At 40.5% G+C, this 48,176-nt stretch carries 24 protein-coding genes; 4 read left to right on the top strand and 20 right to left on the bottom strand.

Annotated features, from left to right (window positions below):
• Window positions 1-189: 189 nt before the first annotated feature.
• Window positions 190-1,008, top strand: a complete 819-nt coding sequence (locus B2X72_RS01480) for a hypothetical protein (protein WP_112373557.1) — start codon at window positions 190-192, stop codon at window positions 1,006-1,008.
• 308 nt (window positions 1,009-1,316) lie between these two features.
• On the opposite strand, the gene B2X72_RS01485 is transcribed toward B2X72_RS01480, so the two are convergent.
• The 14 genes from B2X72_RS01485 to B2X72_RS01550 all read right to left on the bottom strand — a co-directional run bounded on the left by B2X72_RS01485 (window position 1,317) and on the right by B2X72_RS01550 (window position 27,691).
• On the bottom strand, window positions 1,317-2,882 hold the full coding sequence (locus tag B2X72_RS01485) for a DUF4832 domain-containing protein (RefSeq protein WP_239468733.1): 1,566 nt from the start codon (window positions 2,880-2,882) through the stop codon (window positions 1,317-1,319).
• Window positions 2,883-2,926: 44 nt separating this feature from the next.
• Entirely contained in the window at window positions 2,927-4,141 is a 1,215-nt protein-coding gene (locus B2X72_RS01490) for a SusE domain-containing protein (RefSeq protein ID WP_204990806.1), read from the bottom strand.
• 123 nt (window positions 4,142-4,264) lie between these two features.
• Window positions 4,265-5,911: a RagB/SusD family nutrient uptake outer membrane protein gene (locus B2X72_RS01495; RefSeq protein WP_237242021.1), complete on the bottom strand. Its 1,647-nt coding sequence runs from the start codon at window positions 5,909-5,911 to the stop codon at window positions 4,265-4,267.
• Window positions 5,912-5,922: 11 nt separating this feature from the next.
• Window positions 5,923-8,919, bottom strand: a complete 2,997-nt coding sequence (locus B2X72_RS01500; protein ID WP_145327739.1) for a SusC/RagA family TonB-linked outer membrane protein — start codon at window positions 8,917-8,919, stop codon at window positions 5,923-5,925.
• Window positions 8,920-9,354: 435 nt separating this feature from the next.
• A complete protein-coding gene (locus B2X72_RS01505; protein WP_286735840.1) occupies window positions 9,355-10,521 on the bottom strand; it encodes a glycosyl hydrolase family 28 protein in 1,167 nt (388 codons plus the stop codon).
• A gap of 140 nt (window positions 10,522-10,661) precedes the next feature.
• A complete protein-coding gene (locus B2X72_RS01510) occupies window positions 10,662-14,726 on the bottom strand; it encodes a hybrid sensor histidine kinase/response regulator transcription factor (protein ID WP_286848125.1) in 4,065 nt (1,354 codons plus the stop codon).
• Window positions 14,727-14,926: 200 nt separating this feature from the next.
• Window positions 14,927-15,676, bottom strand: coding sequence for a hypothetical protein (locus tag B2X72_RS01515; protein WP_286735842.1), 750 nt, complete (start codon window positions 15,674-15,676; stop codon window positions 14,927-14,929).
• Window positions 15,677-15,714: 38 nt separating this feature from the next.
• Window positions 15,715-18,480, bottom strand: a complete 2,766-nt coding sequence (locus B2X72_RS01520) for a sugar-binding domain-containing protein (protein ID WP_286848126.1) — start codon at window positions 18,478-18,480, stop codon at window positions 15,715-15,717.
• An 87-nt stretch (window positions 18,481-18,567) separates the two neighbouring features.
• Window positions 18,568-20,355 carry a glycoside hydrolase family 2 protein gene (locus B2X72_RS01525; RefSeq protein WP_286848127.1) on the bottom strand — a complete coding sequence of 596 codons (1,788 nt, stop codon included), beginning with the start codon at window positions 20,353-20,355 and terminating at the stop codon, window positions 18,568-18,570.
• Window positions 20,356-20,383: 28 nt separating this feature from the next.
• A complete protein-coding gene (locus B2X72_RS01530) occupies window positions 20,384-21,772 on the bottom strand; it encodes a DUF4832 domain-containing protein (RefSeq protein WP_286848128.1) in 1,389 nt (462 codons plus the stop codon).
• A gap of 644 nt (window positions 21,773-22,416) precedes the next feature.
• Entirely contained in the window at window positions 22,417-24,975 is a 2,559-nt protein-coding gene (locus B2X72_RS01535) for a tetratricopeptide repeat protein (RefSeq protein WP_286848129.1), read from the bottom strand.
• Window positions 24,976-25,203: 228 nt separating this feature from the next.
• Window positions 25,204-25,653: a nuclear transport factor 2 family protein gene (locus B2X72_RS01540; protein ID WP_286848130.1), complete on the bottom strand. Its 450-nt coding sequence runs from the start codon at window positions 25,651-25,653 to the stop codon at window positions 25,204-25,206.
• A 348-nt stretch (window positions 25,654-26,001) separates the two neighbouring features.
• Entirely contained in the window at window positions 26,002-26,637 is a 636-nt protein-coding gene (locus tag B2X72_RS01545; protein ID WP_286848131.1) for a hypothetical protein, read from the bottom strand.
• A 607-nt stretch (window positions 26,638-27,244) separates the two neighbouring features.
• Window positions 27,245-27,691, bottom strand: a complete 447-nt coding sequence (locus B2X72_RS01550) for a nuclear transport factor 2 family protein (RefSeq protein WP_286848132.1) — start codon at window positions 27,689-27,691, stop codon at window positions 27,245-27,247.
• Window positions 27,692-28,276: 585 nt separating this feature from the next.
• Here B2X72_RS01550 and B2X72_RS01555 point away from each other — a divergent pair.
• On the top strand, window positions 28,277-31,747 hold the full coding sequence (locus B2X72_RS01555) for a TraB/GumN family protein (protein WP_286848133.1): 3,471 nt from the start codon (window positions 28,277-28,279) through the stop codon (window positions 31,745-31,747).
• A gap of 38 nt (window positions 31,748-31,785) precedes the next feature.
• On the opposite strand, the gene B2X72_RS01560 is transcribed toward B2X72_RS01555, so the two are convergent.
• Window positions 31,786-32,853, bottom strand: coding sequence for a S41 family peptidase (locus tag B2X72_RS01560; RefSeq protein WP_088160526.1), 1,068 nt, complete (start codon window positions 32,851-32,853; stop codon window positions 31,786-31,788).
• 336 nt (window positions 32,854-33,189) lie between these two features.
• Here B2X72_RS01560 and B2X72_RS01565 point away from each other — a divergent pair, with 336 nt between their 5' ends.
• Window positions 33,190-35,577, top strand: coding sequence for an ABC transporter permease (locus tag B2X72_RS01565; RefSeq protein ID WP_286848134.1), 2,388 nt, complete (start codon window positions 33,190-33,192; stop codon window positions 35,575-35,577).
• A 38-nt stretch (window positions 35,578-35,615) separates the two neighbouring features.
• Here the strand turns inward: B2X72_RS01565 and B2X72_RS01570 are convergent, their stop codons facing one another.
• From B2X72_RS01570 to B2X72_RS01585, 4 genes are all read right to left on the bottom strand, one after another.
• Window positions 35,616-36,431 (bottom strand): hypothetical protein, encoded by an 816-nt coding sequence (locus tag B2X72_RS01570; protein WP_286848135.1) that lies wholly within the window; start codon window positions 36,429-36,431, stop codon window positions 35,616-35,618.
• 94 nt (window positions 36,432-36,525) lie between these two features.
• Window positions 36,526-37,848: a BNR repeat-containing protein gene (locus B2X72_RS01575; RefSeq protein ID WP_286848136.1), complete on the bottom strand. Its 1,323-nt coding sequence runs from the start codon at window positions 37,846-37,848 to the stop codon at window positions 36,526-36,528.
• Between the two features lie 69 nt (window positions 37,849-37,917).
• Window positions 37,918-39,159, bottom strand: a complete 1,242-nt coding sequence (locus B2X72_RS01580) for a DUF2264 domain-containing protein (protein ID WP_286848137.1) — start codon at window positions 39,157-39,159, stop codon at window positions 37,918-37,920.
• 13 nt (window positions 39,160-39,172) lie between these two features.
• Window positions 39,173-40,288 carry a glycoside hydrolase family 88 protein gene (locus B2X72_RS01585; protein WP_286848138.1) on the bottom strand — a complete coding sequence of 372 codons (1,116 nt, stop codon included), beginning with the start codon at window positions 40,286-40,288 and terminating at the stop codon, window positions 39,173-39,175.
• A gap of 431 nt (window positions 40,289-40,719) precedes the next feature.
• Between B2X72_RS01585 and B2X72_RS01590 the strand changes: the two genes are divergently transcribed.
• Complete coding sequence (locus B2X72_RS01590; protein ID WP_286848139.1) at window positions 40,720-44,691, top strand: hybrid sensor histidine kinase/response regulator transcription factor; 3,972 nt, start codon at window positions 40,720-40,722, stop codon at window positions 44,689-44,691.
• Between the two features lie 73 nt (window positions 44,692-44,764).
• Here the strand turns inward: B2X72_RS01590 and B2X72_RS01595 are convergent, their stop codons facing one another.
• Window positions 44,765-47,947 carry a glycoside hydrolase family 2 TIM barrel-domain containing protein gene (locus tag B2X72_RS01595; protein WP_232475694.1) on the bottom strand — a complete coding sequence of 1,061 codons (3,183 nt, stop codon included), beginning with the start codon at window positions 47,945-47,947 and terminating at the stop codon, window positions 44,765-44,767.
• Window positions 47,948-48,176: the final 229 nt, after the last annotated feature.

A 48,176-nucleotide genomic window follows, 5' to 3' on the forward strand; every position in this document is an offset into this window, starting at 1 on the left:
TTCACTAATTCGCGGTCGATAAGAGATAAAATCTGACTAAAAACCTTTAACTTTATCCTGGCGGTGGGTTATAATTTTGCAATTTAAATATAGCAACTTTGCTATATCCAAACGCCGCCACTTTTTAAACGTTTAGGACGCAAGTGTATTGCCATTGATTAACTTTAGTGAATATTAACAAATTCAAAAATGAATTACTATTTTACATTATTATTTTTAGTTGCTTTGCAGTACGTTAACGCACAGGAATCCTTTGTCTTTAAATACCTTCCTCAACCACAATTAAAGTACGAGACAACGGGTATATATCAAACCAAAGCAGCAGGCAAATTGGAGGGACTATTCCCCTTTACAATGAATCTGGAAGGAAATAATAAGGTCCAATCGACCACCTCTACAGGCGCAGAAGTCAAGCAGATAATTCCCTATAAGACAGAAATACTTTTTGTAGAGACTAGCATGAAATTTAACGAGCAAATAACTCCATTAAAGGCTCCGCTAAGTGGCTCTACGATATATGGCTATTACGATGAAAATGGCAAAACAAAGATTGATTCAATAGTAAACAACACGCTAGATTCCCTGGAAAAACAACATTTAAAAACCGAAATGGAACAGAATCAGTTTGAAGATAAAACGCCAAATAAACCAATGAAAGTTGGTGATTCAGTTGAAAAAACAGAAACAGTGGCATTTCCAGTCTTAGGAGCAGATCAACAGGAATTTTTGGTAAAAACCAAATACACCCTACAAAAAATTGAAAATGGGACTGGCTATTTAGATGCTACGCAAACATTTCAATTAAAAAGTCCAAATGAGCAGATCGAAGTCCTACCCAACAGCAATGGTTCAGGAAAAGTCGAATTTAATATCAAACACACTTACGTAAGCAAAAAAGTAACAAGCGCTAATCTGTACCTCAAAGTCAAACAGGATGGATATGTCATGTCCTGTATAATTTCGTCAAATAACTCTGATATCACAACCGCCTCTTCACTGATACGATAGGCGGTCTAAATCATATTGCAAACTAGATCAAAGTTTAATCGCTATTGTTTTTTTATCAAATCTATTGAAGGTATAAAAAGAATACATTACGGAAACCATAACTTGTTGCCTCAAAATTCAGTTACATATAGGCCCATAACTCGCGACTTAGCATATAAAAATTGGATAATAAAACTAAAAAAGGGCGCAAAAGGATCATAAAAATTACTGTACAAGTACACGCTAAAATAAAAGGCCTGATCAATATCAGGCCCTTTTGACTAAAAAACTTTCGCTAATTTTGGCTTTTAAAACTTATGCGAATGATCTCACTGTACCTGCACCTCCAATAGTTTTAACCATCCGGAATCAGTTATATCGCCATTTACGGCAAGCCTTATTCCCGGCTGATTTTCATTTGTTGTATCTACAATAGCGACGGCCCAGGTATAGTTTCCAGCAGCTACATCGACATTAGCTTTCAACTCGTATGCGACTGGATTATTCTTAAGCCAGGCGGAAGGTTCTCCTTTATCATCAACAAAAACTTTTTTCACCCTGTTTTCTTCGTCCAGGAGTGCAAAAGCTACTTTATATTTATAATTCCATTGAGGAATATTATTCGGGAAATACCCCCAGCCCATATTCCGCCAGCGGTGGTTAATTGTCGTTTCAGTACCCGAATTGACTTTCTCCGGTAAATAAATACGATCGGGATATAAACGATAGCCACCTTCAGAAATAAAACGCTGGCATAAGGTAAAAGATTTGGTGAACCAGCTTTCAATTTCACCGATACGGAAATCCATCATGTTTACAGCAGCTTCCAAGGAGCTGTCAAATTCGCCCTGCCGAACATCTTCGGGATGGTCTTGCCTGTATTTACCGCTTGGATCAGTCCAGTAACGGTGTGTACCAGTCGTAATCCAACCACCTTCCATAATAATCGGGCGTTTAAAATTCCAGACCTTGGCAAAATTCTTCTCCCAGCTTTGATAATAATCGGTCATTCCAAAGGCATCCTGACGCAGGCTGTACCCTTTATTGATCATCTTATTCAATAGCTTCTCCGAATTAGGATTGGGAGCTCCATTGCCCGCAGGGTCGCCAACTAAGCGGTGATAATTGATCAGCAAGGGCACTTTTGTAAAGTTCTTGGAATACACATCTGAAATCCAATCAACAACTTCTTCTTTGATTACCTCAATATTTTGGCCGGAAGGATTATTAGGATCTTCGTAAATGACGCTATGTCCCTCCCCCCACAAACCGAGTCCATAGGCATCGACAAAGGAGGTTTTATTTAAATCATTAAAATCCTTCGCCAACTCTTCGATCAGCTTGCTATAATATTTCCGAAAAACAGGATCTTGCAGCACGGGTGTTTTTCTATCCGGAAAAGAAGCATTGGCAACATAATACTTGGCGCCTGCATCGAAAACAAACTGCGGCGTATTTGCTCCTTGATCGCGACCGTCGACGACGATACGAAAGGCGATTGGCAATCCTTTATCTTGTGCCCCTTTGATCATTTTATAGATTGCCGTGCTGGGATCCCTCCAGGCATATACGCCATCTACAGGATTAAAAGTTCGCCAGCTGGTACGGATATAACAGGCAGATGCATAGTCAATTGCTTTGACCGTTTTACCTAAGTCAGGTACATAGAATTGGGTGTCCCAATAGGAAGGAGTCCCCGAAGCTGAAGCATACATGACCCAGCCGTTTAAAGGGTTACGAAACATGGAACTGCGGTTGTAGCTGGGTTTCACCAAGGTCCCTGCTATATCTTTTTCGTTATCAGCACTATCTTTCTTGCATGAAACCGCTAGAAAGCAAAGCATGATAGCAAATGCGCTGAGGCAGGCTTTTTTATAGTTTATATTGTTTTTCACTTCCAGAAATGTTAAAGTTAATTTAAATGCTTTGATACAATTGCTTACCGTTTTAGCCCCAGAATTGTCATGTTCCTTAGATCAAAAATCAGCACATTGGTCGTGGCAGGAATGGTAAAATAAGAATTGCGGTTGGCGCCAACGGTACCTCCGCCCAATTCTGCTACTTTTCCTAAAGTAAGCGTCAGGGTCTGAGCCACACCTTCACTCGTAGGCGGAGCACTAAAAGCATAAGCCAGGTTTTTGTTATTACTGTTGTCTCCGGTCACGATAAACTTGGTGGTCCCGACTTTACCCCCGGTATAGACCAAAACCTGCGGATCCGCCAAACTTACCTGACAATCCATTTTTACCGGAGTTCCCCAGCCATTGATACTTCCGTGCATCCACAAATCCGTCACCGTGGTCGTATAAGGCTGGTCCCCTGTCCATGTCACTATTTTAGGAGCAAGTGCTTTCGCTGGAGAATAAATGGTTGCTGTCGCTTTTTGCATATTGACCACAACGCGATACTCGCCCGCAGTTGCTATTTTCCAGGAGAATACGTTTTCTCTCATTTTGATGCCAACGGCATTTCCATCGTTTAGTTCAGCGCTTCCATCGGAGGTAACAACATAATTGGTTTCACCGTTAAATTCGACCGGAATTTCCAGTTCGCCAGGCTGCAAATTCAATACATAAGCATACTGATCCAGATTTTCCAATGTTTTTGGCATCTCCACTTTGCTCCCGCCAACGGCACTTCCGCTCAAGAACACTTTATCGGCATCAAAAACAACCGTCTTGATCGGATTTACTGTAATTCTTACGGTACGTACTTCGGGTGCCTCAAAAGTAGCACCGCCCTCCCATTGTGCAACGACTCTAAACTCCAGCGTAAAGCTCTTATTTGCTGGTATGCCCCACTTTTCATTTGCCCAATTTTGTAATTGTTCGGAAGTAAAGCTTCTGCTCAATACGTTATCGTCTTCATAGTTAAATATGGCTGTACCGGTACCAAAATTGTTCCCCACCACATCTAACATCGTACTGTAGCTGACCAAATGATCATCTGATTGTACCCTAGCGGGCTTCCAGTTAAATGTGACGATATCTTTGGTCAGATTGACCTCGTCCAGCGTAATGTTTTCCGACGAAGGCTGAAGGTCCATCGTTTCATTGACTTTAGGTATATCCTGAATTTCCTGTTTGCAGGATAACTGGCAAAGTACCATGCTTAAGAAAAATAAGGTTTTGTATAAATAATTGATGATTTTCATTGATTTATATTTTTGCTAACGTTTGGATAGAATCATGCGCTTGACTAGCGCAACTGCTTTTTTGTCATCAGATGGGAAAGCTGCCGAAAATACGATTAGGATTCGGACAGCCTCCCATAACCATTAATTATAACCCGGATTCTGTGGGAACGGCGCCCCTGTATTGGCATCCCTGATCACCTGTGGAATAGGCCATAAGATATTGTTGTCCGTAATTTTATCCTTGATCGCATTATTATATTTTTTGACCCGCTCCACCAAAGTATTGGTACGCACCAGGGTAAATCTTCTGCTTTCTTCACCAACTAATTCACGGATACGCTCATCGAGCAGGAAATCCATATTCATCTGAGCGCCGGTAATTTCGGACGCTCCAGCTCTTTTCCGCACTTCATTGACGGCTTGGGCAGCTTTATCCGGCATATTTTGCCCCAAATAGGCTTCAGCAAGCAACAGATAGGTTTCAGCCAAACGGAATTTCATACGATCTTTATAACTACCGGTCAAACTTAAATTTTCAGTACGTCCGTAAAAGAATTTTGTAATCGCTGGAAATAAGCTTTTTGTCGTAAACCAGGTCTGTTCGGTAATATTGGCTTTTTTACCATATAGCGAGGTCTCATTCGCGTTGTTGTAATACCAGTTGCGTTTAATGTTATAACCTGAATTACGGATATCATTTGCTTCGAAAATACCAGCGACATTGCCTGTAGCATTGGTACCTGTGGTGCCTACCCACCACTTCATTGGCACTAATTGTGCAATACCACGGCCGCCCAATGTGTCAGCCAAAACAAATCCTGTAATCGTCGAGTAATTTGGTATCCAAGCCCTACGCGTCCAGTCATCCGAATTGGTACCACCACCGATCGTGTTAAACTGGAACTGCAATACCCAGATACTTTCTTTATTGCCACTTTTTCTATTTTGGTTATTTTCCAGAAATAAATCGCTAAATACATCGCCTGGTTTGCTGCCATTTACGCCATATCTGTTTTTCATAAGGTTATAATACCCACTATTGATGACCGCCAATGCGGCCTTTTCTGCTTCGGCATGATTGCCCTGCAATAGGTAGATTTCGCTCAGCAAATGACTTGCGGCCCATTTGGTCAGCTTTCCTTCTTTTACGTCGTCCGGATTTGTAGGCAGGTTATCCACCGCAAACTTCAGGTCGTCTACCATGTGGCCGATGACTTCGGCCTTTGGTGTACGGGTAAAATTAAGCTGAAAATCATACAGGATAGTTTCTACATAGGGTACATCGCCATAGAGATAAACCAAGGTACGGTAAGCATATGCCCGAAAGAAGCGGGCTTCAGCCTGAAAACGTGCTTTATCTTGGGGCGTATCCCAATTGGTATTTTTTTCGGAATAAACCAGCATCAGGTTTGCCGATGAAATGAGGTTGTAAGCCCAATTCCAGTAAGTACCCACAAACCGTTCTGAGGCAGTAAGTGTAAGGTTTGCAAAAGCCGTCAGTGAGCCATCGCTATTAATGGCATCGGCGATATCTGTAGATACCTGTAAAGCTTCATATGGGCAGGCACCATTATGGATGAAGGCGCCACCTTCGCCATAGGTATTGTATTCTGAACGTGTGAGTGTATACAAACCAGCACTCCCCACCTCGAAACCGTAGGTGCTGGTATAGGTATTGGAGGGGGCCAGTTCGGTTTTTAGCTCTTCTTCCAGAAACTTTTTACAGCCTCCTAAGGTGAACAATACGATAAGCCCTAAACTTGTTGTGATAATATTTTTCATTTTCATGTCCTAATCGATTAGAAGTTTACATTTAAGCCAAACATATACGAACGTGCCGTCGGATAGGAGGCCATCCAGGTGTTGTCGTAATTGAGGACCTCTCTGATATTAGAAATCGTATTCAGATTGTTGACGCTGGCGTTTATATCAATACCATTTACACCTACCTTTTTAGCAATTTTGTGTGGCAATTTATAACCAAAGGTGATGTTCTTCACCTGTACGTAGCTCACCTTTTTATAGTACCCGTGCCCCAATGGATTGAGATAGCCGGGTGAAACGATCGTCGCATTGGGATTCTCCGGTGTCCAATAATTAGCATCGTGGACGTAGTTGGTAATCCCGAAAGTCCAGGCCCCTAGATTGGCCATGTGATCATCGCGCCATACATCAAAAACCCCGGTTACCAACGCAGATGCATAAAAATTTTTGTAAGAAAACCGATTGGCTAAAGATGCTGTATAGCGTGGATTTTTAGATCCGATGACCACCCTGTCACTCGCTTCTATCTTGCCGTTACCGTCGCGGTCGTACAGCTTGGCAGCTCCGGGTGCTGCCCCATCCACAGTAATGGTTTCTCCATTTTGCCATACACCGATCATTTTATAATCGTAGAATACTCGTAATGGCTTACCAATAAACCAGTTGTTGGCAATATCATCGATACCGTCCCCCCTCAACTCGACAATTTTGTCTCGGTTTAAGGAAAACACAGCGGTCGTATTCCATTGAAAATTTTCCCCTTTCACGTTCGTCGAGTTTAAGGTGACTTCAATACCTTTATTTTGGGTGGCGCCGATATTGTCCCAAATGCGATTATACCCGTTCATGATAGGTACGGTGCGGGTCATCAGTAAATCTTTCGTTTTAGAAAGATAGGCATCGATAGTTCCTCCCAATCTGTTATTAAATAACTGAAAGTCCAGCCCCAGGTTGGTCGAATAGGTGGTTTCCCATTTCAGATTAGGGTTGCCCACACCATCACCGGCCAAATAGGCTGTCGTAACGGCAGTACCATCATCGCCCCAGATATATTTTACATTGGAGTATAAGCGGTCTAAAGTGCGGTATGGTGTAATCGCCTGGTTACCGTTGGCACCATAAGAAAGGCGGATTTTCAGCATGTCCAGCCATTTGGCGTTATCTTTCAGAAAACGTTCTTCTCCGATTTGCCATGCCGCCGCCGCGACAGGGAAAAATGCATATTTATTGTTAATACCAAATACAGAGGCTCCATCTGTACGTCCTGTCAGGGTCAATAGATACTTGCCTTTGTAGGCATAATTTATCCGGCCCATGTATGACAGCATCGCAGATTCCGATAAGGAAGCGCTGTTGGAAACAAGACGGCTGGCCGAACCGATCATAAAGTATTCGGTATCATCGGTTACAAAACCTGCACCGCTCTGGGCTGTTGACCAGCTTTTCGTTTTTTGCATACTGAATAAACCCGTCACATCAAAACGATGATCGCCGATCTGCCGCTCGTATTTGAGCAGGTTCTCCCAGGTATAATCGTTATAGTTGGAATTGTTAATGGAAGCACTACCTCCGGCCTGCGTACCCTGATCCCTACCTTCAAAGGTATTGCGCCCGTAATAGGTTCCGGTAAATCCGTTCCGATAATTATAACCAAAATTTGATCGTAAGGAAAGACCCTCCACCGGCAGCAAAATATTGGCATAGCCAGAAAGAAAGAAGTTGTTATTATACCTATCCTGAATCGCATTGACGTTGCGCATCGGATTGACGATCAATGAATACTCCATGGGTTCGGGCACATACTTCCCCGATTCGTCTTTATAGCTCCCATAAGGACTTTGTTTTATGGCATGTTCCAAATTTGGCGTAATACCACCGTCGCTTTTCCGGGTATATTGCAGGCCAACACCAGTGGTTAACCATTTATTAAAAGTCTGATCCACATTTGTGGTAATATTTAAACGGGACAACTTAGAATTGTATACCACGCCTTCTTGATCCAAAGCTGCAAGGGCAGCCATATATTTTGTATTCTCTGTTCCACCGGAAATGCTCAGCTGATGATCCATGGTCATGGCTTTTCGAAAGACGTAATCCTGCCAATTGTTAGTAATGCCTTTCGCATAATTACCGCGCTCTGTTACGCTAATAATATCCCCGGCGATAGGATCTAAAAGCGCTCCAGTATAGCCTTGCCTAATTCGGGCAATATCTTGTTGAAAGCGGATATATTCATTTGGCCCCATAACATTGATGCGTTGCATAGGCTCGGCCATGCCGATCAAACCTTTATAGTTTACCTGAGCTCTACCCAGCGCCCCCCTTTTGGTTTGTATCAGAATAACCCCATTGGCCGCACGCGAACCGTAGATAGCCGAAGCCGAGGCATCTTTTAAGATCGAAAGGTTTTCGACGTTGTTGGGATCGATATCTGCCAGGGATCCGCTGTAGGGAATACCATCTAAAATAATCAATGGACTATTGTTGGCCGATATCGAATTTTCACCCCGTATCAACAGGGTCTGTGATGCTCCCGGCGCAGCTTCTCCGGTCGTAATGGAAAAACCGGCCACCTGCCCCACCAAGCGATCCATCAGGTTTGAGGTAGATACCATGCTGAGCTGCTCTTTTCCAACCACGGCCAAACCTCCTGTTAAATCTTTCTTCTTGGCTGTACCATACCCTACGACCACAACCTGATCCAGGACATTATTTCCTGACATCTTCACATTGATGATTCCTGATGGATTGACCTTTAATTCCTGGTTATTAAAACCAATGTAGGTAAAAAGTAGCGTAGCCGTGCGTGGCGCCAGAATGGTATAACGGCCATTTGCATCTGTCTGAACACCGGTTTTCGCTCCTTTAATCATGACCGAAACACCCTTAAGTCCTTCTCCTGCATCATTGGTGACCTGACCTTTGACATTTATTTGATCTGTTGCTTGCGAATAAGCATAATTAGCCGCCACCACCGATAGGGTAGCACTCATTATCCAGCTCCTGAGCCAGAAATGTATTTTTTGTATCATTGATTTATAATGGTTAGTTTAAAATTTACTTGCGTCCTTTACTTTCCCTTTCTCGTAAAGAATATGAGTTTAAAATAGGTCTGCTTCAATAGGCTTGGATTTTTAATTTAAATTTTGTGATACATACTATCTCATTGCTGCAAATGCATGCGCAATGCAGACGGCAAGACTTCGTTTTCGTCCTTATTGACGAAACCTAAAATTCCGTTGCGCGTTGCTATTGATTTTTGTAGAGTTCGGATTACCCTGCGTGAGCCTAATCACGTGGTCGGGAAGAATTTTCATACACATATTTTGCTTTTTTAAAATTGGTTAAGACAAAACTATAATCATCACCAATTCGTAGGGTTCGTTTTTGTACGAAAATGGTTTGATTTTGTACAAAAGGCAAAAACATGTGTTTTTCGCTGTAAAATGGGGGTTAGAAGCGCTTTATTATTCTTTTTTTATACACATTAGATGATCTAGGATAACCGTATCGCTTGGTTGCACATCGATAGCTTCACCCCGACCTTTATAAATGATATCGCGGAAACTGGCCTGCGAGATACCTTTGGCTTTTATCGGTTGATGACTGATTAAATTTCGTACAAATAAGCCCTGGACATGCTCGCCATACTCGACCACCAAACCTTGTTGTGCTAGCGGACTGATGACCATATTCTCGATAAAAACATGACTTATACGAAGTTTACCCACAGGCATAATCCGTATGGATCGGTGTGAAATTGAATAGAAGTCCTGCCAGTTCTGGAGATAAATAGTTGAAATGTTGTCAATTTCGCCCCTATAAATCGAACCACTTACCACATTTACATTTTCTTCACCTGCTCCCACTCCGGTATCTGTCAACCCTATATTAATAAAGTCGTCACCGCTTTTACCTTTGCAATTCGCAATAATAATATTTTTACAGCCAAAACGTATGCCCATGCCGTCTTGGTTCAAAATCTGTTTATCTGCTCCATCAACAGTTACTGCCTGCCTCACATTAAAAGTAATATCGCTTACCTTACCGTTTGTACAGCGTTCCAATACCAGTCCATGCCCATGATAATCCTTTAATGTAATGCCGCTAACCTCAAATACATCGGTGTGCGCCAATATAATGGCGTGGTTCCGCCATCCACCTTTTTGGTTCTCTCCGGGCTTACCTGCATCCGTACCATAAGATTGTCCAAATCCGCTGGGATTTAAGGACAAGATTTTATTGTGGTCACCGGTAGCTCTGGGATGATCAGCTCCTTCTAAAAGAACATTTCCTTTTCCAATAATCCGGATATTCTTTGCGGGTGCTATATCTTTAATTGCCAGCCCTGCATTTGCCGAACGGATAAAATTATCCCGGCATTTATCCGATAGTTTAATGGTACAGTTATTCAATTCAAGTTCAAAATCGCCCGGAAGCAAAATGGCCTGATCGATGAGCCAGACACTTTTTTTCGTTACCGCATCGTATTTAGGGATCACTACTTTCCCAGTCGACTTTTTTGCTTCATTTATGGCTTTTTGTATACGTTCTGACTGGGAACCACTCTTGTATTTATTGGGGCTGATGTAAGTTTCATCTACTTTTTGGGCGGCGGCCGTTGCCAGATACATTACGTTGCACAAGCAAATGCAACATGTAAGCAGAAGCGTTTTTCTAAAAATTGTCATTTTCATGATCGTTAGGATTTCAAAAATATAGAATGGCCTTTCACCCATCTGAAAGGGGCGTCGGTCAACTATTGGCTGTATTTTTATTTCTTTCCACTGGAAACCTTTTTCTTAAACTCCGAAGGGCTCAGTTCAAACTGTTTTTTAAAACAGACGCTAAAGTATTTGGCATTGTTAAACCCGGTTTGGTAAGCAACCTCCGCTATCGTCAAATCCGATTTTTCTAATAGATAAGCACTTCTTTTCAGTCGCATATTCAAAATAAATTCTTTGATGGACATTCCCACAATATCATGTATTTTTTGATAAAGAATGGTTCTGCCTACGTTCATATCAGCCACAAAATCTTCTACGGAATAACTGGCATTGTCAATATTTTCTTCAATGACCTGAATAGCCTTAATCAGCAGTTCCTCGTCCATGGAGGTAACGGTTACATTGGAGGGATCTACCTGAACGTGTTTGCTGTATTTTTCTTTTAGTTCCCGCTGATTTCTTAGAATGGTTTCCGTCTGTTGCAACAGATAGTCGACATGAAACGGTTTATCAATAAACACATTGGCGCCATATTCCAATGCTTTTATTTTATGCTGGTTGTCATCTCCCGTACCCGAAATCATAATAATAGGAATATGGCTCGTCTTAAAATTTTGCCTAAGGCTACGGCATACTTCCAAGCCATTGCGATTTGGCATGATCAGATCGGTAATAATAAGTTGCGGATAAATTTTTTCGGCTTTAATTAAGCCTTCTTCGCCGTCACTTGCTGTATATACATTATATTTTTCGGCCAGACGCTGCTCCAGATAAACACGCAGCTGTTGGTCATCTTCAATGAGCAGGATATTATCTGTCTTTTTTATAGGGATCGATCCTGTTTCTGGGGCTGCAGTATCCTGCGTAATAATATCGTCGATTTCAGAAACGGTGTAATCATACACATTAGGCTGCATGTCGCCTGCCCCGGCCTGTTTCCTTAACGGTAGTAAAATGGTAAATGAAATTTTATCGGTCTTATTGACCATCCATATTTTACCCTCCAGCACATCTACCAGTTCTTTCACAATGGCAAGTCCAAGTCCTGAACTTTCTTCAAAAGTTGGCCGATGAGAAGATAAGCGGTTGAAAGAAGTGTAAAGCATCGCGATCTGTTCTTCAGAAAAACAATCACCGGTATTTATAACTTCAATGGAGATGTATTCGACTTCCTTCGGATCTAACGAAGGAAACCGTTCTTTTTCTTCTGCTGTTGCACTATAGATACGTACGCCCACATACCCATTATCTGGTGTATATTTTAGGGCATTGGAGAACAGATTAGTCAATATTTTTTCGATAACATCGTAATCAAAGGCAACATATAAATTGTCCTTGTACGAGGAAATATTGGTTTCAACACCTTTTTTATTGGCATAGAGCTCAAATAAGCTAAATAGATCCCTTACAAAATTGATAAAATCACCAACCTGCGGATTGAGCGTAATTTTTTGGCTTTCTATTTCGCGAAAGCGCAGCAATTGGCTAATCATCCGCTGTATTCTGGATACATTTTTCTCTATTAAATCCATGTATACCAAAGCGGTATCATTGGCCACAATAGTGTCTTTGAGTTGTTTAAGCGGCTGTAAAACCAAGGTTAGCGGTGTTTTTAAATCGTGTGAGATATTGGTAAAGAAGTCGGTACGCGCCTGGTTCAGCTCTTGCATATTCTGTTCTTTTAAACGCTCGAGTGCTAATCGCTCTTTAAACACTCTTTTATTGCTGTAATATCTCATTATGAAAAAGAGCAGAGCAAAAACAAGTGCGGCATAGCAGCAATATGCCCACCAGGACAAGAAAAATGGTGGATCGACATGGATATATAATCGTGATATTTGATCGCCCCATAGCCCATCATTGTTGGAAGCCTTGATTTCAAAGATATAATCTCCGCCCGGAAGGTTGAGAAACTGTACAGATTTCTGGTTGGCATGACTGATTTGCCAGTCTTCACCTAGCCCCAGCATCCGGTAAGCGAACTGGTTCTTCTCTGCGGATAGATAACTATTTGCCGAAAACTTAATTTCTACATTGGACTGGTTACTGGAGAGCCTTATCTTGTCTTCTTTTTGATTGGAAAGACTGCCAATGTCTTTCGTTAAAACTGATGAGCCATCCGCTGGTTTCACGAGTTTATTGTTGACCAGAAATCCTGTAAAAAAAACTTTGGGTTTTTGCAGATTTTTATTGAGGTACGCCGGATCGAAAAGTAGAAATCCATTGGTACCACCAAACAGCATTTCACCCCTAGAAGTTTTGTAAGCGGCATGAATATAAAATGAACCAATGTTATTTTCCTGATAAAATCTGGCTTTCTCAAATTTACTGTATTTCCAATTGAAACAAAAAAGACCATCACTGGTACTTAACCAGATATTTTTCGTGGCAACATCTTCTAATATGCCAAATACCATTTTCGCCGGGAATCCGTTACTTACACTATAGTTGACATATGTCCCATCTCTTTTGAGTACATTTACGCCTTTACCCAATGTCCCCAACCATACTTCGCCATTTGAAGTCACTGTATAACTACACAGGTAATTTGCTGAATAGGAAGCATCTTTGAGCGCGTAGTGTTTCAATACCTTTAACGTATGGGGATTTACAACAAAAAATCCTTGATGGCTAATTAAACAGAGCTGATCTTGGTTATTCACATATAATGCTTCGACTTCGAGTTTCATTTTTTTGCCCTGCGCATCAAGGACGCTTACCATCTCTATAGGATCTAGCGGCTTCTTTCGATATAAAAATAATTTATCGGGATCTGTCATCCACCAAGTGCCTTCCTTATCGTTTACAAAATCATAAACGGTGAGTGGTTGCTGGCTCTCCGGAGAGCGGAAATTGAAACTGCTGAAATGCTGACTGTCCACATCATAACTGCCAATACCGCCGTTATAGGCTGAAATCAACAGTTTTTTACTCGTTCGGTCAAATTTCAGGCGTTTAATCATATGGGGACTCGACGAACTACCCTGCGATTTTTCTGGAGGGTTAAACTGATCCTTTTTTCTATTCCAGTAATTCAGGCTCCCCCCCTCGGTACCGATCCATATATTTCCCAGATGATCTTCCTGAAAACTACTGACTATGGGGTGATTGAGTCCCCCTGGGCTGGGCTTGAAGTAACGTACTCGGGAATCGTAAAGCGAGCAATAAGCTATTTTACCACCGTAAGTACCTATCCAGGCCCCTTGGTCCGGATCCGGATAAATTGTCCATATCGAGTTATTCGGTAATGAATAAGCATCGTTCAAGTTCATTTGCAAGGTGCTGCTGCTTTCATTGGATGGATCATAAAGATACAATCCAGCTTGCGTAGCCACCCAGATCACCCCGGTTTGGTCCAAATATAATTTTTTGGTTAACACGGCTGAATTTCCCATTATACTTACTGGGATCTTCTGTTTTAAGGTACCTGTTAAATCAGTTACATGGATTCCCCCTCGTTGTGTTAAAAAGTAATATTCCCCCCCGTATGCGACCGCATCGTTCACCTGATTTGTCGTACTACCAAAATCCGCAAACTGGACTAGGCGTTTTTTCGTCATTTCAACTTGATACACGACAGCGCCTTGGCTTAGAAACACCTGATCTTTAGCACTCAATATATTTTGGAAAGACTTGTTTTTGGGCAATAAAAAGCTTTCTGTCTGTTTATTTTGCGGATTATAGCGTAGTATGCTATTGTCTGACAGCATGTAAACCTGACCATCGCTATGTACACAAAGCGAACGGATCATTCCGGGAACCACGACATGAAAAGAAAACCGTTCGTAATCGAATTTTAATAAGCCTTGCCCAGAAGCTAGAAACAGATTTCCCTTTTTATCCCGAATTAAAGAACCATAACCCCATTTTTGCGTTGGTTTGATCGCAGAGACGATATCATTTAACTGATAAAAACTATTGCCATCGTACATGAAGAGCGCATCGGGCCCCGTGTACCAAATACGCCCTAAACTGTCTTTTGCGATACTTTGTATACCGCCATAGTAGGAAGTTTCGGGCATCAGATGAAACCTATACCTCGAAAGATCGATACCGAGAACACATTGCCCCCAAAAAACGACGAAACAAATTATCAGACTGTATTTATTCATTTACCGATGCTACTAAAACTGTTTAAATTTCAATCCAAGATTTACGTGGGCCAGTTACAATCAAAATATCCTGCTACTAATTGTTGATCAGTGGTTCTATAAACTTCGATTATCATACTATTAGGCAATGAGCTTCGTCGAAATTCTGGCCTTAGCGCTTTTTCAGCTGTTCAGATCCATGCGAAGCCAACAGTACCAATTTACTTAAAAACAGGCGTTGGGGACAAACTTATCTTCTTTTGCTGATTATTTTTGAGTTCGAAGATTACAAGTTCATTTTTTCCTGGTATTAAATCCTCCGAAGGAATTAATATCGACTGCTGTTTTTCTTCCTCCCAGTAAGATCCCAAATATTTTTGATTTAACCAGACCTCGCCCATTCCCCATCCTGTCATATTAAGATACTTGTTTCCGGACAGATTGTGTTCGAACTGACCTTTGTAAAAACCTGGGCTGTCATTAGCTGCTGATCTTTGTTCAAAAACCAAATCCTTCAGTGGATAATTACGCACCGTTAAGGGGATCATTTTCCAGTCTTGAAGGTCGTTTCCGTCTAAAGTAATGGTGCCAAATAGCCCTTTTGAATTATCTGTAATTTCTGGTCCGTAAGTGATCCGACCAATATTCTCGACATAAAATTGAAGCAAGTGTTTGCCTGGATTTGCTTTGATGGCTAGTTTTTTACTCTTATCTGTCAGGCTACCCTGTACCTTACCATCGACATAGACCACGGCATAATCGCGTACGTTTTCCAATTCCAGCTCTTCGCTTTCCGCATCAGTGTTTATCTCGGTCTGATAAAGTACATAGCCCGATTCGATGTCCAAATCATTAAAGGATAATACATTTTCCGCCTCGATAGCCTTATTATAAACCTGGTTTACAGACGCTTTCTCTTCCAACCTAATTTCCTGTGCCATGAGGGGCTGACCAAAAAAAACAGTCATCATAGATAATATCATTGTTCTTACCATTGTGTAAATCTTTCTTATTTCTCTAAAAATGATTGAATAAAAGTTTCGTCCACAGCCACTTGCGGCGAGAATTTCTCACTTTTTACATAATTATCGATACTGTACAACAATTGTTGGGTAGCGGGACGGTTATCCATATCATTTTTGGTATCCAATGCCAGTACCAGCAATTTCCCGCCGTGCAGTTTGGCTTCAAAACCAATACCCAATTTCTGGTTGTTGTCGTAGCTGTCGATGACCTGTATAAAGGGACGCAGTTGTTGTGGTGCATGTTGCATTTCAATTACTTTTGCATGGTTCAGGATATCCCACCACTGCCAATCGCTATGGTATGAAGTAAGAAAATCATTAAACATGGCCTGCTTATGATGAACCAGGTTGCCGATGGTCATCGGTGCCCATGCAAACATAATGGGGTTCCAAAAATGATTGTGAAACAGTGACTTTCGACCTTTCACCTGGTCTGGAGAAGGATAAAGAACCACGGTTTTACCCTGTACCAACTGCCTTTTTGCAGCATCATCGTAGACATCGGTGTACAATACATTAGCTGTAGACTGCATCAGATGTTGATGCTTTGGATATACCCAAATGTCCCAGCTATTCTTAATGCTATCGTTTACCGCAAGATGAACCGTAACTTTTTGGGTGCTGATATTTTTTAGGGAAATCTCAAATTCACCTACCGGCGATACATTTTCGTTGGCAATGGTTTGCCTTTTCAGCGTTCCCTTTTTCAATACGCTGCCAGCGGTATCGGTCAACCACCATTTAATTTTCGCATTTTCAAGTGCAGAATTGCTAAAGTTATATACCTCGGCTTTACCCCGAAATGTTTCTGTGTTGAAAAAACTGCTTTTATCGTAGCGCAGTAGAGCGACCGTTGGCGCACAAAACTCGCTGAATTTTTCTGCTGTTACCAATCCTTTCGAATCCCAGAAAGGATCGAAGATCCCCACGGGCGCATACCCTTGTCCCGGAAAGTCATTCATCGACAAAAGCTGAAAACCGGCCGATTTACCTGATCGCAACAGGGCTTCGATCACGGCTTTGTACTCCAGCACGGTCAACGCACCAGATGCTCTGAAGAAATCCTTTGCTTGGTCCAACATGCCATTTTTTTGTAATAGATCGCTAAATACTTCAAAATTGCGGGCCTCTACGGGACTGTTGGCATATTTCTTTATTTCATCAAAATTTGGATAAATACAACGTTGCCCTGACTCGTGTGAAATGACGGGCACATCGACATCAGATTCCAAATTCTTGTCCCAATCGGTACCGGGCAGACCTTCGTACACCTTCACCGGCCCTTTATTGGTTTGCTGGGAAACGTAATATTGATCTGATTTAACCCGTGTTCTTGCCGTAGAACCGCTGTAAAGATGGCGGGGATCAGCTTTTCTGCCTTCGGCAGTCAGCTCCTCGATAAAGTCGAAATTCCCGGTAATTTCATTTCCGTTGCAGTACAGAACAAAAGAAGGATGGTTGCCATATTCTTTTAAAATAGCTTTAATTTCCCTACGGAAGAAGTTATATCTGGACTCGTCGGGTTCGGCATCTTTGCCCCACATAGGCATTTCCACTTCAAAATATATTCCATGTTTGTCTGCCATGCGAAAGGCCGCCGCCGGCGGGCACCATGAATGGAATCGTAAATGGTTCATGCCATACGTCTTCATCAGCACCATGATTCGTTCCCAAGAGGCATCGTCGAGCGGAGCATGGCCTGTTTTTGGAAACACTGCATTTTCTACATTGCCTCTTAAATGGATGGGACGATTATTGAGCAGTACATGGTTTTTTCCTTGTTTTACTTCACGCATACCAAAGGTGGTAGCCTTTTCATGCCGATAGCTGTTTTTGCCGTCAGAGGTATTCAGTTGACAATTTATACGATAGAGGTTTGGGTTAAACTCATCCCACAATTTGATATGCTTACCTAATGGAATAGTGGTCTCTACGAAGGTCACCGAATCGGTACTTACCAATGCAACTTCATCCTTAAGGCTGTAATTTGTTCCCTCGATGACGAAAGACACTTTGCCCTTTACCTGTTTTTTGGTCGCATTATTTACCCGTAATTTTACTTTTATGGACTGATCGGCTATATTTGGATATACCTGAAGATCTTCCAGATAAACTGGGTCTATGGCCAGCAGCTTTATTTCTCCTAGAATACCGTTCCAGTTAATCTGTGTAAATTCAGTATGCGCATGGTTCCATTTGTGTGTGTTATACTGAAACCGGTTATCGATACAAATGGTCATGCGATGCTTTTTTCCGGGCTTTACAAATGAGCTCAGATCGTGGTTGTGGGGTACACTTACATAATCGATACTGCTGACTTCCTTGGTATCTATAAAAACTGAACTCAACCAGTGGGTACGCTCAAAGTATAGGAATATTTTTTTCCCTTTCCATTCGGCAGGGATTTCAATATCACGTTGGTACCATGCCGGTCCCATGTATTCGTATTTTCGGGTCAAACGGTCGATATATTTATAGGGATTTTTATATCCTATCTGATAATCATCGGTAATACCGGGAAGCTTAATAGTTTCTTGCAAAAGATGATTATAGCGGGGGGACAGCGAGCCTCTACGGAAATCCATCACGTCCGTCTGGAACCTCCAAGTTCCTGATAAATCGATAGCATCTTGAGCCTTTAACAAGACTGCCTGCAGGAAAAGCCCCATTAGGCACATCATTTTAAAGTATTTATAGATACTTGTCCTGTATTCATCCATTTTGTGTTTCGATAGTTTAGGTGCTTTCATTCTTTTCAGTATATTATTTTTTGTAGGCATCGAAAAAATAGTGTCACTGTGGTACTCCTCTTTAAGCTCGGTTTCGTAATTGAAGTCTTATTTATTATCATAATAATGTTTCATCAGAAACCAGGCTTTCTTTCGGTAGCCTTGGTCTGAGATCAATCCTTTGCGGTTCCAGCCATCTTGGTTGGTCGGATGAAAACGGAACGGCGAACGGAAATCAAATAGCAGCCAAGGTGAAGTTCCGCGCAGGTTTGGAATATGCTTAAACATTTCGAGGTTGTTTTTGTACAAAGTCGCTTGGTAATCTTCACTCCATGAACTGACGACATCCTTTTCGCCCGTTTTGCCATACAGCGCCTCGCCTCCAAATTCAGAAATAATTAAAGGCTGGCCTTTTGCCACATCCCATACTGCTTTATCAGGAGAAACTGGCCAGGAGTGGTACCAGCCTAAATATTTGTTAACAGCTACGACGTCCAATTCTTTCGTAAAAGGATCATCCATAACAAAGGTTTCCTTCTCCTTATTGAAACGAACAAGATCAAAAGCAGCGGTTATAAGCCTGGTCGTGTCAATGGCTCTGCATGTAGCAATCAAATGCCTGATAAAAGCATTTCTAGGCTCGGATGGTTGGGTTTCATTGGCTACTCCCCAAAAAGCTAGTGCGCAACGATTTTTGTCTCGAGCAACCATTTCCCGCATCATTTTACCGGCTTTCTCTTTGGTCGATTCATTTTCAAAATCGATGCCTTGCCAAATGGGAATTTCTTCCCACAACAAGAAACCCATTTTTTCGGCCATTCTCACGATATATTCATTTTGTGGATAATGCGCCAAACGAATCATATTACAGCCCAAAGCTTTCGCTTCTGAAAGCAGCATCACTGCATCTGCCTGTGAAAAAGCACGACCTTTGCGCTGAGGTATTTCCTCATGAAATGAAATGGACTTGAGAAAAATAGCTTCGCCATTCAGGAAGATATCTTCCCCTTTTACCCAAATATTGCGAAAACCTATTTCCTCTTCTATTTGATCGTCGCGCGTTGAAATCTTCACGTTATACAGTTTGGGTGCAGTAGGCGACCAACGTATGATTTTTCTCGATAGGAATGAAGTTTTTACTTCCCCCTGAGCATCTGTTTTAAGCGTTTGTTTTAGTTGTAGTTCCGGTATTTCGATAGTTACCGAGGAATTGGCCATCGTTTCCGAAAGTTTGACCTTCGCATTGATTTTATCGGCTTTGGTTTTGTCCAATTGCACAAAATAATCATCGATAAAAACTTTTGGCGTGCTTACCAAAAAGACATCTCGGGTAATACCGCCATAGTTCCACCAATCAAAGGCCATTGCCGGAATGGCATCAACCTGCCGGCTATTATTTACCTCAACTGCCAAAAAATTATCGTTTTCTTTAGCTGCATCTGTTATTTCAATCTGAAAGGGGGTAAAACCACCTTCATGTTGTGCAATCTCTTGTCCATTGAGATATATGCGACAACGGTAACTTACCGCAGCGAAATACAAGAACAACCTTTCGTTATTTTCTTTCACTACATCGAACTTACGGCCATACCAGATGGTACCTTCGTAATATTTAAGTTCAGGCATTTGACTGTTCCAATCTGAAGGTACATTTAAACGGAGACCATTCTCGAAAGCGTATTCATAAAAATCAGTCTTGCTTTCGGCTTTTTTATTCAGATAGATTTGGTTTTTTCTTCCCTGGTCGTATAAGTCTACAATAGCGTCCCACTTTCCATTTAAGGATTGAGCTCGCCTACCATACACATTGGCCATATTTTGCTGTGCAACAAGGTTGGAGGTTATCAGGCTAAAAAAAAGGGACAATATCAAAGATAGATTGATCAGCTTTATCATAATAGGTGTTAGTTGTTAATAAAATTTTCTATTTTACCTGCAATGCCGAAAGCTTTATCCAACCCTGAGCCGTCAAATCTCCATCAAGGGCAAGTTGAATAGCCGGCTTATTTTCCTTGGTCGTATCAACAATGGCGACTGCCCAGTTATATATCCCTGCAGGTAGATCTACTTTTGCATTTATTTTATAACTCGCAGCAGCACCTTTCAACCAAGCAGACGGTTCACTCTGACGATCTACAAAAATCTTTTTAACATTCCCTTTGGCATCTAACAGGGCAAAAGCAACTTTATATTTGTAATTCCATTGTGGAATATTATTAGGTAAATAGCCCCAGCCCATATTCTGCCAACGATGGGAGATTTGCGCTATCTTTCCCGACTTGATATCTTGAGGGAGGTTGATTTGGTCTGGATATACACGGTACCCCCCTTCTGTAATAAACCGTTGAACCAAATCAAAGGACTTAAACCAGGATTCAGTTTCTCCCCCCGCTCTAAAGTCCATCATATTGACATGGGCTTCGGCCGACAGGTCGAACTCACCTGTCCTCACATCCTCGTCATGACCTTCTCTATATTTTCCACTGGGGTCTGTCCAATAACGGTGCTTACCTGGGGCAATAATCCAGCCTCCTTCCATAATGATAGGACGCTTAAAATTCCATTTCTTGGCAAAATCCTTTTCCCAATTCTGGTAATAGCCAGTCATGCCAAAAGCATCTTGGCGAAGGCTATACCCCTTATCAATAGCTTTATCCAATAAGCGTTCACTATTCGGGTTGACTGCGCCCCAACTTTCGGGATGACCGACCAGACGATGGTAGTTGATAACCAAAGGAACTTTTGTAAATGTGTTAGCATATAAGCTGGTCACCCAGTCCAGGGTTTCTTCCTTTATTTTTTCAGTACTTTCGGGTGTTGCCATTTTGGGGTCTTCATAGACAACATAATGTGCTTCGCCCCATTTCCCCAAGCCATAGGCATCAATAAAAGAGGTCTTTTCAGGATCATTAAATTCCTTGGCCAAAGCTGTGATAAATTTGGTATAGTATTTTCTAAATACCGCATCCTGAGGATAAGGTGTTTGCCTATCGGGATGATTTTCATTTTCCAAATAATATTTGGCTCCGAGGTCGAACACAAATTTGGGTGTATTTTGACCTTGGTCGCGACCATCTACCACAATACGGAGCGCTATGGGCAACCCTCTCGTTTGTGCGCCTTTAAGGAGCTTTCCTATTTTAGAGTTTGGATCATCCCAGGCATAAACACCGTCACTGGGATTCAGCGAAGACCAGCTCGTGCGTACATAACATGCCGAAGCATAATCAATGACCTTTACCTTTTTACCCAATGCTGGCACAAAATATTCGATATCCCAATACGTATCATCGGCATTACGGGGAGCATACATTACCCAACCATTTAAAGGATTGCGCAAGACTGAATGACCATCGTATTTTGGCTTTAATAAAATATACCCGGTGTTGCCCGAACCGCTTTTCCCTTTATTTTTTTGAGAAAAACCAAGCAATCCAGAAGTGCACAATAAAAGCGTTAAAAAAAAATTTATTATCCAATTTGAGAATAGCTGTTTGTTTATCATTTCGTTTTTGAACATATTTTCAAGTCTATTGGTTATTTTATTCCTGTTGTGCCAGCGACTTCTATAGTTTATCATTTAGTGTGCTGATTCAACAAAACTGATTTATTGGGATACGGTACAAAATTAGCCACGACAGGCTACCGCTATGGTATTGATTTGTTCAGAAATGGTTCGTTTTTGTACAAAAATTAGGATTTAATCCGCTATGAAGGACGATGTGAATAAAATCATTTACTTATGGAGACTAAGTGATAAAGAAACAGCTCTTCTTCTTGGATTTTATACCGTTTATAACTATTAGGGAGGTTTCTTATCAGATTTATAGCAGTCTATTTAATGTAAAAAGCCCGATTGTTCTCGGGCTTTTTAGGTTCATGTTCCATACGATCCTCTTCATTCGAAAGAAATGAAAAATTCTATCACATCTGGCGTATGCCAAATTTTCAGAAGTATTACTTCAACTTCTGTAAGCGTTCTTTCGCTGCAGGCACGATATCATCGTTTTTGTCATAATTGTCAATCACACTTTTCAAGGTACTCTTCGCCTGGAAAGCATTGCCTTTGCGCGCATAGGCATCAGCAAGTACCAGGAAGCTCTTGGCAACCCAGTATTCTTGCGCTTCCCTATTGTTAATCACATCAAAGGCTGTTTCCAGCGCCTTATCATATTCCTTGTTATCGTACTGCAAAAGCGCTACGCGATACCGTGCTTCTGCGCCGATAGCCGATTGACTCTTCAGCGCAGCCAGGTTGAATTCTTTCATGGCAGACGCTACATTTTTTTCTTTCAACAAAGCTTTTCCACTGTACAAATGCGCTTTCGCTATTTCCTCCTCGGTTGCCCCGTTGTAATTTTTGACCAGACTCACATACTTAGCCATTTGCTCCATATCGCCGAGTTCGAAGTAACACACCATCAGGTTCGTTACCGCATAGCCATAGTTCTTTTTATATTCTTCGTTGAGCTCCAATTTTTTGAGGTGCACAATGGCTTCATTGTATTCTTTAAGATCCAGATATAGCGCAGCAACCGTCAGCAAGGTATTCTCTGAATATTTGCTCGTCCAGTCGTTCAATATGATATTTAGATCGTGTAATGCTTCCTGCGGATGCCCGGTGCGGTACGAACTCACCCCACGGATATAACGGGCGAATTTTTCTTGTCTGGGTTTTGGAAATTTATCAAAATAGGCGTTGATCGCTTCTACAGCCGCTCCATATTCTCCCCTGGCGAATAGCGACTGCGCCGCCTGGAAAGCCATGTTATCAAGCTCTGCGGGACTCAGATTACTGACATTGGTACCGACAGCGTAACGAATATAGCTCGAAGCATCCCCTTGATCGAGGTAGATGTTTTCAATGAAACGCATCGCCTGCTCCGCCTCGGCAGTTCGGGTGTATTTCTCCACCACCTTCTGGAAAGTCGCTTTCGCCGCTTCGGGCTCATCATTGTTGTACTGCACGAGTCCTATGGTCATTAAGGCGCGGGGAATATAACTACTGCGAGGGTACTTTTCGACCATTGCCTGTAACCCTTCGATCGCACGGCTATAATCACCCATCGTGAAATAAGTATAGGGAATTTCAAAGGCCGCATCATCTGCATAGTTCGAAGATGGAAATTGTTTCAACACCGACCGCAGCGTACTGAGCTTGGTTTCATTGTCGCCTTGCAGACCAAATAAAACACCGCGCTGGAATAAGGCATAATCCTGATTGGGCGCTTTGCTGTTGATCAGCTGATCGTAGTATTTGTTGGCACGGCTGTAGTCGCGCAGACACAGGTAGGAATCGCCCAGACGTGCAATGACATCATAGCGTATATTTTGATCCACCGCATTTCCTCCAGCAGTCAGAAAGCGTTCAAAATAATTGGCTGCCAACTCAAAACGGTTGTTTCGGTAGGCCGCATAGGCCAGCCCATAATTTGCATAATTATACAGGTCGCTATTCCGAGCGACGGGCAGGCTTAGAAATTGGGAGAAGTTTTCTACGGCTTCACCAAATTTGCGCACTTCATACATGGCCTCTGCTTTCCAATAGGTCGCAAGAGCGGCCATTTCAGCATTGACCGGAAACTTTTCAGATCGCATAAACATGGATATGCTATTTTCGAAAGCACGCTCGTTATAAAACTCCAGTCCGCGGTAGTAGGTGACCTTTTGATAGATCGCATTGACTTCCCGACCGCGCTCTTTTAGCGATTCCAGCATACTAACACCGGCATGGAAGTTGGTGGTCCCACGTAGGATTTCAGCGGATAGTGTTTCGGCACTTTCCTTTCTTTTTGAACCCGGATCGACAGGTTTCACTTCCTGCTCGATATATTTCTCGAGGACTTTTTGTGCCGCTTGGGTGGAGTCCATTGCAAACAAGATTTTAGCATAGTTAAATAGCGCATCGGCTTTCACTTGCTGGTCTAAATCCAGTTTTGTCGCTTTGACAAAAGCATTTCGTGCGGCTTGCTTATCGCCAGTCTCCAGAGCGATATGGCCCAATGTCATGATCGCCCCCTGATAAAAGGCATCCGAAGGTTTTATGGCCTCCAGCATACCGCTTGCTCTTTTATATTCTCCCGCCCCGTAAGCCAGATAGCTGATGCGATAATTATCGATATTACTTTGCGAAGCGTCTGGGTGCCGTTTCATCAATTCGTGATAATAGGCCTGTTTATATTTTTGCTGCGCTAAATAGGTAGCTGTGGCAATTTGACGCAGCTCCGTCTCAATAGCATCGCGGTTGATATGCGTCATATCCGGACTTCGGCGCACCTTGACCGCATCGGCCAGCATAGGCCGGTAGTCGCGTACGACATCAATGGAATCCATGGTTTGAACCTCTCCGCCGCCACCTTGCACACTATGTTGCTGTTGCTGTTGCTGTTGTTTCTCTTTCTTTTCTTTCTGTTGTTTCCCCACTTCCTGCGCATAACCTGTAACCAGCAAAGCCGAAAGCGTCCCAGTAAACAGGTATTTCAGGTAATTGTGACCGATTCTTTCTTTCAATATCATTGTTCGTCCGTATTTCTGAATTGTTCCAAACGTTCCTTTGCCGAGGAGACATAGGGTTATCCCTAACTAGTGTATTCAAAACTAAAGAATTTCAAGCACATTCGGTAATTTACACCTCATAGTTGCTTCGTTTCAACGATTTAGAACAAAACACGCTATTCCATTGCTCTATCGGCAACTGAATTTATACAATAATGGAGCCAAGAAGAAAAAATAAAAGAGTGGTTCTTACTGATAGGAATGGACTGACTTGGATACCTGCCAACTGCCATTCTCATAAACTAAAGTCACTAGGTCAGTCATGCTAAAGCTGTCAAATTTCAATACAATTTTTGCAATCATATAATCTGTGGATTTTTCGACAATCTTGATATGCGTTTTACAGTTCAGAATTTCTCCCTGCTGTTTTTTTAAAGATTTAATCAAAGCCTGGCGTCCGTAGTAGGTCTGTATATTGGAAGCCTGAATCCTTTGGCTGAAATCTTCCGCAAATAATTGCTCTAAACCCACAGATTCTCCAGCCGTCGTTACAGCAACATAATGCTGCAAAGCGAAGTCTGCTGTGGAAAGATTAATGCTAATTTTTTCTGGTTTTGATGCTGGCTTTTCAGCTGCCATGGCAACTGACGATAAGCAGATTAAAGCTGCTGCCGTGAATGTTTTTACGAATGCTTTCATACTATCTTTTTGTTCTATTGTGTTAGTCTATATACCCTTACTTGTTGATCCAAAACTAAAGTTCAATATATCTCTGGCCTATGGACTTTAGACCAACGGTATTTGAATATCGGTGAATGGCGGAAATGTAAAGGTGAATATAACAACCATCTTAGCTGCTGCATGCCAAATACTATACCAGTGGCTACAATAAAAACATTTGTGCCTCTCAGCACATTTAAAGGCATTTTCGAGATTCTTTACGAAAAAGAAAATGTGCGCATACGAACAGTTTCAAAATAGATTGTTCGCATACGCACACCGCATAAAAAGCCTAGCAAAAGATTACTGTCTGCTGACCAAGTTAATTTATTTCGCTTTCTTTATCGGTGTATCGACTGATATTGCAAAAAAATCGTCAGGAAGTTCCCTTGCTTCTATCTTTTGAGCTACCGATTCCATTTTGAATTGCTCATTATCGACCACAATTTTCAATGGAACAGACTTGGCTTTTGATAAATAGTAGTTCCAGTTTCCATAACTATGCATCTGATACTTCGTAAAATCAACAGGGTACTTTGATGTGTAGAAATAGGTTGTCTGCCCACCTTGCGTCTTTAAAATCAAGGCATCACAATCTTCCCCCAATATTTTCTCTTTATTCTTAACGAGCTCATAACTTATAACTGCATCTGATTTCACATCGGCATCAAACCAATAAAGTGTGTCGGATCGGCTCGTCTTATTGTAAAGTCTATTGGTTTCACCAATATATAACTGCATTGTTATACCGACACCATTTGTGCACGATTTATAATTCCCCGATTTAATAAAATATTCTTGCTTATCACCTAGAAGAATCTTCATTTGTTCACTAGTGACGCTTGAATTCTTACTTTGAAAGCTATTTTGATAAATAATTTCGCCTTCAAATGCTTCTTGAGCATAGCCTTTCAATGTGACGGATAGCAATAATAAAAATAACAATAATCTATTTGTGTTCATTTGATATTAACAAGCTTTTTATGCTATAACTATTAAAGTGGGAACTTCAACCGAGTGTCTAAACTAAATTGAATCACTTTTTGAATATAATACAGGTTAATGCCGCAAACTTAAGAATATTCGTCGTATTTCATTGATTTCACTCAATTAACTGATACACCACTATTGGTCAAGATTTAGTTAAAAAAGAGAATTTTTAATGAAATTGCTATGCTTATTCCTTGCTGATTCTTTGCCGGTTCTTTGGTGTTTCTTTGGTGTTTCTTTGCTCTTTGTTCGGGTCTTCTTTGGGATTGGCTTGGGCTTCGTCTGCTATTTCTTTGGTGTTTCTTCGGTGTTTCTTCGGTGTTTCATTGGTGTTTCATTGGTAAAAAAGCAAAGAAACAGCAAAGGGATACGTATCTATAAGATAACTTGGTTCCTGCCATAAGTGAGCATTTGTCCCGAAAGAAGCAAATGATGATTAGCAAATTCACGTATAACGATGCTGAATGTTAGCCCACGTTTCGTAAGTTAGAGTTAGAAAAACGAACTGTCCGCAATAAAATAAAAAAAGCCACATCTCCTGATGTGGCCCTACAACTTATATATTGAATTAAAATGACTCCTATTTATACGAATTGATCGATTTGGACACTTTCCAGTCATTTCCTTCACGGACAAAAGTCACTAGATCGGTCTTGGTGAAATCCTCAAATTTCAAGGTAACCCTGGCCACCATATAAGCTGCTGATTCTTCAAGAACGTCTGTATTCACTGTACAGTTTAGCTTCTCGCCTTTTTGTTTTTTCAAGGACTTAACCACTTCACTACGGCTATTTGACTTCAGGTTTGCCGTTTGGACCTTTTGATTAAAATCCTCAGCAAACAATTGTTCTACACCAGCCGATTCACCTTCAGTCATTACAGCAACATAGTGCTCTAAAGCAAAGTCTGCTGTTGATAGGTTAACGTTTGTTTTTGCTGATTTTGATCCGGGACCTTCAGCTGCCATAGCACATGTTGAAATTGCGATTAAGGCTGCTGCTGCGATTGTTTTTACTAGCGTTTTCATAATATCTTTATTTTATCGTGTAAGTTTTTTCTATTCTTATTTGTTGATTCAAAATTACTGCTCTAGATACTTCTTGCTCACAGACTTTAGATCAACAACGGGTAAAACTCGGTGAATGACTGAAATGAAAAGGTGAACTTCAAAATGCATAAAGAACATAAGATCAATTTTATTAGCTTCGTGCCAAATACTATACCAGTTGTCCTGTGCGTTCAATAACGGCTTCTATAGCCTTTTAAAGCATATTCCATATCTTTTTCAGAAAAAGTCGCTGTACGGAAGCGAACAGTTTATAGCGATATTGTTCAAATGCGTACACCCTATTAAATGCGGGCTAAAAGATGAATTATACTTCCTGAATTACGCTCATTTAATTAAAACTGAAAACCAGGATTCAACAATTGTGAACAAAAGATTTTAAAGGAGGTTCTGTTGCGCATCTACTGAAATTTATTTATTTTTAATAGATTATTTTGATTTTGAATCTTATACGATCAATTCAATTTTCAGCCATAGTAAGATATGCTACCAAGTAAATAGCTTTAGCTTCATTTCTTAGAACCATAATATTGATCTATCAACCAAATGTATAAATCTGTCAGCGCCACAAAATACACGCAACTCCTTTTATGGGTGTTTATTTTTTCCTGTCTCACTTCGTTTATAAGCAACGCTAATGCTCAAGAAACAAAATACACAAGCTTTTTATGGGAGATTACCGGAAAGGGGCTAACTAAACCTTCTTACCTGTTAGGCTCTGTACATTTAAAAGACCGGCGTCTGATCAATAGCAATGATTCTATATTTGTGGCTATTGCTAATACAGATGCACTGGCTTTGGAAGTACACCCCGATACGCTGTATAAACAGATATGGGATTTTCGATACAGCAAAAAATCAACACTTAAAAAGATAGCGCTTACCGAAGTACAAAAAAAAGAGTTTGTAAAACGCTATCAAAAGGAGTATGGTGTGATGCCGGATTCCCAGCAAATGGCTTCTCCGCTTATTGTTAAATATCTCATGAATCCCAGCAACGATAAACCGGACGATATTACCGCCGTACTGGATGCTTATCTCTATGGCCTAGCCAAATCGCAACGAAAATATATTGTTGGCCTCGAGCCAATAGAAAATCAACTGGATGTTGATGGTAGTAACGAATTGGTTCATCTCGCGAACAAAAGTGATAGTACAAAATACTATAAGTATCTGGAGGATATGATGCAACTGTATAGCTCTGGAGACCTGGCTGGTGTTTGGAACGCGATTTCACCCCATATTGATCTTGAAGAAATGCAAAGAAGGAATAACACGATGCTAAAAAATATAATTTTGCAGCTCGATAAAGGTACGCTCTGCGCGGTCGTGGGGGCCGCTCATCTTGCAGGTGACCTAGGACTCATCCACCTTTTACAAAATGAAGGCTATAAGCTCCGCCCCGTTAAGACAAAAAAAACAGATCTGGCTTCTAAATATAAAATAGACTTCAGTACGATGGAATGGATGCCCCAAAAGGACTCTATCTTTGGATATACTGTCCAATTACCAAAAAGTTATATCTACAGGATAAATACATTGGGTGCAACAAACATCATCTATGGTGATCTGAGCACAGAAACAGAACTGATGGTGTCGGCTCAATTTGTTGGTGATCTGAATGGACTTACTGCGAAAGAAATTTTAAAACAAGAATACGAAAGAAAAACTGCCAAAAGCAAGTTCCCTATTGTATCTCAGCAATTTCTTGAAAAAGATGGTGCCCAAGGTATGCAGTTGATCACCGCAAATAATGGCATGGAGGTTAAATGGGAATTCTGGCTAAAGAACAATACATTATATAGCTTATCGGCCTTTACCAGCAAAAGTCCATTAGACAGGTATTTGTCGGACCGCTTTTTCAATGGCTTCACAATCCTTCCTCTCGACCGCCCTGCTGAAATAGATGAATCTGTCAATGACATTGGTGCTTTTGCAATAAAAATGCCGACGCAAATTCAATACCTTTACCAGACAGGTTCAGAGCAGCTTGGAGATAAACAGCTCCAATATGGCATACATAATTATTTTTCAATGGATAGGGATCGAAAAATAAATTATATGGTTCAGTATCACGATTATCCGATTGGCTATATCATGACTGACAGATCCTTGATGCTGAAAACGCTCAAAAACAGCCTTAAAAAAAATCCAGCGCTTACCGTTACCTCTGTTGAGCCAAGGGAGAAGGAGAATATAACGGGCATGGCAATAAAAGCCCAATTGAACAAATCAAACCTATTCGCAGAAACATGGGTCCGCGGGAACCGAATTTATCAGGTACTTCAGGAAAACCTAGATAAGAATAATAAAGAAATGGATAGCGCTTTTTTTAATTCCTTCCGTATGGTTCCTTTTAAGGAAGCCGACTGGAAAGATTTCACCGTAAACAGTATGAAGCTAAAACTTCCTGCTACATCGTTGATAAAGATAAAAAATGAGGATGTAGCTGAGCAACTTGATAGCGAATCTCATATTTATGCCGCAGCCGACAGCAATTCAAGCACATCCTTTCTCTTGGAAATCACTAAACTGCCTAAATATTATCGGCTGGAAAAAACCGACAGTTTATATGCCGAAATACAGGCTACTGCAAAAAAGAAATCTGAGAAAATGGTCCATTACGACACACTACGATCCGACAATATAACCGCTGCAATCTACACAAGTAGCGATTCATTAACAGCTAACTATCATAAAAAAGCGATCTGGATCAGAGGCAATATATCCTATGGATTTGATGCTATCGGCACACAAGAAACAGTTGAAAAAATAGATATAAACAGGATTATCAAATCCGTCCGTTATACAGGTACTACAGCGAACTTTGACGTATATAGCTCAAAAGCAGCAACTCTTTTTGAAGATATCTATAGCGCTGATTCTCTCGTTAGCCAAAACGCAAAAAACACATTAGAGCTCAGTTACAAATTTGATAAAAATGACCTAGCACTAATTTATAAAACATTGGTCCGAAAACAGGTCGATGACGAGCAGAACAGTGGGCTTCGAAGAAACCTGATCTATAGTTTGGTAAAGAATCATGATGAACGGAGCATACCTCTTTTAAAAAATATACTTAAGGATCCGACAACACCAGACCTGATCAAAATCGCAATCTTCCCGACCATCTATGAAATAGATTCAACACAGCTTGAATGGTATCTCCAGGCATTAAATCATCATCGACCCGATGTTGATTACCAAGTATGGCAATTACTACAGCCTTTACGCACTTCCCATAAATACGTAGCTGAGAATTTAGAACAGGTCATTCCATTATTTGCTATCGATAATTACAGACCTACACTATTAAATATTTGTTTAGAAATCGCTAAGGACAGCACTATGCGCAATAGCCGTGAAATGGTAAAGGTTTATCTGCCGAATGTAATGAAATATCTAGCCAAAGACCTGTCCAAATTTACTTCCGAACAGGAATCAGAGGATAGTTTCGATCCTTATTGGATAAGCGATTATGTGAAAATACTGGGTTTATATGATCAAAAAGATTCACTACTAAAATATCAACATCAGTTGCTCGCTAATACACAAATAGGTTATCTGCGAGCCTCCACCGCAACTGAATTTTTGGTTCTCGGTCTGCCATTGAATCAAAAATTAATGGATAGCATCAATGTTAATATATCGCAAAGAGGAGTATTGATGAGGGGGCTTAAAGAGAAAAAACGCGAAGATTTGATAGCCCCCAGGTATAAGGAGCAAATTGAAATTGGAAAAATTGTTGTAAACGATTACATGGAATCCGAATGGGATATGCAGTCGCAACAAATTGATTATCTGGGACAATTGACCGAGAATAATAAAAAGTATTTAGTTTATGCATTTAAAACTGAGAACGATGAGCAAAGCTATCTCTCAATTTATTTACCAGATGACCAAATTAAAGAATGGTCTTATACTTATGAAAACTGTTATTCAGATCTTGAGCCCTTTATCGGAGACTGGAAAGAACAAGCTCTCAAATTGATCCAACAAATGCGTATTGAAGATTAAAACAATAAGCTGATAGCGAAAAAATGTTCTAATAGAAGTTAAATACCTCCAGAGGTTAAAAACTCAAGTGCCTTATTGATAAATATTGATTTATTTTCTAATATATATTGATGTTGTTCTTTACGGCTTTGAATATTCTCCGGATACGTAATCGTTATATCTGGATTTATTCGTTCTCCAACATCATACGATTTTCCTTTTCTATTGTGCAACAAGGCAGTCATTAAATTAATGGAATATCCTTTATCTACATAATAAAGTTCATTACCTGATGTTAAACCAGCTGACTTTGTTCCGATGACGGTCACATTCTTTTGTCCTAAAAAATGACATGCAGCAATCTCTCCTGAGCTTCCCGTTATTCCCGAAATCAAAATAATTACTGGTATCTTATTATTTACAAGCGGTAAGACTTGAACAGTATCAAATTTAAAATACTTTGCTTCCACATCATTGTCTATATATAAACCATTTTGGGGAATCTGAAATTTATCTACCAAAACCTCCTTTCCGTCTTTGTCCAATGTTCCATCAAAATAACAAAAGGTTTGTGTGGTATCTATGAGAGCATGAAAGGGAATGATCATCGGAGCACAACTACCACCTTCATTCTCCGTTAAATCAATAATCCAAGCCTTAGGTTGTTTTCCATCTAGTTCAAGCAACTGCTTTTGTAAAGTGTCAATATACATGCGATGTTCCAGATCAACACCAGGAACGTTAATGTATGCATATTTATCTTCGATCAATCGATGCTGAAAATTTGGCCCAGGCATCCCTAGTTGTGCGTAGGTTGTGGAAGCATACTTTTTAATTAACGCCAATTCATCTGTGGTACCTTTAACTCTATGTACACTCGAATGATGATCATTTAAACCTGCAACTATCTTTTTAAAAGTTGGCATTAATGAATCAGTCGAATTAATATTCCTGACGTTCAACTTTGTTTCTTGACGCATTTTATCGAAATCGACTCTACTACGCATAAAAGAATGAGCCTCTAGTGTATCGATGAATTGATCGACTAATTTGGTTACTTCCTTGTTTTGGGCACGACAGATATTGAATACAGAAAAACATACAATAAAAAAGATAATTTTACACATAAACTAACGATTAATAATTTATCAAAACTAAAAAAAACTGTAAAAACATTTGGTCAATTGTAGAAATTATTTCGTTATTTTCTTGACCTATAATATGTATTTCAGCGTATCTTCTAGAAGTAATCTAATTTTCCATTCTCCGTTCGCAAGCGAACAGTATTGTTCACAATCGAACAATTTAATACGGTTACAAAAACAAACAAAACACTGAACATCAAAAACTTAAAGTTTAGGCAAAACTATTGATGCGTTTAAAACCAATTGATCTCAAGCATGTTGCATGAGATAAAAATGACATGAAATGCAATGAATTTTTAAGATTAAAATTAGGAAATCATGTATAATTACTTAAAAGTCGGTTGGCGGAAATTGTTCAGAAACAAAATCTTCTCCTTAATCAATATACTAGGATTATCGTTGGGCCTAGCCGCATGTTGGATTATCCTCTTATTTGTGAATGATGAATTGAGTTATGATCGTTATTTTACGCAGGCAGACCGTATATATCGCGTTGTTTCTCACGGAAAATGGGATGGCGGTTCCTTTGATATAACAGGAACTGCAGGTCCCCTTGCAAATGTTATTAAAGATGAATTTCCCGGCGTAAAAGAAGCCACCCGATTCGATATCGAGGGCGGAGGCATAATTACCATTGATAATCAACAAACAAAAGTCAACGAAATCTTCCTCGCAGACAAGAATTTCTTCAATCTATTTGACTATAATTTTCTTGCTGGCAATCCTGCAAGGGCATTGGCTAATCCCCAATCTATTGTACTGACAGAAGACTTAGCCGTACAATTGTTTGGATCCGTAGAAACAGCAGTCAATAAAACGCTTTATTTCAATAAATCTGAACCCAGCCTTGTCACGGCTGTTATACAAAATGTACCTCAAAATACACATTTCAGCTTCAGAGCTATCCGTTCCTTTTCAAAAGACTTTAATCCTGATTGGAATCAACTTTACCTTTATACTTACGTACTATTAAAAGATCAGTCATACTTGCCCCAACTTCAAAAAAAACTTCCTTACATCGTAAAAAAATATATTCATGGACGGAATCTCGATTTTGATTATAAAATCGAATTACAACCAATTACGGATATCCATCTGCATTCTAATCTAAGTTATGAGCTCGGCAATAATAGCAATATCAAATATGTTTACATCTTTTCCATTGTCGGTGCATTAGTACTCTTAATTGCGATCGTAAATTATATTAATATCACGACGGCGCAGGCTTCAATAAGGATGAGAGAAATTGCCGTCCGGAAAGTAATCGGATCCAGCACTTTAAATCTAACCAAGCAGTTTCTTGTTGAAACGTCTTTAATCATCTTTTGTGCAGCATTGTTAAGCATATTGCTGGCCTCAACTTTTCTTCCATGGCTAAACCAAATGATCGGTAAGCAATTGGATTTATGGCATTTTGGAATAGGGAAAACCTTACTGTTTGTACTTCCATTTATCGTATTTTTAGTATTCACTACCGGTATTTATCCAGCTTTAATACTTGCAGGACTAAAGACTATTCCTTCGCTAAAAAATCAGATCGGAACACATGGCTTCCAACATCTACTGAGAAAATCACTTGTGGTTTTTCAATTTGTAATCGCAGTATTGCTTATTGTATCCACCATGGTGATTTTTCTACAATTGAATTTTATGACTACAAAAAACCTGGGTTTCGACAAAAATCAGGTCATGGTTTTCCATCTGGACAATGAATCCACTCGCAATAAAGGCGACGAGTTCAGAAATAGCTTACTTGAAGATAGCCATATCACAGAAGTAGCGTTCGCCAGCAATCCAATTGGGAAAAACGACATTGGCGTGGGAACTTTCAATGTTGAAAATAATGGAAAAATTGATCCCAACTTTACACTCGCCAATACCTTAAAAATTGACCCTAATTTTATCCCAGCAATGCATATTCAACTGGTTAAGGGAAGAAATTTCGACAGTACCATGCCAACAGATAGCGCCTCTGTCATTATAAACGCAGCATTTGCAAAAAAACAAGGCTGGACAAACGCGATAGGCAAAAGGATCGAATTTGGAAGAGACACAACTGGAAAATCTATCCTGAAATCTGTTATCGGGGTCGTCAGCGACTTTCATATTTATTCGCTTCAGCACAAAATAGAGCCTCTTATCCTAGAACTTCCAGCTAATAAAATGGAAATGGATAATATTTATATTCGCATGAAATCGACAAATGTAGACCATACAATTTCGCATATAAACAAAGTTTACAGTAAATATGTCCCCGATTATCCTTTAGAATACACATTTTTAGATAAAACCTTTGAACAGCAATACAATTCGGAAATAAAACAGGGTCAAATTCTCTTAATTTTTGCCTTATTGTCTATCGTTATTGCCTGTTTAGGGCTATTTGGTGTAATCACATTCGCTATCCAATTGCGAATAAAAGAAATCGGTATACGCAAAACATTAGGTGCAACACTCAGCAACCTCGTTTATCTACTGTGCTCTGATATGGTTAAACTGGTCGGTATAGCCCTGTTAATTGCACTGCCGATCGGATGGTTATTGATGAATCAGTGGCTGCAAGAGTTCGCTTATCGCATTTCGGTCAGCTGGTGGATACTTGTAGGTGCCGGGATCATCGCACTGGTAATTGCCATTCTAACCCTATGTACCAGAGCAATAGCCGCTGCAAAAGCTAATCCGGTCGACAGTTTAAAAGTGGAGTAAGAATTTGTATCCACTATACTTTCGCGTAATTATGATTGTTATTGATAAAATTCCTTGCGTACAAATTCGTTTTTATTGAGCTTATTTAGCGCTCTTATCAAATAATAGCGATGTAGAAAACCTGTTAAGACGACAATCTTTTTACCTGGATATATTCGAGCTATCTCATAGATGTTGGATGCCATTGTTTGATTTCTTAAATCCCAGAAGTCTGACATTAATCTGAATCCATCTTTATAACTGATCTTGTCTCCATCGGGTTTTGTGACAAACCCTTCTGAAAACTCAGACCTTGCATCTGTAATTTTCAGTAATTCTTGATATTGATAATATTGTCTTTTTTCAGCAATGCTATCCGTAGTATGATTATTGAAATTTTCGGGAGATAACGTGGCAATTTTTATTAAATCTCCCGTGATACGTTGAAATTCTTGGTAAATATTGGCTTGCCCGCCGGTCAATTTTTGAGCACGGTACAAACTGTCGATCAATTTAACGGTTAAGTTATCAGTAGGTACCATGCCTTTTTCTTTACGGTATTTGTTTCTTCCCTCAAAATCAAATGGAAATCTCAGGGTTTGTGGATTCTTCATCAAATAAAGATTGCTTGCTTTTATTTCATTTCCCTCGGGGCTATACTGAGCAGTTTCATATTCCTTCATCCCTTCACGGTCTACTTCATGAAGAATAATATCAGGCTCAATATGGTTAAGAATTCCAACCAAAATTTGAGCATTATAATTTGGAACACTATCGTGAATATTTCCGATTACATATAGGACTGTTTTACTTTTTTGTCCAAACACATGTGTAAAGATTAGAAATAACAAAACAAATACGGTTGAATGTTTCATAACGTGCGGTTTACTTTTTATGATTTTTTAATATTTTAGCGCTAGGGTATTAATAGTATTCTCTAATATAAAAAAAAACACAGCAATCTCTTTCTCAATCACGCCATTCTACTACCCGTATTGCTGTCGCGGGAGCATCAGCGAGTCCCTCGGCATCCTTTTGCACTGTAGACTGCACAAATAAAGCAACTTTACGTTTCTTTTGCCACAACTGGGTATCATATGTAGGTTCCCAAGCCCCTACCGACTGCTCACAAAGATCAATAATGTCATTTGCCTCTTGATGCATGCCATTCAACCTCAGTATCGAAGGTCGGTAACCGCGCTCTTGATCCCGAAAGACCAGCGTCAACATTATTTTATTATCTTTTCCGCGAACCAACACCTGGGGCCTGGCGATTGGAATATCCTTTGTTCCACCACCACTCAAACTAAAAGGTGTTTTTCTAAAATCAAAAGACCGGATCTTCCATTCACCCTCTTGTAAATAGATTACCTTATATTGCGGGATCTGTGTTCCTGCATCACGCCAGTAACTAGCGATAAAAGGATTCCCTTTTTCATCCGCAGCGATAGAGGTTTGATTAATCAATTCGTGCTGCTGGGGTATATGGGCCGCATACTCGACCGTAGATTCTTTCATGGGCAAATCGTACCGCATTCCATTACTCTTTTGCCAGGTTAATCCGCCATCTTTTGAACATGCATAAGCCATATCATGATTGCTTTCCACGTTGGGACTCTCCCGCCAGACCCAAGAAAGATGTATCGTCCCCCGACGATCCACATAACTTTGCCAATAGGCATTTCTCTGTCCCTCGCCATCAATCAGATTGCTATGCATCCGCTCCCATTTTTGCTGCTTACTATCGTACTTATTGACCACAAGATTACCGTGGCCGGATCCGCCGTCACGATATAAAAACAATAACTCGCCACTGGGTAACTTTAAGAATTCGGGGTAGGTTACCTTTGATTCATTTTTTCCTAGCATGGCTTGCTCATAACCCAGCACAAGACTATTCGGGTGAAGGGTACGTGCGTATCTCAACTTGCTGTCATGCTGATCCCAACAAACGTGGAGATATCCAGCCTTATCCACCATAATACTAATCACATTATGAGCATCCTTCACATGCCCGGTATAGCCGGTACGTCGCAACTTCCATACCTTGCCAGAAAGTAATCGCTGGCCTAAAACTACATATCCAGCTTCATCATAATAAGCGATATATTGGTATTTACCATTGCTGGTTAATGAATTTTTACGAAATACGGTTGTGTTGACTGTGTTCTTTGCCCAGCCATTTCCGACAAGCGTATTCTTAATTTTCTGCCCTTGTGCATTGTAAATAAACAAGAGACACGCGCAAGTGAGCATCCCCACTCTTACTAATTGATTTAGATATTGTTTCATTGAATTTTTTATACACTTGTTGAGCCCACCAGATCCTTTTGAAAGGAGACTTATTCCCGGAATTTGGGGTTATTGAATGGCTTTACCCTGATCTTTATGCCAGTCCTGTCCTGACCAGATACGCCGTGCACTCCAGTCGCTCGCTTCACTTGTCCAAAAAGAATCTCTGTCGGGTAATCCCAAAGGCAAAAAAATTACTGAACATAAATAGGGGCTCCCCTGATTATTGTATGGATCACCCAAGCCCGGCTGATTACCATACATACCCAGCGTCAACCAGCCATTTTCATACGTATTTGGGTTTTCGGTCGATTTTTTCAATACCGCAGACAGGGCAGCCTTCACCTGTCCTTCGCTAAGTTCCCCAGGGAGTCGTCTCTTGAACGCCATATCTGCAAGATGATGGAAAGCTGCCGCGCGATAGATTACGGACCTTCCTGTCGGAGGAAAACTACCGTCGGCATTGATCAACCGCTCCTGAATAATGGCATAGCGCTCATTTCGGAGCTTGATTTTTGCAAACATCCCATCATAGTTTTTAGTTTTCAACTGTATGAAATCCATAATTCCGGCCAAGAAGGGATGGATAACATAACTATTATAGTAATCAAACGCATAATGCGGACCATCCATATACATTCCATCTCCAACATACCACTGTTCCAATTGCTGCAGCGCATAATCAACGCGCATCACATCCCAATCATCCGAATATTTCGCTAAAAAAACTTCATTCATTGCTGAAAAGAGTAACCAATTTGAATAAGCCGGTCGAAATTGGCGCGTAATTTTTATAGATGCTACCAAATTCTTTTTTGTCTGATTGTCGATATGATCCCACAACCAAGGACTACGCATAAATCCCAAAGCGATAAACGAGGCATCAACAAGCTGTTGGCCACCGAGATCAAAACGCATAAAATCACGTGCATTGCTGTCCAAAGCATTTTTAAGTGCTTGAACAGTCCATGCTCTATATTGATCGCGTAACTTTATCTCTTCAGCCGAACCGCCATCCAAGGAAAGCCAGGGTGCTATGCCTGACAATACCCTTCCCAAGACTTCAACATATTGTACTTTGATGCGCTGTTCCTTATTATCCACGTGTTTAGAAGTCATTTGTGGCATAGTTAACCGCAGGCTATCATGGGCCAGACTGCGGAGAACGGGACGCAGCATATGATCCATTTCTTTAAGCCAAAAAGCTCTATCCGTCTCTTTTGTTGATGCAGGTTTCTTCTTCAAGCCCTGTCCAAAGACAGTATGGCCTGTCAGAAGAATAACAAAGAACAATAAAATCTTATTTTTCATTTTCAAATCCAATCTATTTTTGAACTAAATAACGATACATTTCCGAGCCGGCTAATAAAAACGCACCTACACCAAAAGGAGCTGTAGAGTTGGTATCCACCACCTGTCCGGGGATAGCTTTTTCACCAATAGGTTGTACATACCCAATTCTGCCATCGGGTTGTAAAGCGATCTCACTAAGATATTTCCAGCCTTTAACCGCAGCATCTTTAAATTTAAAATCGCTTAGCAAGCCATTATTTATTCCCCAGAGCAACCCATAAGTAAAAAAAGCCGTTCCGCTTGTTTCCCTGCCGGGAGCATGCTCGGGATCTAACATGCTTCGAGTCCAGAATCCCTCCTGCTGTTGGCAATTAATGATAGCGGCCGCCATATCCTTAAAGCGCTCCTGATAGTAGGTATAATGTTTATCCTCCTGAGGTAGATCTTGAAGAACCTTTGCAAATGCAGCGAACACCCAGCCATCGCCACGAGCCCAAAAATCCTTTTTGCCATGTAAACTCTGGTGTTTGGGGAAGACATATTTTGCATCGCGGTAATACAATTTCTCTTCCCGATCAAACATGATACTATCGGCATATTGTAAATAAGCATACATCTTATCCAGATAAAGTGAATTGCCTGTCAATTTGTACATTTTAGCCATCACGGGCATCACCATATACAAACCATCGGCCCACCACCAATAGTCCTGTTTATTGGAGTGGATCTGATATTCCATCACTTCCTGAGCACGTGCAATCTTTTCAGGGCTTGGCGATAAATGATAGAGATCGATATAGGTTTGAAAACAAATTTGCCAGTCACCAAAAAGAACGTGTTCGTCTGTTTCCCCATAGTTGTATTTCCAAAGTTGCGTATTGGTAGACTTGGCACCTTTCCAATCATTGTATCTGGCCCAATCCTCAGCATATTTTAAGTCGCCCGCTGATTTTGAAATCTTATAGAATTCCATATTTCCGGTATGATAAGCTGCCTGATCCCAAAAAGCCCAAACCTCGGGCTTATGATGAGACTGCCAGTATTGATTTGCCTTACTTAGCTGAGCAAGTACGGTTTCTTTGTTCAGTTGCTGTCCAAATGAAAAATGTCCTACAAACAATAGACATAAGATTAAATTGATCCGCATATATTTAGATGTATAGTATTTTTTGATAAACGAGCACAAAAGCTACTTTAAATTGGTTTGTACACTATTTAATGGATACACTCATTACTTTCTTCTCGATTTTTTTTGCTTTATAAAGCAACAATGTTAGCTGTAATACAGGCCCTTTTATATAAACGTACAATATACACTTATTTTAAAAAACAATCGTATCTTTAGCCATACAATCTTCAATTTGACTGTTTTCAATTGCAAATAGTCGTTTTCAAGATAATAACCTATGATAAGGATAAATCGATAATTTTACCTGATATCGGAAATACCATACGAACAAAACTGCTAACATGCCTAGTTTCAACAGACTCCCATATTCTCGTCAGGCCTTAATCCTGGTATTCGTTCTCATCCTTGTTCACTCAAGTATGCTGAGCCTAGCACAATTTCCCAAGGAGATGAATAGAGGTTTATCCAATAGTTCGGTGAAATCCATATTTCAGGATAGTCAGGGCTTTATGTGGTTCGGTACCTTCGACGGGCTTAACAGATTCGACGGTTACGATATAAAAACCTATAGAAACCAGCTAAATAACGAAAATAGCATTCCGCATAATTATATCTATTGTATAGCAGAAGACCACAATAAAAAATTGTGGATAGGAACCGGTCAAGGGATTGGAACCTACGACCGAAATTTTGATACCTTCTCCCGTTTAAATTATAGAGACCAAAAATCGAAACGGTTATATCATCTCAACGCTGACACAAAATCCATTCAAATCGATAGTGACAATAATATTTATATAGGCACAAACGGCTGGGGGCTATTTTACAAAAGTCATAAAGAAGCATATGCCATGCAAATCGCTTTTAAAGATTATAAATCGAACCTATCCAGCTTATACTACCATGTATCCGCCACACATATTGATGCGGCAGGCGGGGTATGGGTTTTTATAGAGGGAAGCGGATTATATGCTTTCGATAAAAAAACACAGCAGTTGCATCTTGTATCAAAGGTTATTACCAGTGCAACCTCTATGGTTAGTACAAACAGCGGTGAACTCTTTATTGGTAATTACGAAGGATTATTTGTTTGGAAAATCAAAGACGGCATGCTTTCGACATTGTATCCGCAGGAGCTTAAATCGAGTCAGATCAATATGCTGACGTTGGAAGGACAAAACAAACTTTGGATAGCCACCCAAAACAATGGCATTTTTATACTTAACCTATCTCATGGAAATGCAGAAAACAAAAGTAATCTACAGCCTGTTCAATTTTCACTGAATAGCAAGACCATTTATACGGTTTACATAGACTCCCAGCGTAAAATATGGATCGGCACCGGAAAGGGCGGCATTGAGACGATTGATAACAATGGCTATAAATTTAATTATTTACAGCAGAAACATTATGCGGGATTTAACTTGGCGCACAAATTTGTCCGTTCTTTTGTTGAATATGATAACAAGATCTGGATTGGTACCGAAGGCAATGGTCTTTATGCATGGGATAACAAGACCAATCAGGTTCAGTCATTTCAAAAAGGGCCACAGCAATTGCCAGACAATACGGTAAACCATCTTTTGACTGGAACTAATGGAGAATTGTGGATCGCAACCGAAATGGGCATTGCGCGTTACATAAAGGGCTCGGGTTTTAAATATTATGTTTGTAGAACGCCAACTGGGGTTCTAAATACAACTGGGGTTCTAAATAACAGTATACAGTTACTTTTTAAGGATCAGGATGAAAAGATCTGGGCAGCGACATTTTCCGAGGGAAGAGTATATACATATAATCCGACAAGCGACCAATTTGAAGTATTCAGCGAAGACATCTATGATATCAATTGTATGACTGATGATCAGAAAGGTAATATCTGGATGGGGAATTACAATGAGATTATACAGCTAAACAAGCAGACGAAAAAAATCTCCAGATATTTAATCGGAAAACCTGTTCGTGCCATTCAGCTCGGAAAAAACAACAGACTTTGGCTGGGAACAGAAGGAAAGGGGCTCTTGGCATTTGATATCAGTTTAAAAAAGATTGTCGAAAATTATTCCACAAATGAAGGATTGAGCAACAATGCCGTACTTAATATTTTGGAAGATAAAACTGGAAAATTGTGGTTAAGCACCTTTAATGGGCTTTCGAAGTTCGATCCTTCCACTAAAAAATTTGTACGGTACGAGGAAACTGACGGACTTCAAAGCAACGAATTTTCCTATGGGGCAGCTCTTAAGCTCAAAGACGGCCATCTTCTTTTCGGAGGGAACAACGGTTTTAACATCTTTGACGCCGATAGCATTAAACTGAAAATTTATGAACCTGCCTTAGCTATCACAAGCCTTAAAATTAACAATAAAAAGATTGCCGACCTGAGCGACCGGGTCGATATTGGAAAAGATCATAGCATTCATAAATTGACGCTCCCCTACAATCAATCCACTTTTTCGCTGGAGTTTGCAGCCCTGGAGTTTGATTCCCCACAAAAGATAAAATACAGGTATCTATTGGAAGGATTGGACAAAGGATGGAACGATGCAGGGTCTACCCGATCAATAAATTACAACGGTCTGCATGAAGGCACTTATATCCTTCATATTCAATCGACCGACTCGGAAGGCAACTGGACGAATAAACAGATTAAACTCGAGATTCAAATTCTTCCGCCTTGGTATAGAAGCTGGTGGGCCTACCTGCTTTACACGCTGGCTATTGCCTATATAGGACTATGGTATCTGCGCTATCGGAAAAGGCAAATCGCTTTAAATTACGAGATACAGCTTTCAAAATTTACCATTCAGAAAGAAAGAGAGCTCAATGAGAAGAGGCATGCATTTTTCACAAATATATCGCATGAATTTAGAACACCACTGACCTTAATTATTAATCCGATTAAAGATCTGCTAAAGACCAAAAACGAGTCCAAGGACAGCGCTTCCCTTCAGATTGTGCATAGAAATGCCAAAAGACTGTTGAGCTTGGTGGATCAGCTGCTTGTATTTAGAAAAACAGAGGACGGTGCCGAACAGCTCAAAATCAGTATTTTTGACTGCCAAAGCTTTATGAAAGAAATATTTCTATATTTCGCTGCTCAGGCAAAATTGCAAAATATAGATTACCAGTTTCTGGAAAATTCCGATCCGATTTATGTCAATGCTGACAAAGAAAAAATTGAGATCATCTTATGCAATCTCATATCAAATGCCTTTAAATTTACGCCTTCCAATGGTGCTATCCATATTGCCTTATCGCAACAAAGTCGGGAATTAAGCATTCAGATCAAAGATTCGGGACAAGGTATCCCCGAACATCTTGGCGATAGGATATTTGACAAATATTTTTCGGATCCACTCAATGGTCCCAAAAAACAAACAGGATTCGGGATTGGGATGTACCTTGTCAAAACTTTTGTTGAAATGCACGCCGGAACAATAAGTTACACGAGTTCAGCAACAGCGGGAACAACATTCGACCTCGTTTTGCCTATCTTAGCAAAACAAACCCCAGCCGAAGAACCTTTGGCAGATGTAGCGCTTTACAACGAGTCGGGAATTCAAATGCTATACGATTCGCAAGTGGCGACGGAAACCGTTCCCTTATTCCCGACAGCGATATCAAGCAAAAAATTCAGTGTCTTATTGGTCGACGACGACGATGCTATCCGCAGCTACCTTACCGACATTTTTAAGGTAGAATACTCGGTCTATAATGCCCATAATGGTGTTCAGGCACTCGATATGATCAAGCAAAAACAACCTGATCTGGTCATAAGTGATATTATCATGGAAGGGATGGATGGATTGTCACTTTGCAAAGCCGTAAAATCTAATGCTGCACTCAACCATATTCAAATCATCCTACTTACCTCAAGTACCTCTGACAGCACTAAATTGGCCGGAATTCAATATGGTGCCGATGATTATATCCATAAGCCATTTGATTCGGAAATATTGTTGCTCCGGGTCAAAACATTACTACAGAACAAGAAGAACCTTCAGGACTTTTTCTTTAAAGCGATTACGCTACAGTCCAATGAGCTAAAGATACCGATCACAGACAAGCTATTGATAGAACGGTGCATTGAGATTATTGAAGAGAACCTGTTGGAAGAACTGACTGTAATAAGTCTTGCCGAAAAAACAGGCATGAGTCATTCTTCACTCTATAAAAAAATTAAAACTATTTCAGGCAAATCGATCAATGAATTTATCAGGTCGGTACGACTAAAAAAAGCAGCCGAAATGCTCATATTGACGGATTCAAAAATTAATGAAGTAGCTAACTTAACAGGTTTCTACGACCAACGCTACTTTAGACAGCAGTTCAGCAAATTGTTTGGCCATACACCTTCCGACTATGTCAAAAAGTATCGAAAAGCGTTTCAGAATGAATTCCATGTCGATCGGCCTTAGTCTGAATTGCCGAAAAATAAAATAAGCCCTGTACAACAATTACGAACAGCTGTTGCTGTACAGGGCGTTATATTTATTCGACTGGTTTTATGATAAAGGAGAATGTATAATTTTTATAAGGCAATGTATATTCATTCAGCGGCCATGCTCCCCAACTATTGATTCCACCCACACCCATTTGTCTGAGGTCAATATTAAGTTGCGTTTGCTTTCTTTTAACAAGGTCAGCTGCATGACGTTGTTGTCGCTTGAGACCATCGTCCAAATCTTTGTCAAAGTAATGCAAAGCGCTCATACTAAATGTAGAATCAGACGTAAAGAACAATCCCCGACCTTGTTTATTTTTTATTTCCATCCATCTGATATCGGTCTTATTGCCGGTCTCCTGTGGCATTACATAGGGGAAATACTGTTGATCAACGGTCTGTTTATAAATTCCGACATGTGATGCAAAATTACGATCGATGTAGTTCTCCTCTGGTCCCCTACCGTAGTAATTAATCGCCTCAAAGCCAGATGGCATAATCCATTGCATACCGAAACGTGGCAGAACTGCAACCTTTTTTGTGGTGTCGGCAAGGAATGACTGAGAAACACGCATTTCACCTAATTGATTAATGCAGTATTTCATTTCTAGTTGCCCATATACCTGAGGCATCTGGTAGGTCGCATATACATAGGCCAGGCTATCGATTAATTCGGATCTAATTTCAAGCAGTTCAATCGAATCCGCAACCAGTTTCCAAGGTTTCAGTTTTTCCGGCGTATTGGCACCGAAATCGTTATCATTCGGCGCACGCCAGAAATTAGTCTTAAATAGCGCATGTTCATCCAAAAAATCCTGTCCTTTATAATGATATTTCGCCAACCATCCTGATTTAAGGTCAAACTCCATCAGTAGCTGTTTTGCCGTGACAATCAGATTTCCATCTTTTCGCGCTGTCTTGATTTTGCCCTGTGCCAAAATAGCTGTTTTAGGCTGAAAAGAGCCCCCCAGAGGTAACTGTTCAGTTGCAATAAGATGCCCCATAGGAAGTAAAGCCTCGGCTTTTTTCAATCGATAAGTCAGATTCAGAAATTTTTCCCCCGGAATATCTGCTTTATAAGGAATCGATAGTACAGCAGATTGTTGAGGCAACACATTCAAATGCTTGATTAAACCAGATTGCGTTTTTTTTCCGTCAACAATAAGCTCCCATTGAAGTTCAACATTTTCAAGTCCAGTAAAAAAACGTTCATTGTAAACCTGTATCTTTTTCTCGTTCAATAGGCTACTATGGATATCTTGATATACTTTTTTCATTTCCCAAGCATGTGGATAGGGTGTTCTATTGGCATAAAAAATTCCTTTGGAAGCATAATTCCAGTCCGTTATGGCTTCTTTAGGTTCATAATCTCCGCCATAGGTATATACCGTATCGCCTTTAGCATTGGTTTTAACAAAACATTGGTCCACAAAATCCCAGATATATCCGCCTTGAAATATTCCTTTGTTTGCCCGAATGATGTCCCAATAATCCTTAAAGTTTCCCAATGAATTCCCCATGGCATGTGCATACTCACATTGAATAAAGGGTCTTTGAGGCTTTGGGTTACGCGCTGCATAATTTTTCATTGCGGATGGACTTGCATACATAGGTACAATCAGATCCGTATTCCAGTCAAATCTTAATTCCCCATAATTATTCACTGCCCTTTCGTATTGTACAGGGCGACTTTTATCGAGCTCTTTCATCCGGAGGTAGGCCCGATAGAAATTGTAGCCATTTCCGGCTTCGTTGCCCATACTCCAAATAATTACGCTAGGATGATTCCGATCGCGCTGAATAAGGCGTTCAACACGAGCAACATGTGCTTTCTCCCAGGTCGGCCTATTGGCCATCGTATAGGACAGGTCATAACCCATGCCATGTGATTCGATATTAGCCTCATCAATTACATACAATCCATATTGGTCACAGAGCTGCAACCAATATTCGGCATTGGGATAGTGGCTGGTACGAACAGCATTGATATTAAATTTTTTCATGAGCTGTATATCGCGCAACATACTTTCTTTCGAGATCACATGACCAGTAACGGGATCTGTTTCGTGCCTGTTTATTCCCTTGACAAGTATAGGCTGTCCATTAACGAGCAACAGACCTTCTTTGATCTCAACCCTACGGAAGCCCACTTGCTGGGGAACGATCTCGCTGAGTTTGCCCTTAGGGTCTGTAAGTTTAACAGTCACCTGGTATAAATTTGGCATTTCGGCCGACCATAGTTCAGGATGGTCTATGGTCTGTTCAATATCCACTTCCTGTCCGTCGACTTTAACAGTTGCAATTGACACAAGCCGACCGTTTCTATGAAGTGTAACCTCTGCCATTAGATCCCCATGACTGGCCTGGTTAAAGATCAGCTTAGTATTTAACTGTCCTTTATCAAAGGCATCATTGAGGGTCGGCGACAATTGAATATCACGTAGATGCACTGGTTGCCGAACCAGCAGATAACAATCTCGCGTAATTCCACTAAGGCGCCACATATCCTGATCCTCCAAATAATTTGCGACTCCCCATCGCATGACACGCATTGTAATTAGATTTTTTCCTTTTCTCAAATATGCTGTTATGTCAAACTCGGATGGTAATTTGCTATCCTCCCCATACCCGACATATTGGCCGTTTACCCAAACAGATAGATTCGATTTGGCTGCCCCAATATGGAGAATTACGGGCTTTCCCTGCCAATCCTCGGGAATAACTACCTCACGGCGATACACAGCCGTAGGGTTGAAATCCATCGGCACAATTGGTGGATTTGGTTTCCCGATTAAATAGGTAAATTCAAAACCGGAGGTAGTATACATCGGGAAACCGTATCCATTGAGTTCCCAGTTTGCAGGCACCTGAAAATTATCCCAATGACGATCGTCATAAGTTAATGATTCAAAGTTAGCAGGTAGTTTTGAAGGGCTATTTACCCATTTAAATTTCCAGGAACCATTCAAACTTAAATACGCAGAGGATTCACGCCAATCGCTGTTGATGATCTGAGACGTATGCGGAAAGGTCACAAAATCTGTATGCATGGGCAGCCGATTTTCTTCGGTAATCGTTTCATCTAACCAAGGGATCCCTTTTCGGACAACAGTATCTTGCTGTTGCATTTTATTCCGCTCATAAGTCAAGGTAATACTGGATTGCGGATACCCCAAAGTGAAGACACAGCTATAGAGTAGAATAAGCACTAATTTATTCAGAGATTGCATTTTTTATTATTTATCGATTAATAAATCATTTCAAAAAAGATTGATTTGTTTAACTGAATCTAGGTTAAATACAGCTATATGATCGAACTAATGAAATACACTTAAATCCCACTGATCCTTCCAATTTATCTGTACTTTTTCATTCTGGAGATCAACCGGTAGCCAGATATATCTGCTATCCATAAGATCTTTGGGATTCCAGCGGTCGGCCATAAAGATAAAGGAATCC

The sequence above is a fragment of the Sphingobacterium sp. UBA7253 genome (genome assembly GCF_002472745.1).
Taxonomy (GTDB): Bacteria; Bacteroidota; Bacteroidia; order Sphingobacteriales; family Sphingobacteriaceae; genus Sphingobacterium; species Sphingobacterium siyangense.

Coding starts and splice junctions, on each gene's coding strand:
- B2X72_RS01480 (WP_112373557.1), top strand. CDS start 190: ATGAATTACTATTTTACATTATTATTTTTAGTTGCTTTGCAGTACGTT.
- B2X72_RS01490 (WP_204990806.1), bottom strand. CDS start 4,141: ATGAAAATCATCAATTATTTATACAAAACCTTATTTTTCTTAAGCATG.
- B2X72_RS01495 (WP_237242021.1), bottom strand. CDS start 5,911: ATGAAAATGAAAAATATTATCACAACAAGTTTAGGGCTTATCGTATTG.
- B2X72_RS01500 (WP_145327739.1), bottom strand. CDS start 8,919: ATGATACAAAAAATACATTTCTGGCTCAGGAGCTGGATAATGAGTGCT.
- B2X72_RS01505 (WP_286735840.1), bottom strand. CDS start 10,521: ATGTATCTGGCAACGGCCGCCGCCCAAAAAGTAGATGAAACTTACATC.
- B2X72_RS01510 (WP_286848125.1), bottom strand. CDS start 14,726: ATGAATAAATACAGTCTGATAATTTGTTTCGTCGTTTTTTGGGGGCAA.
- B2X72_RS01515 (WP_286735842.1), bottom strand. CDS start 15,676: ATGATGACTGTTTTTTTTGGTCAGCCCCTCATGGCACAGGAAATTAGG.
- B2X72_RS01520 (WP_286848126.1), bottom strand. CDS start 18,480: ATGAAAGCACCTAAACTATCGAAACACAAAATGGATGAATACAGGACA.
- B2X72_RS01525 (WP_286848127.1), bottom strand. CDS start 20,355: ATGATAAAGCTGATCAATCTATCTTTGATATTGTCCCTTTTTTTTAGC.
- B2X72_RS01530 (WP_286848128.1), bottom strand. CDS start 21,772: ATGTATGCTCCCCGTAATGCCGATGATACGTATTGGGATATCGAATAT.
- B2X72_RS01535 (WP_286848129.1), bottom strand. CDS start 24,975: ATGATATTGAAAGAAAGAATCGGTCACAATTACCTGAAATACCTGTTT.
- B2X72_RS01540 (WP_286848130.1), bottom strand. CDS start 25,653: ATGAAAGCATTCGTAAAAACATTCACGGCAGCAGCTTTAATCTGCTTA.
- B2X72_RS01545 (WP_286848131.1), bottom strand. CDS start 26,637: ATGAACACAAATAGATTATTGTTATTTTTATTATTGCTATCCGTCACA.
- B2X72_RS01550 (WP_286848132.1), bottom strand. CDS start 27,691: ATGAAAACGCTAGTAAAAACAATCGCAGCAGCAGCCTTAATCGCAATT.
- B2X72_RS01555 (WP_286848133.1), top strand. CDS start 28,277: ATGTATAAATCTGTCAGCGCCACAAAATACACGCAACTCCTTTTATGG.
- B2X72_RS01560 (WP_088160526.1), bottom strand. CDS start 32,853: ATGTGTAAAATTATCTTTTTTATTGTATGTTTTTCTGTATTCAATATC.
- B2X72_RS01565 (WP_286848134.1), top strand. CDS start 33,190: ATGTATAATTACTTAAAAGTCGGTTGGCGGAAATTGTTCAGAAACAAA.
- B2X72_RS01570 (WP_286848135.1), bottom strand. CDS start 36,431: ATGAAACATTCAACCGTATTTGTTTTGTTATTTCTAATCTTTACACAT.
- B2X72_RS01575 (WP_286848136.1), bottom strand. CDS start 37,848: ATGAAACAATATCTAAATCAATTAGTAAGAGTGGGGATGCTCACTTGC.
- B2X72_RS01580 (WP_286848137.1), bottom strand. CDS start 39,159: ATGAAAAATAAGATTTTATTGTTCTTTGTTATTCTTCTGACAGGCCAT.
- B2X72_RS01585 (WP_286848138.1), bottom strand. CDS start 40,288: ATGCGGATCAATTTAATCTTATGTCTATTGTTTGTAGGACATTTTTCA.
- B2X72_RS01590 (WP_286848139.1), top strand. CDS start 40,720: ATGAATAGAGGTTTATCCAATAGTTCGGTGAAATCCATATTTCAGGAT.
- B2X72_RS01595 (WP_232475694.1), bottom strand. CDS start 47,947: ATGCAATCTCTGAATAAATTAGTGCTTATTCTACTCTATAGCTGTGTC.